Here is a 54,606-nt window from a genome sequence, read left to right as displayed (position 1 = left end):
GAGACACACCGCCTGCGGCCCGCCCAGCCCTCACCCCCAACAGGACCGGCCACCGGCCGGGCAGGTGAGAGCGTGCGCGACCTGCGGCACGCCCGGCCCCTTCCGCGAACAGGACGAGCCGACGACCGCACAGGTGCGGAGACACACCGCCTGCGGCCCGCCCAGCCCTCACCCCCAACAGGACCGGCCACCGGCCGGGCAGGTGAGAGCGTGCGCGACCTGCGGCACGCCCGGTTCCTACCTCGAACAGGACGGGCCACCGGCCGCGTGGGTGAGAGCGTGCTCGGCCTGCGGCGGGCGTCGCCTCTGGCCGGAGCACGGCGGGGCGCGGGAGGGCGGGTGCTTCTGGTGGGGTCGGGCGCGCGTGGGTGTGGACGCGTGAGGAGGAGGAAGGGGGCCGGAGGGCTTCCTCGGGGCTCCGCTCTTTCACCGCGCCATCCTTCTGCTGTCCCACCACGGTCGGCGTTCCAGTGTGAAATCGTTTGGGGCTTGTGTCAACAGCAGGGCCCTCAGACCATGTTGGGGGGTTGCAATCGTTTGCAGGGCACGTCAAGCTTGCGTGGTGTGACCGTCCTTAAGCCGCATCCCGATCGGGCGTTGCCCGCCGATCCCGCCGTCCGGGCGCTGGCGCGGGAGATTCTGGCGGCGACGCGTGACCTGCCGTTGTTGTGCATGCACGGGCATGTCGAGGCGTCGCTGCTCGCCGATGACCTGCCGTTCGACGACCCGGCGCGTCTGTTCGTGACGCCGGATCACTACCTCACCCGGATGCTGATCTCGCAGGGGGTGCCCATGGAGGCCCTGGGCATCCCGGGGCGTGACGGGGGGTGGGTGGAGACCGATCCCCGGGCGATCTGGCGGCGGTTCTGTGAGCACTGGCACGTGTTCCGGGGGACGCCCACCCGGTTCTGGCTGGAGTACGAGCTGCTGGAGGTGCTGGGCGTCAGCGGGCTGCCCTCCGCCAAGACGGCCGACCCGCTGTACGACGAGATCGCGGCGCGGCTGGCGGAGCCGGGGTTCCGGCCGCGGGCGCTGTTCGAGCGGTTCGGGATCGAGGTGCTGGCCACGACCGACCCGGCCATCTCCCCGCTCGCCGAGCACGCCCGGATCAGGGACGACGCGTGGCCGGGGGTGGTGATCCCGACCTTCCGGCCCGACTCGCTGCTACGGCTGGACGCGCCGGGGTGGCGGGAGGAGGTCGCGGCGCTCGGGGAGATGACGGGCGTGGACACGGGCTCGTACGCCGGGTTCCTGGACGCGCTGCGGGCGCGGCGGGCCGCGTTCGCCAAGGCCGGGGCCCTGGCCACCGATCACGGGCACGCCACCGCCGACACCACGCCGCTGCCGGAGGCCGAGGCCGCCCGCCTGTACGCCGACGCGCTCGCCGGCCGCCCGTACGGCGCCGACGCCTTCGCCGGGCACATGCTGCATGTGATGGCCGGGATGTCCGCCGAGGACGGCCTGGTGATGCAGCTCCACCCCGGCGTGCTGCGCGACCACGACCCGGCCGTGCGGGCGGCGTACGGGCCCGACCGGGGGTTCGACATCCCGATCGCGGCCGAGTTCACCCGGAGCCTGCGCCCGCTGCTGGAGTCGTACGGGCGGCACCCCGGGCTGACACTGGTCGTCTACACCGTGGACGAGACGACCTACAGCCGGGAGCTGGCCCCGCTGGCGGGGGTGTACCCGGCGCTGCGGCTGGGCGCGCCGTGGTGGTACCTCGACACGCCCGACGGGCTGCGCCGCTACCGCGAGGCGGTCACCGACACCGCCGGGTTCTACAACACCACCGGCTTCGTGGACGACACGCGGGCGTTCCTGTCCATCCCCGCCCGGCACGACCTGGCCCGGCGCGCCGACGCGGGCCATCTGGCGCGCCTGGTGGCCGAGCACCGGCTGGGCCTGGACGAGGCGATCGAGACGGCCGTCGACCTGGCTTACACCCTGCCGAAGCGCACGTTCACCCGCTCCCGGCCCGCCGGGGGCCAGTAACCGGGGAAGACCCCGCGCAGCAGGCCGAGGTCGGCCGTGCCCGTGGCCACGGCGAGACGGTCGTGCTCGCCGCGCAGGGCGGCGATGACCGGATCGGCGCTGCTCATGCTCATTATGTTCATCCCATGAAATGACCGGGTTGTGGCATGAGCGTATTGGCGGCCGGAACGCTAGGCGATGTTGCCTCCCGGAAGGCGGTAGACGGGCACGTCGTAGGTGGTCTGGTTGGCGGCCATGCGCAGCTCGGGGGCTCGGCGGCGCCGGCCCTGCCTGCCGGACTGCCTGACGGGCTGGGGGGCGAGCACGTCCACGCCGGCCGGCTGGGCGGGCGGGAGCTGGGCGGGGGCCATCCGCGACACGGCCTGCGGCTGCGGGGCCAGCACGTCCACCTCGTACGCGCGGCCGTTGCCGGTCGCGTCGTACAGGTAGCGGTACATCCCGGCGAGCAGCCGCTGCACGTCGGCGTGCGGGCGTACCACGAGGCGGAGGAACTGGCTGGTGGTGCCGAGCTTGTTGCCGCACTCGCGGACGAACACGCCGTGCTCGGTCATCAGGTAGTCGCGCAGGCCGACGCCGTCCTTGCCGGGCGGCAGCTTGATCAGCACGAAGTTCCCCTGGGAGGGGAAGACGGTCACGCCGGGCAGCGAGGCGAGCTGGCGGGTCATCGTCTCGCGGTCCTGGGCGAGCATGCGCAGGCTGTGCCGGTACTCGTCCATGTGCTCCTTCAGCATGAACACCACCAGCTCGGCGAAGGAGTTGAGGTTCCACTTCGGCACGGCCTTCTTCAGCTTCCCGGCGATGGCCGGGTTGGCCACCATGTAGCCGAACCTGATCCCGTGCAGCCCGAAGTTCTTGCCCAGGCTCTTCAGCACGATCACGTTGGGGCGGATCGCCGCCTGGTCGGCCACGCTCGGGTACGGCTCGGCGTCCACGAACTCGATGAACGACTCGTCCACCACGACGAGGTCCAGGTCGGTGAGCTGGTCCAGCATCCGGATGACCTCGTGGCGGGCCAGGTAGCCGCCGTCGGGGTTGTTCGGGTTGCACACGACCGCGACCCGCGAGCCGCGCTCGCGGATGAAGCGGATGTAGGAGTCCACGTCCAGCCGGAAGCCCTGGCTCTCCAGCAGCGGGTACATGTCCACCCGCTTGCCGGTCTCCAGCGGCTGGTCCGTCCAGCGGCCGAACGTGGGCACCGGGATGGCCAGGCTCTCGCGCACCAGCAGGTGGTCGATCCAGGTGATCAGCTCGGTGGAGCCGTTGCCCATGGCGACGGTGCTGGGGTTGATGCCGAGCGTGGCGCACAGCTCCTTGGTGATCGTCTCGGAGTCGCTGGGGTAGTACTTGAGCACGTCCACCAGGTTCCGCCGCAGCCCGTCGAACATCTCCGGCGTGGGGAAGTACGGGTTGCAGGGGATGCAGAAGTCCACGATGTCGGACCGGTCACCGGACGATCCACGCTTGAGCGCGAAGTACGACGGGCTGTGCGAGCCGTTCCGCAGCAGCGCGAGATCGACTGATCCGCTCAACTCGGTCCTCCTCGGGGCATGGGGCGTGTTCCACAGATGGGTACGCGCCCCGCCTGGGCCGAGTTCAGGTTCGCGCGGGTTCAGGTTCGCCGGGGTTCAGGTTCGCCGGGGTTCGGGTTCGCCGGGGTTCAGGTTGGCACGGGGTCAGGTTTGCAGGGGGGACATTTCCGCGGCGAACTCCGCCAGCCACTCCCCCGTGTCGGGGACGGGGCCCGCGGGGCGTACGACGAACTTGGTGATGCCCTGGGCCACGTACCGCTCGACCGCCTCCCGCGCGGCCGGCCAGCCGACGGGGACGAGCGCGGCCGGGTCGGCGCCGGGGGCGCGGCGGCGTACGGCGGCGGCCACCTCGGCCGGGATCGCCTCGGCGGCGACCGCCAGGCTGATGCCGTAGTGGTCGGGCTCGATCTCGCGGCCGGCCTCCTCGGCGTGGGCCATGATGGCGGCACGGCCGGCTCCCGCCTGCTCGGGGGTGAGGAAGCTGGCCAGCCAGCCGTCGGCGAGCCGCCCGACGCGGCGCAGCGCCGCCGGGCCGCTGCCGCCCAGCCAGATGTCCAGCGGCTTGACCGGGCGCGGGCCGATGTGCGCGTCCTCGACCCGGTAGAACTCGCCCTTGAAGGTCACGGTGTCCTGGGTGAGCAGCAGACGCAGCAGCCGCATCGCCTCGTCGAAGACCGCGCCCCGGTTGCCGTCGCCGGGGAGCGGGAAGAGCGCGCGCTCCTCGGGGCGGGCGGGCTGGAGCCCGAAGGCGGGCAGCACCCGGCCGGGGGCGAGCGCGGCCAGCGAGGCGAGCTGCTTGGCGACGAGCACCGGGTGGCGTCCGGGCAGGATGGCCACGCCCGTGCCGACCTTGAGCCGGGTGGTGCGGGCCAGCGCGTACGCCATACCCGCGACGGGCTCGGCGGACGGCCCGTACACGAGCTCCGACAGCCAGAGGGAGTCGATGCCCAGCTCCTCGGCCCGGTCCACGGTGCCGGGCAGCCGGTCGGCGGGCTCTCCGGGCGGCGGCGCGATCCCAATACGTACCTTCATATCCCCATTCGACCACGATTCATGAAGCGAACCCAGGTCCCGGCCGTCCTCGGCGGCAACGCGGCGCGGTCGTGTCTGGACCGGGCGTCCAGGCGCGGGCCATGGTCAGCGCGGGCATACCGACGTATGTTCTGGACATGGAGGGCAGACCATGAGTGCGGAGCCGCCGCTCAGTGCGTACCAGTTCGAGATCTACCTCGACGGCCTGGCCGGGCGGCGCCCGGCGTTCCCCACCGACCTCACCATGCTGGAGGAGGCGGCGCGGGCGCGGATGGAGCCGGAGGCGTTCGGGTACGTCTCGGGCGGCGCGGGGTCGGGCGCGACCGTGCGGGCCAACCGTGAGGCGTTCGACCGGTGGCGGATCGTGCCGCGCATGCTCCGCGACGTCTCCAAGCGCGACCTGGGCACGACCGTGCTCGGCACCGCCATGCCGGCCCCGGTGATGACGGCGCCGGTGGGCGTGCTGTCGATCGCCCACCCCGAGGGCGAGCTGGCCGTGGCGCGGGCCGCCGCCTCGCTGGGCGTGCCGATCGTGCTGAGCACGGCGGCGTCGTACACGATGGAGGAGGTCGCGGAGGCGGGCGGCGACGGCCCGCGCTGGTACCAGCTCTACTGGCCCAAGGACCGCGACCTGGCGATCAGCCTGCTCTCCCGGGCCGAGGCCGCCGGATACTCCGCGCTGGTGGTGACCCTGGACACCTGGATGCTGGCCTGGCGGCCCCGCGACCTGGACCACGCGTACCTGCCGTTCCTGCGCGGCGTCGGCGTGGCCAACTACTTCAGCGACCCGGCGTTCCGCGCCGGGCTGGCGCGCCCGCCGGAGGAGGACGTGCAGGCGGCGGTGCTGCGCTGGGCCGACCAGTTCGCCGACCCGCGCAAGACCTGGGCCGACCTGGCGTTCCTGCGCGAGCACTGGCGGGGCCCGATCGCGCTGAAGGGCATCCTGCACCCCGACGACGCCCGTCGCGCCGTGGACGCGGGCATGGACGGCATCGTGGTCTCCAACCACGGCGGGCGGCAGGTGGACGGCTCGGTCGGCGCGCTGGACGCGCTGCCCGGGGTGGTCGCGGCGGTCGGCGACCGGGCGGAGGTGCTGCTGGACAGCGGCGTGCGCACCGGCGCCGATGTGGTCAAGGCGCTCGCGCTGGGCGCGCGCGCCGTGCTGGTCGGCCGCCCGTACGCCTACGGGCTGGCCCTGGGCGGCGAGGACGGCGTGCGCCACGTGCTGCGCTGCCTGCTCGCCGAGCTGGACCTGACCCTGGCGCTCAGCGGCCAGACCACGATCGCCGAACTGAACCCGGGCCTGCTCGCCCCGGCCTGAGACCCGTGCGGAGCGCGGACGGCGCGCGCGGTACCGTGGCCGGATGCGTGCGGTCATCTACGAGGAGTTCGGCGGCCCTCTCACGCTCGCCGAGGTGCCCGTCCCCGAGCCGTCCCCGGCCGGGGCGGTGATCCGCGTCGAGGCGACCGGGGTGTGCCGCAGCGACTGGCACGGCTGGCAGGGCCACGACCCGGACATCCGCGCCTTCCCGCACGTCCCCGGGCACGAGTTCGCCGGCGTGGTGACCGAGGTGGGCCCGGCCGTGACGCGCCATCGCCCCGGCGACCGGGTGACGGTCCCGTTCGTGTGCGCGTGCGGGAGCTGTGCGGCGTGCGCGGCCGGGGACCAGCAGGTGTGCGAGCGCCAGACGCAGCCCGGCTTCACCCACTGGGGCTCCTTCGCCGAGTACGTCGCGATCGAGCACGCCGACGTCAACCTCGTGGCGGTGCCCGACGAGATGACCGCGGTGACGGCGGCGAGCCTGGGCTGCCGCTTCGCGACCGCCTTCCGGGCGGTGGCCCAGGTCGGCCGGGTGCGCCCCGGCGAGTGGGTGGCGGTGCACGGCTGCGGCGGGGTCGGCCTGTCCGCGGTCATGATCGCCGCCGCCGCGGGCGCCCAGGTCGTGGCGGTGGACGTCAACCCGGCCGCGCTCTCCCTGGCCCGCACCTTCGGCGCCGCCGCCACGATCCTGGCGGACGGCGAGCCCACCGCCCCCCGGGTCACCGAGGCCACCGCGGGCGGCGCGCACCTCTCGCTGGACGCCCTGGGCTCCCCGGCCACCTGTGCCGCCTCGATCCTGGGCCTGCGCCGCCGGGGCCGCCACGTCCAGGTCGGCCTCCTCCCGGGCGAGACGGCCGTGCCGATGGGCCGCGCCATCGCCTACGAGCTGGAGGTGCTGGGCAGCCACGGCATGCCGGCCCACGCCTACCCCGAGATGATGGCCCTGATCGCCTCCGGCCGCCTCCGGCCCGACCTCCTGGTCACCCGCACCGTCCCCCTCGACGAGGCCCCGGCCGCGCTCCCCGCCGTGGGCGCCACCCCCGGCGTCACCATGATCGTCCCCCACCTCCCCTGACCTGCCGCGGCCACGGGGGTCGTCATGCGAGGGGGGACTAACTAAGTCGTTCTGATTTAGATATGGCAGGATGAGGGTCATGCAGTCGGGGGCCAACCTCCCCGGGTTGGGGAGCTACAACCGGAGCGTGGTGCTCGGGGCGATCCAGGAGGCCGGCGGGATCAGCCGGGTGGAGATCGCGGAGCTGACCGGGCTCACGGCGCAGACGGTCTCGGTGATCGTGCGACGGCTGCTGGAGGAGGGGTTGGTCCGGGAGGTCGGGGCCGAGCCGTCCGGCGGCGGGAAGCCGCGGACGATCCTGCGGGTGGACCCCGAGGCGGGGCACGCGGTGGGGGTGCACTTCGACCCGGGCGAGATCCACTACGTGCTGGCCGACCTGGCCGGGCGGCCGGTGCGGGTGCGCCGGGGGGCCGTGCGGGGGGACGTCGAGCCGGAAGCGCTGGCGCGGCGGGTCGGGGGCGCGGTGCGGCGGCTGCTGAGCGAGGCGGGGGTCGCGCGGGAGCGGGTGATGGGGGTCGGGCTGGCCTGCCCGGGGCCGATCGACCAGCGCGGGGGGAACGTGGTGTTCCCGCCGCAGCTCGGGTCCTGGGCGGAGGCGCCGATCCGCGACCTGCTGGGCGAGGCCACGGGGTTCCCGGTGGCGGTCGAGAACGACGCGACGGCCGCCGCGATCGGGGAGCGGTGGGCCGGGCTCGGGCGTACGGCGGCCAGCTTCGCCTACGTGTACCTGGGCACGGGCATCGGGGGCGGGCTGTTCCTGGACGGGCGGATCTACCGGGGCCGCTCGCTGAACGCGGCGGAGTTCGGGCACATCACGGTGGTGCCCGACGGGCCGGCGTGCCACTGCGGCAACCGCGGGTGCGTGGAGGCCGTGTGCCGGCCCGCGGCGATCGTGGCGGCGGTCCGCGAGCGGCTGGCCGCGCCGGGGGCGGGCGGGACTCTGGCCGCCCTGTACGCCAAGGACCCCCGGCGGGTGACGTACGCACGGGTGCTGGCCGCCGCCGCCGACGGCGACGAGGTGGCGGCCGGAGTCGTGCGGACGGCGGCGGAGCGGCTGGCCGACGCCGTCGTCGGGATCGTGAACATGCTGGACCTCGACCTGGTGGTGCTCGGCGGGCCGGGCCTGGGCGCGGCGGCGGAGATCTTCCGCGGCACCGTGGCCGGGGCGGTCGCCTCGCGGGCCATCGCGCGCCGCCTGCGCACCGTGCGGGTCGAGGTCTCCGGGCTCGCCTCGCCGGACGGCGGCTCTCCCTCCGCCGCGGCGGTGGGGGCGGCGTCGCTGGTGTTCCACCGGGCGTTCGCGCCCGATGTCGGCACTCTGATCAGCCAAGGACACATATGACACCTATCGCGCCTTCTCCCGGTCCCGTGCTGGCGATCGACGTCGGGGGGACGAAGCTGGCCGTGGCGCTGGCCGGGCCCGACGGGCGGCTGCTGCGGCGGGCACAGGGGCCCACGCCGGCCTCGCCCGACCCGATGGCCGTCGCGGACGCGCTGCTCGGCCTGGTGGCCGAGGTCGCGGCGGGCGCCGCGCCGGCGGCGGTCGGGGTCGCCTCCGCCGGGCCGATCGACCCGGCGGAGGGCACGGTCAGCCCGGTGAACATCGCCGCCTGGCGCGACTTCCCGCTGCTCGACCACGTGCGCCGTGCGGTCCCGGGCGTGCCGGCCGTGCTGGTGGGCGACGCCGTGGCCGCGGCCGTCGGCGAGAGCTGGCGCGGGGCGGGCACGCCGGGCGGCACCATGCTGGGCATCGTCGTCTCGACCGGGATCGGGGGCGGGCTGGTGCTGGGCGGCGAGCCGTACCCGGGGCCGACCGGCAACGCCGGGCACTTCGGGCACATCAGCGTCGATCCGGCCGGGCCCGAGTGCGCCTGCGGCAACCGCGGCTGCGTGGAGGCGGTGGCGAGCGGCCCCTCGCTGGTGCGGTGGGCGCGCGCGCAGGGCTGGCGGACCGGCGAGGACGACGCCGACGCCCGCCTGCTGGCGGCCGACGCGGGCGCGGGCGACCCGGTGGCGCTGGCCGCGTTCGACCGCGGGGCGCGCACCCTGGCCGCGGGCATCGTCGCCGTGGCCACGATCTGCGACCTCGATCAGGTGGTGGTGGGCGGCGGCGTGGCGGGCGCGGGTGAGATCCTGTTCGGGCCGCTGCGCCGGCACGTGCGCGAGCACACCCATCTCGGCTTCGTACGCCGCCTGCGGGTGCTGCCCGCGGCGCTCGGCGGAGACGCCGGGCTGGTGGGCGCCGCCCGGGTGGCGCTGCTCGCCCTCGCGGCCACGCCCCTGCGGGCCACCACCTCCGTCCCCTGACCAGCGTCCCCCGACCAGCACGCACGACCACAGGAGCCTCGATGACCGCCGTACTGCCCATGACCAACCCGATCCGCCCGTACGCGTGGGGGTCGCGCACCGCCATCGCCGCTCTGCAGGGCCGCGAGCCCGCCGCCGGCCCGGAGGCGGAGCTGTGGATGGGGGCGCACCCGGCCTCGCCGTCGGTGCTGACCACCAGGGGCGGGCCGATCCCGCTGCCCGACCTGATCGCCGGCGACCCCGAGGGCACGCTGGGGGCCGAGGCGCTGGGCCGGTTCGGGCCGCGGCTGCCGTTCCTGCTGAAGGTCCTGGCGGCCGACGAGCCGCTGTCGCTGCAGGTGCACCCGAGCCCGGAGCAGGCGGCGGCAGGCTTCGAGCGCGAGAACCGCGCCGGCATCCCGCTGGGCGCCCCTGATCGCAACTACCGCGACCCGTACGCCAAGCCGGAGCTGTTGTGCGCCCTGGAGCCGTTCGAGGCCCTGAGCGGCTTCCGGGCGCCCGCGGAGTCGGCCGCGCTGCTGGAGTCCCTGGGCGTGCCCGCGCTGGAGCCCACGGTCAAGCTGCTGTCGGCCGGGGCCGTGCACACGGCCGTCTCGGAGCTGCTGACGCTGCCGGCCGCCGAGCGGGAGCCCCTGGTGTCGGCGGTGGCCGCCGCGTGCGCGGCGCGGGAGGACCTGGTCTGGGCGGCCGGTCTGGCCGGGCACTATCCGGGCGACTCCGGCGTGGTGATCGCGCTGTGCATGAACCGGGTCGTCCTCGCGCCCGGCGAGGCCATGTACGTCCCCGCGGGCCAGCCCCACAGCTACATGCGCGGCGTGGGCGTGGAGATCATGGGCTCGTCCGACAACGTGCTGCGGGGCGGCCTGACCGGCAAGCACATCGACATCCCGGAGCTGCTGGCGATCCTGTCGCCCGAGCCGGCCGAGCCCGCCGTGGTGCGCCCGGCCGCCCGCGACGGCGTGGAGGTGTACGAGACCCCCGCCGCGGAATTCCGGCTGTCGCGCGTACGGCTCGACGGTAATCTTGATCTGCCGGCCACCGGGCCGCGCATCCTGCTGTCCGTCGCGGGCACGGTCACCGTGCGGCGCCGCCCGCGAGACGGCCAGGGGAACCCGGGCGATCGGCTTGAGCACGGCACGCCGGGCGAGCACGACGAGATCGCGCTCGCGCCGGGGGCCTCGGCGTTCGCCCCGGCCTCCGCCGGCCCGCTGATGCTGTCCGGACACGGCACGGTGTTCGTCGCGACCACGGGCTGACCCCTCCCGCGGTGCCGCGGAGCCACGCGATGGGTTCCGCATTGTCGCAGGTCAGAGAGATACAGATCTTTTTAGTACACCGTGAGCGCCAAATCCACCTAAAATCCGCCGATGTGAACCAATCTCCCGAGAGGTTGCCGATACGCGAGCGGTCGGCTCGCGCGACCACCGGGCGGCACCGCCGTCCGGTGCCGGCCTATCTGCCGCCGGGGGCGCCCGCCCTCGTGCTGGCGGTGCCAGGTTCGGGCGACCAGGTGTCCGCCGACGTGGCGGGCGCGCTGGCCGTGGAGAACCCACAGGTCGACGTGCGGCTGGCCTATCTCGGGGACGGCGCGGAGGGCGTGGCCAAGCAGCTCTCCGAGGTGGGCGCGGAGCGGGAGAAGGGCGCGCTGGCGGCGGTCGTCGTGCCGCTCGTCACCGGGCCGTACTCGCGGGTGTACCGCACGGTGCGCGAGGCCGTGGCGCAGAGCGGGATCGTCGCGATCGTCACCGACCCGCTCGGGCCGCACCCGCTGCTGGCCGAGGCGCTGCACATCCGGCTGGCGGACAAGGAGCTGGCCCGTGCCGACCGCATGCGGCTGTTCAACATCGCCGCGCCGGTGGACGGGGTCATCGTGGCGACGGCGGGCGGCGAGGAGGCGGCCCGCGCCGCGGAGACCACGGCGGTGCTGCTCGCCGCGCGGCTGGCGCTGCCCGTGGTGGCGGCCTCGATCGACTCCGCGCCGAGCATCGGCGACGCGGCCGAGCGGCTGCGCCGGATCGGGGCGTCCAAGCTGGCCGTCGCGCCGTACGTGATCGGGCCGGAGGCCGACATGACCAAGGTCGCCACGGCGGCCGAGGCCATCGGCGCGGGCTACGCCGACGCGCTCGGCGCGCACACCCACGTCGTCCAGCTCGCCGCGAGCCAGTTCGGCGGCTCACTGGACGACCTGTTCTGAGGCCCCTGTCAGAGGCCCTGTTCCGAGGCCCTGTTCTGGGGCCCCTGTTCTGGGGCCCGGAGGGCTCACAGGGGGACGGCGAACAGGGCGCGGCGCCCGGGGAACTCCGCCACGCTCCACACCGTCTTCTTCTCCCGCCAGCAGGTGAGGTCCTCGGGGCCGACGGGGTAGGGGCGGGCGGTGACCTTCTCGCCGGGGCGGGTGACGATCAGCGTGCCGTTGCCGCGCGCCCCCGCGGTCTGGCTGAAGTACCACGTGCCCTCGTGGGACAGCGCGCCCTGGATGCGGTGTCCGGGCATCCGGAAGGCGTCCACGGCCGCTCCTGAGGCGTCCAGGGCCCCGCTGGAGGCAAGCGGCCAGCGCGCCACCCGGCCCAGCTCGCCGCCCGGCCCGTCGGTGTACTCGCCTGAGATCAGCAGATCGCGCTCGCCGCTGCGGTCCACCGCGACGAAGGAGAACCGGGGACCTCGGGTCTCGACCTGCCACATGCCGGTCTGGGGCATGATGTAGCGGTAGCCGAAGGCGTGCAGCGCGCCGCCGTGGCGGCCGATCTTCGTCTTGTCGCCCACGTCGTCGCGGCCGGTCCTCATGTCCAGGATGCGCTCCAGCGAGAACGCGCGCAGCCCGCGGACGGTGTCGGCGACGTACAACGTGGTGCCGTACCAGGCGATGCCGCCCGCGTGGATGTCGATCGGGCCGAAGGAGCCGCCCTCCTCCGGCTTCACCAGCAGGATGTGCTGGTACTTCCCCGTCTCTGGGTCCAGCGCGCTCACCCGCGCGCCGCGCTCGCCCTCCTCGGGCCGCCAGTACCAGCTCACCAGGAACGCCGGGTCGGCCACGCCCGCGTCGGAGGCGCAGGTCACCCCCTGCGGATACCAGTCGGTGGTGTCGTCGTCACCGGACTGGAAGCAGAACCAGTCCACCGGCTTGGTGCGCATGGAGCCCCACGCGGTGGTGCGGCCCTTGCGGGTGGCGGTGCGGTTGCCGTTGTCCAGGACGGTGCGCAGGGGCACCGCGTCCAGTTCCCGGTCCAACACGTCGATGCCATCGCGTAGTTTCCCGGACACGTTGCGTAGCGTGAACGGAGCGGCGTCCACCGGGGTCATTTCCGCCATCATTCGCCCTTCCGAGTAGTCGGCTCCCTTCAGCTTGACGGAACGGACAGGAGGTGCGCATGAGGATTCCTCACCTCAGGTGAGATTTATCGCCACGCGTGCACCGGATCACCGCCAAGCGCCAGTTCCCGGTAGCGGGTCACCATCCGGGCGGTGGCCCGGCGGTCGCGGCCCTGCCCGGCGACCGTGGCGCGCTGCCACACCGCCCCCGTACGCCGCCGCGCGATCCGCTCGCCGATCACGGCCAGCGTCCTGCCGGCCTCCTCGGCGTCCACTCCGCCCAGCTCCAGGCCCCGTGCGGCCAGCGGCAGCAGCTCGCGCGCCAGTTCGGCCGCCGGGGTCTCGCCCTCCCGTCCCGGCCAGGACAGGGCCGCGTCCAGCCCGTCGCGGGCGGCCCGGTAGAAGTTCCGGTACGCCCCCGCGAACGGGAAGTCCGCCCGCCAGCCCGGGTCGTCGGCCAGCGCGAGCACCAGCCCGATGAGGAAGGCCGCGTTGGCCACCATGTCGGGCACCGAAGGGCCGGCCGGGAGCGCCCGCATCTCGACCCGCAGGTGGCCGCCGCCCGCCGGGTCGTACACGGGGCGGTTCCACTGCCAGACCGTGCCCTGGTGCAGCCGCAGCTCCTCCAGCCGGGGCACGCCGCCGGCCTTGACCACCGCGGCCGGGTCCTCCTCGCTGAGCAGCGGCAGGATCGGCTCGTAGTCGCGCACGCACCGCGCGATGGCCTCCGCCGCGCCGCCCTCGGCCCAGTCGGTGCCGAAGGCCACCCGGCCCTCCCTGCGGAAGCGGCGCTCGATGTCGCGGTCGTCGGCGGCCTCCTCGAACAGCGGGACCCGGGTCTCCTCCCACAGCTCCCGGCCGAACAGCATCGGCGAGTTGCCCGCGACCGCGAGCACCGGGCCGGTGGCGAGCTGGGCGGCGTTGAAGACACGGTCGAAGTCGGCGGGCGGGGTGCGCAGGTGCACCTGCCAGGAGGTGTTGGCGCTCTCCAGCACCACGCCGCGCACCTCCAGCTCCAGTTCCTGCCGGCCCTCGATGCGGATGCGGAACGGCTCCACGCGCAGCCGGCGCAGGCCGCGGGTCATGGCCCGGTAGCGTGCCTCGTCGCTGACGGTGTCGTCGCTGAAGTCGTGGGAGGACAGGGTGGGCAGGATGCCGATGGGCACCACTCCCCCGCCCTGCTCGGCCGCCGCCCGGTCCACCAGGCGGACGACCTCGCGCGCCTCCGCGGCGAGCGCGCTGAACGGCCGCCCGGCCAGCGGCTGCGGCGACAGGTTGGCCTCCAGGTTGAACCGGCCGAGTTCGAGCACCACGCGGTCGTCGGCGACGAGGTCGCGCACCTCGTGGTTGCGCGGCAGCGGGCGCCCGTCGGGGGTGACCAGGAACAGCTCCAGCTCCGCGCCGAGCGTGAGCGGCCCCTGACCGAAGCCGGGGCGGGCGAGCAGCTCGCGCAGCGCGTCGAGCGAGGTCTCCAGCCGCTCGGCGAACAGCACGTACTCCTCCTCGGAGAACCGCTCCCTGTCGATCTCACGGCCCATGGCCACTCCCTCTCGGCGGGTCAGCGTGTCGCGGACACCTCCCCTTCTGTCCCGCCTGCGGGACTCCACACCTCCGGGCGGTGACAGGCGACCGCGTGGCCGGCTCCGCGCCAGGCGGTCAGGGCGGGCGGCTCGGCGCGGCACCGCTCGTCGGCCTTCCAGCAGCGCGGGTGGAAGGAGCAGCCGCGCGGCGGGTCGATCGGGCTGGGCGGCTCGCCGGTGAGCACGATCTCCTCGCGCCGCCCGCGCAGCCCGGGGTCCGGTACCGGCATCGCCGACAGCAGCGCCTGCGTGTACGGGTGGCCGGCGTTGCGGTACACGTCGTCCTCGCCGCCGATCTCGACCACCTTGCCCAGGTACATCACCGCGATCCGGTCGGCGAGGTGCTGGACCACGCTCAGGTCGTGGGAGATGAACACGTACGCCAGGTCCAGCTCGTCCCGCAGCCGCTCCAGCAGGTTGACGATCTGCGCCTGCACCGAGACGTCGAGCGCGGAGACCGGCTCGTCGCACACCAGCACCCGGGGCCGCAGGGCCAGCGCCCGCGCGATGCCCACGCGCTGGCGCTGCCCGCCGGAGAACTGGTGCGGGTAGCGTCCGCAGTGGTCGGGGTTGAGCCCGACGGTCTCCAGCAGCTCCCGCACCCGCGCCCGCCGGTCGCCGCGCGGGGCGAGGTCGCGGTGGATCTCGAACGGCTCCCGGACGATGGCCTCGATCGTCATGCGGGGGTCGAGCGAGGTGTAGGGGTCCTGGAACACGAGCTGGACGTCCCGCCTGGCCCGGCGCAGCGCCCGGCCGCGCAGCCGCCCGACGGGCCGCCCGCACACGGTGACCTCGCCGGCCGTGGGCCGCTCCAGCGCGGCCAGCACCTTGGCCAGGGTGGACTTGCCGCAGCCCGACTCCCCCACGATGCCCAGCGTCTCGCCGGGACCGAGCGTGAGGTCCACCCCGTCCACCGCCTTGACCTGCCCGGCCACCCGCCGCAGCGGCCCGCCGCCGATCGGGTAGTACTTCACCAGCCCGCGCGCCTCCAGCACCGGAGCGCTCATCCCTCGATCACCTTCGTCCACTCGTGGCAGGCGCTGGCGCGCCCGGGGGCGACGTCGTACAGGGGCGGGGCGTCGGCGCAGCCGGGGCCGGCCAGCTCGCAGCGGGGCCGGAACCGGCAGCCCTCGTCCGGGCGCGACATGTCGGGCGGGGCGCCGGGGATGACCGCGAGCCGCTTGCCGCGCAGGTGCGGGCGCGGGATCGCGCCGAGCAGCGCCCGCGTGTACGGGTGCGCGGGCCGGGCGTAGATGTCGTGCGCGCCCGCCTCCTCGACCACGCGCCCGGCGTACATGACGGCCACGCGGTCGGCGATGTCGGCGACGACGCCCATGTCGTGGGTGATCAGGACCAGGGCGGTGCCGTGCTCGCGCTGGATCTCGCCGAGCAGCCGCATGATCTGGGCCTGCACGGTCACGTCCAGCGCGGTGGTGGGCTCGTCGGCGATGATCACCTTGGGGTCGAGCGCGATGGCCAGGGCGATGCCGACCCGCTGGCGCATGCCGCCGGAGAACTGGTGCGGGTAGTCGCCGGCGCGGCGCGCGGCCGAGGGGATGCGCACCCGGTCCAGCACCTCCACGGCACGCCGTCTCGCCTCCCGGCGCGAGGCCCCGCGGTGGTAGCGGAACATCTCCGCGATCTGGTAGCCCACGGGCAGCACCGGGTTCAGCGCGGACAACGCGTCCTGGAAGATCATCGCGACGGTGGTGCCGCGCAGCCTGCGCCTGGTCTCCTCGGGCAGGGTGAGCAGATCCACGCCGCGCAGCCGGATCGCGCCCGCGGTGACCCGGCCGCGCGGGGCGCGGACGATGCCCATGACCGCGCGGGCGGTCACGCTCTTGCCGCTGCCCGACTCGCCGAGCACGGCCAGGGTCTCGCCCGCCCCGACCGCGTAGGAGACCCCGTTGACCGCGCGCACGGTGCCGTGGGCGGTGGCGAACTCCACCTGGAGGTCCTCCACCGACAGCATGGGCGCGCCCGGATCGTGGCCGGGCAGCGACTCCAGCAGGTCACTCACACGGGGCTCCTATCGGATGCGGGGGTCGATCGCGTCGCGCAGCGCGTCGCCGAGCAGGACGAAGCCGAGCACCGTGACCGTGAGGAAGATCGAGGGGAAGACCAGCAGGTGGATGCTGGTGGTGAAGTACTGCTGGGCGGTGTTGAGCTGCACCCCCCAGGAGATCGCCGGGGTCTGCAGGCCGACGCCGAGGAAGGTCAGCGCCGACTCGTAGGCGATGATGCCGCCGACGTTGAGCCCGGCGAGCACGGCGACCGGGCCGATCGAGTTCGGGATCACGTGCCGCAGCAGGATGCGTACCGGTCCGGCGCCGATGCCGCGGGCGGCGGCGATGTACTCGCTGTTCACCACGGCCAGCACCGAGCCGCGCATCACCCGGGCCAGCGCGGGCCAGCCGAACAGGATCAGCACCGCGGAGACGGTGAACTCGTTGTGCGTGCTCAGCGTCTGCAGGATCACGATCATCCCGACCAGCGCGGGGAAGCCGAGGAAGACGTCCACCAGGCGGCTCATCAGCATGTCGGTCCAGCCCCGGAAGTAGCCCGCCAGGCAGCCCACCACGACCGCGACCACCACGGTGCCCAGCGTGGTCAGCAGCGCGATGGCCACCGAGGAGCGGGCGCCGTAGATCACGTTGGCGTACAGGTCGCAGCCCTGGACGTCGAAGCCGAAGGGATGGCCCTCGCGGGGCGGCAGCGCGCTGTCGGCCAGGTCGCAGGCGCGCGGGTCGCCGTGGCCGAACCAGCCGGCGAACGCCTGCGGGGCCACCGCGAGCGCGCAGATGATCAGCACGACCGTGGCCGAGATCACGAATGCCGGGCTGCGCGTCAGGCCCGTCCTGACGACCGGCCGGAGGTCAGTGGAGGCGGATACGGGGGTCGAGGATGCCATAGAGCAGGTCCACCAGGAGATTCACCAGCAGGAAGACGAGGACGAGGAGCGTGCCGATGCCGACCACCACGGGCCCGTCGTGCTGCGGGATCGAGGTGAAGATCTGGTAGCCCAGGCCGGGCAGGTTGAAGATGCCCTCGATGAGCACCGTGCCGCCCAGCATGTAGCCCAGCGAGACGCCGAGCAGCGAGACCACCGGGATCAGCGAGTTGCGCACCACGTGCCGCCAGACCACCACCCGCCGCGGCAGGCCCTTGGCGTCGGCGGTGTCCACGTAGTCGGCGGACAGGTTGTCCAGGACGCTGTTCCTGGTCACCCGGGCGCTCTGGGGGAGCACCCCCAGCGCCAGCACCAGCCCCGGCAGCAGGTACGCCACCGGCCACCCGGCGTCCGCCCCCGAGACGGGGAACCAGCCGAGCTGGACCCCGAAGACGAACTGGGCGACGTAGGCGACGACGAAGAACGGTATCCCCATGGCCAGGGTGGTCCCGGCCAGCACGGTGTAGTCGGCGGCCTTGCCCCGGCGCACCCCGGCCAGGGTGCCGAGCAGGATGGCGAGCACGGCCTCCATGAGCCAGGCGGTGATGCCGAGCTGGAAGGTGACCGGCCAGCCGGCCCGGATGATCTCCGAGACCGGCCGGCCGCTGAAGCTCGTGCCGAGGTCGCCCCGCGCCAGCCCGGCCAGGTAGTGGCCGTACTGCACGATCAGGGGGTCGTCCAGGTGGAAGCGCTCGCGCAGCGCCCGCTCGACCGACGGCGAGATGACCTGGTTGGGCCCGAACAGCGCCCGGATCGGGTCGCCGGGCAGGGCGTAGACGGCCAGGTAGATCACGAACGTGGTGCCGAGCAGTACCGGTATCGCCAGGAGCACCCGGCGGACGATGTACCTCCCCACGAGCCCCCGCCTCAGTTCACCTTGATCGCGGCGATGCGGGCGCCGCCGAGGAACTCCGGCGTGACGTTGCTCAGCTTCTTGCTGTGCACCAGGCCGCCGACCGGCTGGAACAGCGGCGAGAGCGGCACGGCGGCCATCGCCGTCCTGGTCGCCTCCTGGGCCAGGCCCATCGCCTGGTCGGGCTCGGCCGCGGCGGCCTTGCGGAGCAGGGAGGCGAACTCCTCGTCGTCGTAGCCGGTCACGTTGGTGCCCGAGCCCTTGGTGAAGAGCTGGTCGGCCAGGGCGTACAGGTGGGGGTACCCCGCGCCCATGTAGAGCAGGAACGGCCCGTCGATCTTGTGCGCGGTCAGGTTCGGGTAGAGCTGGTCCACCGGCTGGGTGCCCGTGGTGATCGTCTCGATGCCCAGGTTGGTGCGGAGCTGGTTGCTCACGGCCTCCAGGATCGTGGTGTTGACCGGGTCCTGGTACGTCCACAGCTTCAGCGGTCCCGACCAGCCCCCGGCCTCGGCCAGCAGGCTCTTGGCCCTGGCGACGTCGAGGGAGCAGAACTCGCAGTCCTGCGCGCCGCCGCCGGGGATGGTGCTGCCCGCCAGGCCCTTGGCGGGCTGGCCGAAGCCGCGCAGCAGCGACTTGACGATGGCGTCGCGGTCCACGGCGAGCGAGAACGCCTGGCGTACCTTGATGTCCTCGAACCTCTTGTCCCACAGCGGGAAGCCGAGGTAGATCACGGCCGGGAACGGCACCTGGACGAGCTGGTCCTTGTACCGCGTGGCGGCGTTGGTGAGGTTGTTGCCGCCGACCAGCGTGACGTCCACGGCGCCGGCCTGGAAGTCGCGGTAGGCGGCGACCTCGTCCTGGTAGGACTTGACCTCGACGGTCTCCGCGTCGCCCTTCAGCTCACCGGCGTACTTGTCGTAGCGCTGGAGGGTGATCTTGGTCGCGCCGGTGGTCCGGCCCTCGCCGGTGACCTGGTACGGCCCGTTGCCGATCGGCTTGGCGTCGAACGCCTTCAGGTCGGTGAAGGCCGCCTTGGGCATCGGCGCGAAGGTGGACTGCGCCAGGATGTACGGCAGCAGCGACAGCGGCTTGGTCAGCGTGACCTTCAGCGTGTGCGTGTCCACCACCTCGACGCCGGACAGCGTCTTGGTCTTCGGCTCCCCCTCGGCCGGGTTGAGGTCGGCGTAGCCCTCGAAGTCGGCGAACAGGTAGTTGTTGGTCATCGCGTTGGGCCCGTACGCCGTGGCGTTCCAGGAGTCGGCGAAGGACTGCGCGGTGACCTCCTCGCCGTTGTGGAAGGTCCAGCCCTTCTTGATCTTGATGGTCCAGACCTTGTTGTCCTCGGACTCGATCGACTCCGCCACCGCGTTCCGCGCCTGCCCGGACGCCGAGTCCACCGCGGTCAGCGGCGTGAACACCGCGTAGTCGATGTTGCTGCCGCCGGACTGGCCCGGCGTGAAGTGGGACACGAAGTACGACGTGACCCCGATCGAGAACGTCTTGGCTCCGCCGGCGCCCCCGCCGTCACCGGAGTCCTGGGTGGCGGTTCCCCCACAGGCGGCCAGGGCGAGCGCGAGCGCGCCCGCGGCGGCCACCCCCGCCCAGCCCCGCCGTCGATTTCTTGTCGCGAACATTGCTGGCACCTCCGAGGATGCTCCGTGCACAGGGGGTAGAGAGCGGCGATCACCTGGGAAAAGGCTCCCATAGGACGACTTATCGCTTCATTGTTGGGATCGGATAACCCGTCGTACCGGGTTTGTCTGCCGGAACAGACGGCGGCCCCCGGGTTAAATCCGGGTTTCGCCGCCAGGTGGGCGTCATGCTCCGGTTACACGCGCGCCGGTCACGGCGGCACCGGATGGCCGGGCCCGGTCACAGGGGGTCGTCGCGGTCGGCGCGGTCGGCCCGGTAGGTCCACCGGCCGGCGAGCAGCGTGCCGAGCACCTGCATGCCGCGCAGCTTCGGTCCCGGCACCTGCTCCGGGTCCTCGGCCACGATCACCAGGTCGGCCACGTCGCCCTCGGCCAGCCGGGCGCGCCCCCGGCTCGCCGCCGCCAGGGCCGCGCGCAGCGGGATGGCCTGCTCCGGGTGCCACGGCGGGCGCTCGTCGTCGGTGCGCGTGACCGCCGAGGCGATGCCGTCCCAGGGGTCGAGGGGCGCCACCGGGGCGTCCGAGCCGATCTCCAGCGTCGCGCCGGCCCGCAGCAGGTCGGCGTACGCGAAGGCTCTGCCCGTACGCCCGTGCCAGTGCCGGTCGGCGACCTCGCGGTCGTCGGGCGCGTGCGCGGGCTGCACCCCGGCCACCAGGCCAGGCCGGGCGAACCTGGCGAAGTCCTCCCGGCGCAGGAGCTGGGCGTGCTCGATCCGCCCGGGGCAGCCGAGCTTGTCGAAGGCGTCCAGCGCGATGGCGGCGGCCTGGTCGCCGATCGCGTGCACGGCCGGGTGCAGCCCGTGCCGCACCGCCCGCTCCATCACCGCGACCAGCCGCTCGGGCGGCAGCTCCAGCCGCCCGTACGCGTCCGGCTGCCCCGGGTAGGGGTCGGCGCAGTACGCGGTGCGGGTGTTCAGCGAGCCGTCCACGAACAGCTTCAGCGGCCCGACCTCCAGCAGCCCGTCCGTCTCCGGCACCGGGTCGCCGGTGCGGAGCCCGGCGGCGACGGCCTCGTCCAGCCGGTCACGCGGGATCGAGCAGATCACCCGGGTGTCCACGCGGTGCGCGCGCACCCGGCCGGTCCAGCCGGCCACGTTGTCGGCGTACTCGAAGTCGAGCAGCCCGACCACGCCGCGGGCCGCGGCGGCGGTGGTCGCCTCGGCCACCCAGCGGTCCACCACGTCGGCGGGCGCCTGGGGCAGCGCGGCCATGGCCGCGTAGCAGTCCTGCTCAAGCAGCACGCCGGTGGGGTGGCCGGGTTGACCGACCAGCTCCAGGGCGGCGGGGCTGCACCAGGCGGTGTGCAGGTCGTTGCTCACCAGCATCAGCGCCCGGCCGGGTGCGACGGCCTGGAGCATGTCCTTGTGCGGGGTGTCCGGCCAGAGCCCGTCGCGGAAGCCGTACCCGACGACGAACTCGCCCGGCCGCCCGGCCGCCGCCGCGGCCACCAGGTCGGCGGCGGCGCGGGCGGTGGGGGCCGCGCTCAGGTCCACCCGGCGCCGGGCGACCGCCCACTGCACCGAGTGGACGTGCATGTCCCACAGGCCGGGCAGCACGGTGCCGCCCTCGGCGTCGAAGACCTCCTCGCCGGGCTCACCGGGCAGCGGGTCCGGGCCGCCCGCGATGAGCGTGATCCGGCCCTCGCGCACCCGCAGGTCGCGGACGGGGCCGCCCGGCCCGATGCGTACGTTGCGCAACAGCAGCGCGGCCCGGTTCACCGGCGACCCCCTGGTACTCGGCAGTGCATGCGCACAGACGCTAGGTCGTGCGGCGGCCGGGGCTCATCGTCGGGGGGAGAGAAGTCCGCGGTGTCCGGTTGTCCCCGGCGACAGCCGACCGGCGCGCAGCAGCCGGAGCTGCAGCCAGATCACCAGCCGCTCGGTGGAGTCGCCCAGGTCCACGCCGAACAGCTCGTGCAGCCGCCTGATCCGGTAGCGCAGGGTGTTCTCGTGCACCGACAGCGCGGCGGCGGCCTTGGCGGCCTCGCCGAACGCGTCCAGGTACTCCAGCAGGGTCGCGGCGTACGTGGTGCCGTGCTCCGCGTCGTAGGCGATCATGTCCCGCACCGGGGCGAGCAGCAGCTCCGGGGCCGCGCCGCCGCGCTCGATGAGGTCGAGCAGGGCGATGCGGCTGCGCATCTGCTCCTCGGTGGCCACGCCGGGCGCGTCGCCGTTGGTCTCCCTCAGCACCCGCAGCACCCGGTCGGCGAGCCTGCGCGAGGCGGGCACGTCGCCCAGGCCGGGCACCACCGAGCCCAGGCCGATCTGCAGCGGCAGCCCGGTCGAGCGCAGCACGGTGGCGGCGGCGTCCTCGGCGAAGCGGACCAGGCGCTCCTGCGAGATGCCCGAGGGCACCGGGAGCAGCGCGTACACGCCGCCGGGGGCGGTGACGCCCAGCGCCTCGTCGTGCCATACCTGGCAGCACAGCCCGACCAGGTCCACGATGCGCGCCAGGGCCAGGCCGGGCTCGTCGGTCGGCTCGGCGGGCGCGAAGGCGACCACCACGCACGGGGCCGTCATGCCGAGCCTGGCCGCGGCGGCGGCGTCGCCGTCCAGCAGCGCGCGCAGCGCCTCGGCCCGCCGCTGCCGCGCGGGGTCGGCGGGGGTGCGGGCGCGCAGCATGTGCAGCGCGGCGATCCGGCCGGCGTTCTCCAGCAGGTCCATGGCCTGCGGGACCACCGGCGGCACGCCGTCCAGGATCCAGATGAAGCCGAGCAGTTGCGCGCCCGCGCGCACCGCGACGGCCAGGCGCGGGATGTGTCCGGGCCCCAGGCTGGCGAAGCGCACCGGGCCGGAGGCGCGGAACACCCGGCTGTACTCGGCCCGGTTGGTCGGGCGCGCCGGGGTCTTGCGGCCCAGGATGCCCTGCTTGCGGATCTCGTCGATCTCCTGGTGGGGCAGGTTGGAGTAGGCCAGGATGTTCCCCTGCGGGTCCTCGATGCAGGTCGCGCCGCCGATCGTGGCCGCGATCACGTTGGCCAGCGAGAACAGGTCGCCGATGCCGACCGAGGCGTACGTCGTGGCGATGGCGCTGCCCGGCTCGGTCATGGCCGCGGTGAGCAGCGCGTCCAGGTGCCGCCACGGGATGTCGGCCGGGGCGGCGAGCAGGGCGATCCCGGCGGAGCGGGCGGCGGCGAGGAGCGGGCCGAGGTCCGCGCCGCGGTCCTTCACCACGACGGCGCGGTAGCCGCGGGCGGCGGCGAGCCGGACCAGGTCGGCGCTCTCCCGGCTGTCGGCGCGGGCCCCCACGGCCAGCAGCACCGCGCCGTCGCGCTCGGCGAGCGGGTCGTCCGGATCGTGCACGACCGGCTCCGCGACGCCCAGGGCGGCCCCCTCCGGCACGTACACGGCCGTCAGCACGTGCGCGCCCAGCATCTCCAGCACCTGCCGCAACTCCGGCCGGTACGGCCGCACCATGGCCGCGTCCGGCACCCGCGTCACCACCCCGCCAGAAGCCCGGTCGATCATCCGGTCCTCACTTTCTTACCGATTGACGGCCGCTGCCATATGTTGTCGCATTTATCGACAAATAGCCGTCGATGGTTGATCCTGCGCCGGTTGTGGACTATCGATGACGACAAGCCGGCCGCGCGCGGCTTGGGACCGGCGACGATGCCCCGCCCCACGCCGCCTCGGCAGACTGTGCCCTGGACGCCGACCGAGGGGATCAACGTGCTGCAACCGTGGTTGACCAGCGAACTCGACACCGTACCGGGATTCGCCAGGTTCCTCACCGTCGATGAGATCAACCAGGGCTTCGAAGAGCTCGCGGCCCGATGGCCCGAGGTCGCCTCGCTGCGCCGGGTCGGCACCTCGCGGCTGGGCGAGCCGATGTGGTGCCTCACCGTCGGCGACGGCCCGCTGCACGCGCTGGTCGGGGCGATGCCGCACCCCAACGAGCCCATCGGCGGCCTGACCGTGGTGCACCTCGCCCGCCGCCTGTGCGAGGACCCCGGGCTGCGCGCCCGCACCGGGTACACCTGGCACATCGTGGCCTGCCTCGACCCCGACGGCACCCGCCTGAACGAGGGCTGGTTCGCCGGGCCGTTCACCAAGTCGCACTACGGCCGGCACTTCTACCGCCCGGCGGGCGACGAGCAGGTGGAGTGGACCTTCCCGTTCGCCTACAAGGACGCCTACTTCGACCAGGTCATGCCGGAGACGCTGGCGCTGATGCGGCTGATCGACGACACCCGCCCGGCGTTCATGACCACGCTGCACAACGCCGAGCTGGGCGGCGCGTTCTTCTACCTCACCCGCCCCGAGCCCGAGCTGCACAAGGTGCTCACCGCCCTGCCCGCCCGGTACGGCGTGCCGCTGCACGCCGGCGAGCCCGAGCACCCCTCGGTGCGGCAGTTGGACGAGGCGGTCTTCCAGACACCCGACATGCGCGAGGCGTACGACTACGCGGAGAAGATGGGCCAGGACCCGGTGGCCGTGGTCGGCGGCGCCGCCAGCGACTCCTACGCCGCCCGTTACGGCACCCTGGGGCTGGCCGCCGAGCTGCCCTACTGGATCGACCCGGCGGCGGCCGACCGCACCCCGACCGAGATCCTCTACGCCGACCTGCTGCTCAAGGAGGCCGCCGAGCTGCGCGAGACGGCCGAGCTGCTGGACGAGGTGCTGGAGGGCGTGCGGGCCGACGTGGTCTCCGACTCGCCGTTCCTGCGGGCCAGCAGGTTCTTCGTGCCGCTGGTCCGGGTGACCGCCGAGACGAACGAGCTGCGCGCCGCACAGGACGACAGCGCCAGGCCCGCCACGGTGGCCGAGCGCGCGTCGGGCGAGGGCACGGTGCACAGCTTCCGGCTGCGGTTCGGCGGGATGCTGCTGCGGGCGCTGGAAGGCGAGCTGGCCATCGGCAACGGCACCCCGGCGATCCGGCGGCACGCGGCGTCGCTGACGCGGACGTACGCGAAGTGGTGCGCCGACGCCGAGTCGGGCACCCCCGACGAGACCATCCCGATCGGGAACCTGGTCGCCATCCAGTACGGCTCGATCCTCGCCGGGGCGGCCCAGGCCGCCGCGTCCCGCTCCTGACGCCCGCCCGGTCATGCCCGCCGGTCGGGGCCGGTGGAGCGCGCGGCGCGCATCGCCGCCGCCAGCTCGGGCCGGGCGTGCACCGGGTCCTCGTCCAGCGCGCGGATCACCCGCTCGACCACCTCGGCCGGCTTGTCCTGGCTGAGCTTGGCCTTGGCCGCGATCCGCGCCGGGACGAGCCGGAAGCCGGCGGTGCCGGGGGCGATGCGCCGGCCGTACTCCTCCACGTCGGCCAGCCGGAACGGCTTGGGGCGCACGGCCTCGAAGTGGTCCACGGTCGCCGACAGCACGGCGTACGTCTCCTCCGGGCCGAGCGGCTCGGGCCGGCCGTGCAGGTGCGCGACCACGTAGTTCCAGGTCGGCACGTACGGCCCGGCCCGGTAGAAGGACGGCGAGACGTACCCGTGCGGGCCCTGCACGACCAGCACCGCCTGCCGCTCGCCGAGCCGGTGCGATTCGGCGTCGCGCCGGGCCAGGTGCCCGAGCACCACCACGCCGTCGTCCTCGGGGTCGAGGATCACCGGCAGGTGCGACACGACGGGCCCCGCGTCGCCGCCGTCGCTGACCAGCGTCGCCCAGCCGTGGCCGCTGATCAGCGCGCGCACCGCGGCCACGTCCTCCATGGCGAAAACCCGCTGTTCCAGCACCGCGAACCCCCACAAATAACACCGGACATCGGAATGCGGTAACTATGGCTTGAGGCGTGCATCTGCTACAAGTGCCTCGTCAGAGCTCTGCCGAGGTCCACAAGATGCCCCGGCCAACGTTGGGGGTCTCGACGATGACCCCGCCCTTACGCCCGGATCACACTCCTTTCGTAATGTCTGGCGGCCTGTACGGGCGAAAGCGAGGTCCGGGTTTTATGCCCCCTTCTGTCCCTATTCCGGTGTCCTACGACCGGTTCTACGACTACGAGAGCCTGTCCGAGCTGCTGCGGTCGTGGGCCGAGGACGCCCCCGGGCTCGCCGAGCTGAGCAGCATCGGCCGCTCCTGGGAGGGGCGCGACATCTGGCTGATGACCCTCACCAACACCGCCACCGGCCCGCACTCCGACAAGCCCGGCTTCCTGGTCGAGGCCAACATCCACGCGGCCGAGATCACCGGCTCGTTCGCGGCCCTGCACCTGATCCACCGGCTGCTGTCGGGATACGGCCAGGACGAGCGGGTGACCAGGCTGCTGGACACCCGGACGCTGTACGTCGTGCCCCGGCTCAACCCCGACGGAGTGGAGAAGGTGCTCGGCGAGTGCCGCTACGTCCGCTCCTCCGTGCGCCCCCACCCGCAGCCCGGCCGCAAGCCCGGCCTGCACGGCTGCGACGTGGACGGCGACGGCCGGGTGCTGTTCATGCGCGTGCCCGACCCCGACGGCCCGTGGAAGGCGCACCCCGACGAGCCCCGGCTGCTGGTGCGCAGGGAGCCGGACGAGGAGGGCGGGCTGTACTACCGGATCTTCCTGGAGGGGGAGATCGAGGGCTACGACGGCGTGACCGTGCCGGTCGCCGACCCGGTGGAGGGCCTGGACCTGGGGCAGAACCTGCCGGCCGACTGGGGCGCCGCGCCCGAGACGCCGGTGCACGCCGGGCCGTACCCGGGGTCGGAGCCGGAGATCCAGGCCATCATGCGCGCCGCGGCCGAGCGGCCCAACCTGGTGCACTTCGTCACCTGCCACACCTTCGGCGGGGTGCACCTGCGCCCGCCGATGAACGATGACGAGCCGATGCCATACGCCGACCTGCGGGTCTACCAGGAGTACGGCGAGAAGGCCGAGCGGCTGACCGGCTACACGGCGATGTCGTTCCACGACCTGAAGTTCCGCCCCGGCCGCTTCTACGGCGGCCAGCTCGGCTGGTGGTACGGCCAGCGCGGCCTGTTCAGCTGGATCACCGAGCTGTGGAGCCCGATGAAGGCGGCCGGCGTGCAGGGGGCCCACCCGCCCTCGGTCTGGCTGGGCGACCACCCGGCGGAGGACGCGCTGACCATGATCAGGTGGAGCGACGAGGAGCTGGGCGGCAAGGGGTTCGTGGACTGGTACCCCTTCGACCACCCGCAGCTCGGCCCGGTCGAGCTGGGCGGCTGGGACAAGATCAACTACTGGTACAACCCGCCGCTGGACCGGGTGGAGGCCGAGGTGGCCCCGCACAGCGAGTGGATCGTCTTCATGGCGCTCACCTCGCCCCGCCTGGAGATCCGCTCGCTCAGCTCCGAGCAGGTCTCGCCGGGCGTGCACCGGGTGCAGCTCGTGCTGCGCAACGCCGGCTGGCTGCCGACGTACGGCTCGAAGCTGGCGCTGGAGCGCAAGGTGGCCGGGTCGATCGCGGTGGACCTGACGCTGCCCGAGGGCGCGCGCCTGCTGTCGGGCCAGCCGAGCACCGACCTGGGCCAGCTTGAGGGCCGCAGCGAGGCGCGCACCACGACCACCTGGTGGGGCCACGAGCCCGGCACCCCCGACCTGGCGGTCACCGAGTGGACCATCGCCGCCCCCGAGGGCACCCCGGTCGCCGTGCGCGCCCACCACCCGAAAGCCGGCGCGGCCCAGGCGACGCTGACGCTCTGACGACTCCAGAAGTCGAATCCGCGAGCGAATGTGCAACTTAGGCTGGACTACATCTGTTAGTTGTAGCCTATGCTCAAAATAACAGTTGCTACATCTCGCAAGACTGGAGTCCATGGTGTCGGGTGCTAGCTGGGGTCTTGTGGCCTCGACCTTCACCGCGTCCTTCGTCGAGTTCGTCGAGGCCCTGACCATCGTGCTGGCCATGGGCGTCACCCGCGGGTGGCGCTCGGCGCTGGCCGGAACCGCCGCCGCGCTGCTCGCCCTGGTCGCCTTCACCGTCGTCACCGGCTACGCGCTGAGCACGTGGCTGCCCGAGGCGCTGCTGCAGCTCGTCGTGGGCACGCTGCTGCTGATCTTCGGCCTGCAGTGGCTGCGCAAGGCCGTGCTGCGCTCCTCCGGCCTGAAGGCGCTGCACGACGAGACCGAGGAGTACGCCGCGCAGACCGCCGCGGCCAGGCAGGCCGAGTCCAAGCGCCGCTTCGGGATCGACACCTTCGCCTTCGTCGTCTCCTTCAAGGGCGTGTTCCTGGAGGGCGTCGAGGTGGTGTTCATCGTCATCACCTTCGGCCTGAGCGCCGGCGACATGCAGTACGCGGTGCTGGGCGCCGTCGCCGCGGCCGTGATCGTGCTCGTCGCGGGCGCGATCCTGCACCGGCCGCTGGCCATGATCCCGGAGAACACCCTCAAGTACGGCGTGGGCCTGCTGCTGGCCAGCTTCGGCGCCTACTGGGCGGTCGAGGGCCTGGGCGTGTTCACCGCGAGTGGCGAGAGCCTGTCCTGGCCCGGCTCCGACTGGGCGATCCTCGGCCTGCTCGCCGCCTGGATCGTCATCTCCCGCGTGCTCGTCGTCACGCTGCCCCGCATCAAGGGGGCTCCGGTCGCCACCCCCCAGGAAGGAATGGTCCGTTGAGATTCCTCAAGGGATTCGGCCAGTTCTGGTATGACTTCATCATCGGCGACGACTGGAAGATCGCCGTGGCCGTGGTGGCCGCGCTGGCGGTGGTGCTCGCGCTGCTGCTCGGCGGCGTGACCGGCCCCGCCCTGGCCGCGTTCGGCGGGGTCCTGCTCATCGCGTTCTTCACCGCCTCCGTCGTGATCGACGTGAGGAGGTCCCGATGACCCTCGTGCAGGAACACGTGGCCGAGCAGCACCACCACCATCGCGACGTCACCGGCGGCTGGCTGCGGCCCGCGGTGTTCGGCGTGATGGACGGCCTGGTGTCCAACGCCGCGCTGATCGCCGGGGTCGTCGGCGGCGGCGCGTCCGCCACCACCGTCACCATCGCCGGCCTCGCCGGCCTGGCGGCGGGCGCCTTCTCCATGGCGACCGGCGAGTACACCTCGGTGGTCTCGCAGACCGAGATGACCAAGGCCGAGATCGCGGTCGAGCGCCGCGAGATCGACCGCCACCCCGAGGCCGAGAAGGAGGAGCTGGCGCTGCTGTACCAGTCGCGCGGGCTCTCCCCCGACCTGTCCCGGCAGGTGGCCGAGGAGCTGCACAAGAACGGCGAGATCGCCTGGCGGGTGCACGCCCGCGAGGAGCTGGGCGTGGACCCCGACGACCTGCCCTCGCCGTGGGTGGCCGCCGGGTCGTCCTTCCTCGCCTTCGCGCTCGGCGCGCTCATCCCGCTGCTGCCGTTCCTGTTCGGGTTCGGCTCCATCACCGCCGCGGTGGTGCTGACCGCCCTCGCGCTGTTCGGCAGCGGCGCGCTGGTGGCCCGGATCACCACCCGCCACCCGCTGTTCGGCGGCGCCCGGCAGCTCGTCCTGGGCGCCGCCGCCGCGGCCGTCACCTACGGCATCGGCCACCTGGTGGGCACGGCCATCGGCTGACCGGGCGGCCGGGCCACCGGCCGCTCACACGTCTGTCTCGCCATGCCCGTCTCACCATTTCTCACCAGGCCCGTCTCACCATGCCGTCTCACCAGGGCAGCGGCCCTTCGTCCTGAAGGAAGGCGCCGCTGGGACCGTCATCGCCGAGCAGGGCCAGCTCGACCGCTATCGCGGCGCCCTGCTCGGCGGTGCGGAACCCCTGGTGCGCGTTCAGGTCGGTCGCGCAGTAGCCCGGGTTGGCCGCGTTCACCTTGATCGGGGTGTCGCGCAGCTCCTTGGCGTAGGACACCGTGACCATGTTCAGCGCGGCCTTGGAGGAGTTGTAGCCGAGCTCGACGTAGTCGTACCACGGCGTGTCCGGGTTCGTGGTCAGCGTCAGCGAGCCCAGCTCGCTGCTCATGTTCACGATCCGCGCCGCCGGGGCCCGGCGCAGCAGCGGGAGCATCGCGTTCGTCACCGTGATCACGCCGAACACGTTCACCTCGTACGTCCGCCGCACCGCCTCCAGCGGGGTGGCGCTGGGCCTGGAGTCCTCCCCGTGGACGATGATCCCGGCGTTGTTCACCAGGATGTCCAGCCGGCCGTGCTCCTCCTCGATCTGCTTGGCCGCCGCCGCGACCGACGCGGCGTCGGTCACGTCCAGCCGCACGTACGGGGCGCCGAGCCGGTCGGCGGCCTCCCGGCCGCGCTTCTCGTCCCGCGCCCCGACGATCGGCGTCACCCCGCGCTCGCCGAGCAGGCGGGCGATCTCGTGGCCGATTCCCTTGTTCGCACCGGTTATCAGAGCAATCATGAGGATCACGATGCGGCCGGGCCGGCGCGGGCGGGAGAGACCGCCGCAGGCTGGGATCGGCGATACCACCCTCGGCCGTACCCCCGGCACGGGGCCGCGGTTAGCGTGTACGGCATGGACAGGAGCCAGCTCGCCGACTTCCTCCGCACCCGCAGGGCCAGGATCGGGCCGCGCGAGGCCGGGCTGCCCGACACCGGGCGGCGGCGCACGCCGGGCCTGCGCCGCCAGGAGGTCGCCCAGCTCGCCGGGATGTCGGTGGACTACTACATCCGGCTGGAGCAGGGGCGGGGGCCGCGCCCCTCGCGCCAGGTGCTCAACGCGCTGGCCCGCGCGCTGATGCTGACCGCCGACGAGCGGGCCCACCTGTTCCACCTGCTCGGCGAGGGGCCCTCGCCCGACGGCGCGCCCTGCCGCGAGGTGCCGTCCGGCATCCTGGAGATGCTGGAGGCGCTCGGGCACATCCCGGCGTACGTGATGGACGCCAAGTACGACATCCTCGCCTGGAACCGCATGACGCGCCTGATCACGGGCGACCTCGGCTCCATGCCGCCGGACCGGCTCAACGTGATCCGCTGGTGCTTCACCTCACCCGAGATCCGCGAGTACCTGGACGACGAGGAGCAGGGCCGCTTCGCCCGCGGCGCCGTCGCCGACCTGCGCGTCGCCGCCGGGCGCTACCCCCACGACCCCGAGATCCAGGCGCTGGTCGCCGAGATGACCGCGTGCAGCCCGGAGTTCGCGGCGCTGTGGGCCCGCCACGACGTCGAGATCCGCCGCGACCAGCGCAAGAGGTTCCACCACCCCTCGATCGGCACGGTCTGGGTCAACTGCCAGGTGCTCCTGGTGCCCGATCGCGACCAGCGGGTGGTCATGTACACCTCGCTGGACGGCGCCCCCGAGCGCGATCCCATTCGCGCGCTCGCCGCTCTGGACCCGCCGCCACCGGGCACGCCCGCCATCGGCGTCGCCCCCGGGGTCTCGGCCGTACGGGTCTAGCGGGGCACCAGCACCCGGTGGTGCGGGGCCTCGCGGGTCCAGCGCTCCTCGGCGGCCACGCCGGTGATCATGGACATGTAGGCCAGGGCCCGCTCCATGCGGCCGTAGTCGCCGCTCAGGTCGCCGAAGTGGCACAGCCACTCCTCGATCGGGCCCTCGGCCCCGGGCTCCTGGCCGGGCTCGACGTGCCGCACCCGCCGCCCGTCGCGCCACACGTGCACGTACGTCCCTCCGCCCGGTCCGGCGGACACGCTGGCCAGCAGCCCGGTGGGGGTGGTCAGGGCCCGGCAGCAGCGCTCCACCACCAGCGCCGCGCCGTCGTCCTGGTGCAGCACCACCCCGCCGTACGGCGAGGTGGCCACGTGGACGGCCTCGTAGCCCGGCCCCGCCGGCTCCTCCCCGGCCCGCTCGCCCCGCAGCGCGCCGAGCCGGCTCAGCACGTCCTCCTCGGCCACGCCCGCGACGAAGCCGACCGCCCGGTGCCCCTGCCAGGACGCGTAGGACTCGATGAGGATGTCGGCGTACTCCAGCATCTCGCGCAGGTTCGGGCCGAGCCGCGGCGCGCCCGGCAGGTCCTCGAACAGGTCGGCCAGCGGGCCGCACATGCCGAGCAGGCCCGGCGACCACTGGGCGAACAGCGGGCGCCACGGGTCGGCCCCGGCGCGCAGCAGCGCCCGCACCGAATCGCGCCGCCCGATGCGCACCGCCTCCCACAGCGGGGTCTGGCCGGTCAGGTTCAGCACGTCGATCGTGGCTCCGGCCGCCGCGAGCGCGTCGATCATCTCGGCCGCGCCGTCGCGGGCGAGCACCTCGAACAGCGGCGTGTTGCCCAGCGCGTGCAGCCGGGCGTCGGGATCGGCCCCCAGCGCCAGCCGCTCGCGCAGCACGGCGGGAGTGATCCGCTGCCAGGCCGCCCATTCCAGTCGCCATGTGTGCATGTCGCTCCCCACCCCGTCGATCACCTTACGCGCGGAACACGGCAGGCCGTAAGCCAGCCCATATTCCGGCGCGATCCGGCGCCAGACGGCTTTCCGGGGGACACGCGGCTCCGGGGGCGCGCCGAAGGGGTGCGACGGGCGGTTCAGAGGCGCTGGACGGCCAGGCCGGAGCCCCAGCGGGCGATGGCCTCCTCGTCGGCGAAGGCCAGGGCGCGCATCATGTTGCCGCCGTCGCTGGCGATGACGGTGCGGCGCAGGCGGCGGGCGTACGCGGGCGAGAGCCGGGTCGTGCCCTCCTCCACCGTGTCGCCGAAGAACGGCGCGAACGCGACCCCGGCGAACCCGGTGCGGCGCAGCAGGACCGGCAGGGTCTTGGCGGAGTAGAACATCAGGTGGTTCTTGGTGAACCCGCTCCACGCCGAGCCGTACGCCTTCAGCAGCAGCGAGCCGGCGTTCACGGTCAGGATCAGCAGCACCCCGCCCGGCCCGAGCAGCCCGCGGAAGCGGGTGAAGTCGTCCAGCGGGCGCGGCAGGTGGGCCAGCACCGACCACAGGGTGATCGCGTCGAAGCCGCCCCGGGCGACCTCCTCGACGTCCTCGGGCGCGCCGAAGTAGGCGCGGGCCTTGGTCAGCCGCCGGTTGGCCTCGGCGACGGAGTCGGGCGAGAGGTCCACGCCGCAGGCGTCGAAGCCGCGCTGCTCGGCCAGTTCCAGGAACAGCCCGGCGCCGCAGCCGAAGTCGAGCAGGCGCCGGCCGGTGCCGTCGTCGAAGACCGGCGAGAACGCCGACATGGTCAGCCGGTAGCGCCGCTGCCGGTTCTGCGCGTAGGAGCCGGTGAGGAAGCCGCTGTAGTTGGTGGCGTACAGGTCGCCCAGCCGCTCGGGGCGCACGTTGGGGTTGCGGTAGAGGAAGCCGCAGGACGGGCAGCGTACGACGCGGTAGGACCACCGCGTCTTGCCGTTGTCCTTCTGCGCGGCCGGCCGGAACAGCGGCTGCTGCCGCGACTCGCCGCACAGGTGGCAGCTTATGAACTCCTCGATCTCGCCCAGGGGCACCCTGGCCTGATACTCCTCCAGGGACAGCACCGGTGCCCTGCGCAGCCGCAGCCACCACTGAGCCTCCCTGGCGTACCGTTCCCCGGGCCGGACGTAGACCCGCTGCCCCCATGGGACGCGGTCGTACCTGTGGCCGAAGACAGCGCGCGCGATGATCCGTTTGGCCGACACCATGACTACCCCTGCCTGGATTCGCGGGCCTTCACATGCTTTTACGTGCTTATGCGTGCATTTACATGCCTCTGCGTGGGTGGGTATGCCCCACACTGACACGCGGATCGGCATGGCTCAAGCACCCTGCGCCGGGTGGCGGCGATTACGGGATAGAGTTGAGCGATCCCCCACAGTGACAACAGCGCAGGGGGATGATGGTGGTGCGAGTGATGGCGGCGCGGCGTGTCGTGGCGGCCGGGGCGGGGGTCTGCGCCCTGCTCACCTCGGCGGCCGGGTGCGAGGGCGACGACGGCGAGACCGGGCTGCGCACCGGCCGCGACCTGCCCGGCGGCGCCGTGGTGGCCGGGGTCTCCTTCCAGCCCGCCCCGCTCGCCTGGGGCCCCTGCGACGCCGCGACCACCTCCCCCGCCGAGCGCGCCCCCGCGACCACCTCCCCCGCCACGACCTCTCCCACGACCACATCCCCCGCACAGCCCGCCCCCACGACCACCGGCGCCCAGCCGGCCGCCCTGGAGTGCGCCACGATGCGCGTCCCGCTCGACTACGACGACCCCGGGGCCGGCACGATCGGCATCGCCGTGATCCGGGCCAGGGCCACCGGCCCCGGCCCCCGCATCGGATCGCTGCTGTTCAACTTCGGCGGCCCCGGCGCGTCCGGCGTGGACATCCTCAAGCAGACCCTCGGCCAGTGGCGCACCCTGAACACCCGCTACGACCTGGTCTCCTTCGACCCGCGCGGGGTGGGCGCCAGCGCGCCGGTCGAGTGCCTGGACGACCGGCAGATGGACGCCTCGATGCAGTCCGACTCCTCCCCCGACGACGCGGCCGAGGTCGGCATGTTCGAGGCGGAGCAACGGGCGTACGTACGGGCCTGCCAGGCCCGCTCCGGCAAGGTGCTCGGCCACGTCGGCACCGTGAACGCGGCCCGCGACATGGAGCTGCTGCGCACCGCGCTCGGCGACGACAAGCTCAACTACTTCGGCATCTCCTACGGCACCTGGCTCGGCGGCGTGTACGCGCACCAGTTCCCCCGCAGCACCGGCCGCATCGTGCTCGACGGCGCCGTGGACACCAAGATCTCCACCAGGGACCTCAATCTCCAGCAGGCGGCCGGCTTCGAGCGGGCGCTGCGCAGCTACGCCGAGGCGTGCGCCAAGCGCGGCGCCACCGACTGCCCGCCCAGCAAGGGCGACAAGAGCGCCGAGGCGATCATCTCCGACATCCGCGCCTTCCTCGAAGGGCTCGACGCCAAGCCGATCCGGACCAGCCAGGGCCGCCCGCTGAGCCAGACCCTCGGCGTCAGCGGCGTGGCCACCGCGCTGTACTCCAAGCAACTGTGGCCCGTGCTCAGCCAGGGCCTGACCATGGCGTACGAGGGCGACGGCACCGTGCTGCTCAGCCTCGCCGACGCCCAGAACGGCCGCCGCGAGGACGGCACCTACACCAACCTCAACGCCGCCAACACCGCCATCAAGTGCGACGACACCACCGAGCGCTACACCGTCTCCGACGTGGAGGCCGCACTGCCCCGCTTCCGCCGCGCCTCGGCCGTCTTCGGGCCGTTGCTGGCCTGGAACCTGATGCAGTGCACCGGCTGGCCCTTCCCCGGCGACGACGAGGCCAAGGAGGTCAGCGCGCCCGGCTCGGCGCCGATCGTGGTGCTCGGCAACACCGGCGACCCGGCCACCCCGTACGCGTGGGCGCCCGCGCTGGCCAGGGAGCTCGGCAACGCGCGGCTGGTCACGCTGCACGGCGAGGGCCACGGCTCCTACGACACCGGCGACCCGTGCGTGGTCAAGGCGGTGGACGACTTCCTGCTCCAGGGCAAGGTCCCGGCCGACGGCACCCGCTGCCCCTGACCGCCACCCCCGTGCCCGGCGGCCTCACCCTCGGCGGGGTGCTGCGATCGCCTCCGAACCGTCCTCCGCAGCGGGTCCGAGGCCGGGCCGCAAGCCGTTCGCAAGCGGCCCGCCCTAGCCTCTGTCCTCGTGTTCGGAATCATCCGGCCATGCCGGCACACGCTGTGCGGCGGGTTGCACCGGCAATGGCTGTCTCACCTGTGCGGGCTGTGCCTGACCCTGCGCGACCGGCACGGGCACGCCGCCCGTACCGCCACCAACTACGACGGGCTGCTGGTCTCGGTGCTCACCGAGGCCCAGGCCCCACAGGAGTACCGGCGCAGGAAGGCGGGCCCGTGCGCGCTGCGCGGCTTCGCCTCCGCCGAGGTCGTGCCGGCGCGGGCCGAGGGCGCCAGGCTCGCCGCCGCGGCCTCGCTCATCCTGGCCGCCGGCAAGCTCGGTGACCACGTGGCCGACGCCGACGGCCCGTACGCCCGCCCGCTCGTCGCCCGCGCCGCCCGCGCCCTGGCGGGCCGCTGGTCCAGGGCGGGCGCCGCGGACGCCGGCGAACTGGGGCTCGACGCCGCCGTGATCACCGAGGCCCTGAGCCGCCAGCCGGCCCTGGAACGCGAGGCGGCCGGGAACCCCGCCTCCCCGCTCCTGGCCCTGACCGAGCCCACCGAGACGGCGGTGGCCGCCGTCTTCGCGCACACCGGCGTGCTGACCGGCAGGCCGCACAACGTACCGGCGCTCACCGAGGCGGGCCGGTTCTTCGGCCGCCTCGCCCACCTGATCGACGCCGTGGAGGACCTGCCCGCCGACCGGGCCTCCGGCGCGTTCAACCCGCTCGACGCCACCGGCACCGACCTCGCCGAGGCACGCCGCCTGTGCGAGGACGCCGCCCACGGCCTCAAGCTCGCCATCGGCGACCTGGACCTGGCCCGGCCCGGCCTCACCCACGCCCTGCTCGTCCACGAGGTGTCCCGCGCGGTGCACCGCACCTTCGCCGAGACCACACAGGACGCCCCACCGGGCCACCACCCCGGCCGCACCCTGCCTCCCCGCCCGTCCGGCCTGCCCGGCTGCCTGGGCGACGGCCTGATGGCCTGCACCTGCGGGGCGTACCAGCCGCGCTGGAGCGAGGACCGCGGCAAGCGCTGCCGCGACCGCTTCGACGTCTGCGACTGCGGCGACTGCCCCGACTGCACGGTGTGCTGCGACGCGATCAAGTGCTGCCGGAGCTGCCGCTGCGACGACGGCTGCTGCAAGTGCTGCGACTGCGACTGCAACTGCAACTGACGCCCACCACCAGCCTGCGGCCGAGACGCCATGGCGGAGCCCGGCCGAGACCGCATGGCCATGCCCGGCCCCCGGCCGAAGCCGCACGACCACGCCCCACCCCCCGACCGAGACCGCACGACCACGCCCCACCCCCCACCGAAGCCGCACGACCACGGCCCAACCCCCGACCGAGACCTTATGGCCCTTGTGGCCCTTGTGGCCTTGTGGCCGAACGGCCTCCGAGACCCTTATGGTCGGTCCCGTGACCGACCCGGTGAGCCCGCAGGAGCGGGCGGTAGAGCTGTTCCACGAGGTGGCCCACAGGGTCCCGGCCTACCGGGCGTTCCTGCGGGAGCACGGCGTGGACCCTCAGAAGATCACGACATTTCACGACTTCACCACGCTGCCGCTCACCACCAAGGACACCTACACCCGCCGCCACCCCCTGCCCGACCTGTGCCGCGACGGCCTGATCGGCGACATGATCGCCGTCTCCTCCGGCTCGACCGGCACGCCGTCGTTCTGGCCGCGCTCGACCGCCGACGAGCACGCCATCGCGGCCCGCTTCGAGCAGGTCTTCCGCGACGCGTTCGGCGCCCGCGGGCGGCGCACGCTCGCCGTGGTCTGCTTCGCGCTCGGCACCTGGGTCGGCGGCCTGTTCACCCTCGCCTGCTGCCGCCACCTGGCCGACCGCGGCTACCCGATCACCTCGGTCGCGCCGGGCAACGACATGCGCGAGATCCTGCGCGTCGTCCCCGAGCTGGCCCCGTACTTCGACCAGGTGGTGCTGCTCGGCTACCCGCCGTTCCTCAAGGACGTGATCGACGCCGGGGCCGCCGCCGGCGTGCCCTGGGCCGAATACGACCTCAAGCTGGTCACCGCGGGCGAGGTCTTCAGCGAGGAGTGGCGCACGCTGGTGTGCGAGCGCGCCGGCATCGCCGACCCCGCCACGGCCACCGCCTCCCTGTACGGCACCGCCGACGCGGGCGTGCTCGGCAACGAGACCCCGCTGTCCATCGGCGTCCGCCGCTTCCTGGCCACCCGCCCCGACGCCGCCCGCGAGCTGTTCGGCTCCACCCGCCTGCCCACCCTGGTCCAGTACGACCCGAACTCACGCCTGTTCGAGACCGTGGCCGGCACCCTGGTGTTCACCGGCGACAACGGCGTCCCCCTGATCCGCTACCACATCGCCGACGACGGCGGCGTCGTGCCGTACGACCGCATGCTCGCCTTCCTGGCCGACCACGGCCACCACCCGCCCGACCCGTCGCCCGCGCTGCCCTTCGTCTACGTCTTCGGCCGGGGCCGGTTCGCGGTGTCGTACTACGGGGCGAACGTCTACCCCGAGAACGTCTCGGTCGGCCTTGAGCAGCCCGAGGTCAACCGAGCGGTGACGGGCAAGTTCGTCATGGAGGTCGTGGAGGACGAGTCGCGCGACCGCCGCCTGCGGGTCACGGTCGAGCTGGCTCCCGGCCGCTCCCCCTCCCCCGCCCTGGCGGAGTCGCTGGCCCACTCGATCCTCACCCACCTGACCCGCCTGAACAGCGAGTACGCCCACTACGTCCCCGCCGGCCGCCGCCTCCCCGAGGTCCACCTGCGCCCCACCGCCGACCCGGAGTACTTCCCCCCGGGGGTCAAGCACCGCTACACCCGCCCCTGACCCAGACCGCGGAAATGTCGGGGCGAGCGCCTACGCTGAGGGCATGGCTCGGGCTAACGATGAGGCCGCTGCGGCGCTTGAGGAATACGCCGATCTGTTCGCGATGACCGGCGGCGACGCCTTCCGGGTGCGCAGCTACCAGAAGGCGGCCAAGGCCATCGCCGGCTACCCGGAGGACATCTCGCAGGCCGAGGTGCGCAAGGTGCCGGGGGTGGGCGAGGCCATCGCGAAGAAGGTGGAGGAGTTCCTGCGGCGGGGCAGCTTCCGGCAGCTCGACGACCTGCGCGCGCAGGTGCCCGAGGGGGTCCGGCTGATGACCCGCGTCCCCTCGCTGGGGCCGAAGAAGGCGATCTTCCTGTTCAACGAGCTGGGCATCGACTCCCCGGCCGCGCTGGCGGAGGCGATCAGGGCGGGGCGGCTGACCGGGCTGCGCGGCTTCGGCGCCAAGACCGAGGAGAACCTGCTGCGGGGCATCGAGCAGATGGAGCAGTCGGGCCGCAAGGTGCACATCGGCGTCGCGATGGAGGCGGCGGAGCAGGTCATCGCGTCCCTGTCCGGCCTGCCCGGCGTGCGGAAGATCGCGTACGCCGGGTCGCTGCGCCGGATGAAGGACACCCTGCACGACGTCGACATCCTGGCCGTCGGCCCCGAGTCGCTGATGGCCGACTTCCGCGCCCAGCCCTACGTCGCCGAGGTCATCGCCGCGGGCGAGAAGAAGACCTCGATCCGCACCTCGCGGGGTCTGCAGGTGGATCTGCGGGTGGTGCCCGCCGAGTCGTGGGGCGCCGCGATGCAGTACTTCACCGGGTCCAAGGAGCACAACGTCCACATCCGCGAGATGGCGGTCAAGCGGGGCTGGAAGCTGTCGGAGTACGGCCTGTTCGAGGGCGATCGGGTGATCGCGGCCGAGGACGAGGAGGACATCTACCGGGCGCTCGGCATGCCGTGGATTCCGCCCACGCTGCGTGAGGACGGCGGCGAGGTGCAGGCGGCGCTCCGGGGCGAGCTGCCCCGGGTGGTGGAGCTGTCCGATCTCAAGGGCGACCTGCACACCCACACCGACCTCACCGACGGCATCGCCTCCCTGGAGGAGATGGTCGCGGCGGCGGCGCGGCGCGGCTACTCGTACTACGCGGTCACCGACCACGCGCCCGACCTGGTCATGCAGCGGATGACCCTGGAGAAGGCCCTCGCCCAGCGCGAGCGCCTGGCCCTGCTCCAGGAGCAGTACCCCGGCATGCGCCTGCTGCACGGCACCGAGCTCAACATCGGCCCCGACGGCTCGGTCGACTGGCCCGAGGAGATCCTGGCCGGCTTCGACGTGACGGTGGCCAGCGTGCACTCCCACTTCACCCAGTCGCGCGCAGAGATGACCGCCCGCTTCATCGCCGCCTGCGAGAACCCCCAGGTCAACATCATCGGCCACCCCACCACCCGCAAGATCGGCAAGCGCGCCCCCGTCGATGCCGACTGGGACGCCGTCTTCCGCTGCGCCGCCGCCACCGGCACGGCCATGGAGATCGACTCCTACCCCGACCGCTCCGACCTCCCCGCCGACCTGGTCCGCCTGGCCCGCCACCACGGCGTCAAGTTCTCCATCGACAGCGACTCCCACGCCATCCCCCACCTGGCCCACCAGCGCTTCGGCATCGGCCTGGCCCAGCGCGCCTGGCTCACCCCCGACGACGTCATCAACACCTGGCCCCTGGACCGCCTGCTGTCCTTCCTCAACCGCACCTGACCCCGGAACACCCCCGGTCGCGACGGGAACCGGCCGGCCGGGAACCGAGCAGCGAGCATGGTCCACCGGCGAAGGCCGGAGTGGAGGTGGTGGTGGTGATCGGCGGTGAGCGGGCCGGCCACCGCGAACGATCTCGGCTCCGGTGCGTCCGCCGGTGTGGCCGATGATGCCGACGGCAACCGCAACCGGTGGGAGCCGCGGCCATCGGACAGCGCGCCTGCGGGCCGGTCACGGGAACCTCGGGGCGGGATCGGCGGACGGGCACGCCACCGGCGGGCGGACACGCCACCTGCCGGGCCGGGGCGGGTCGCGCCGGAGCGGGTCGCACCAGGCCGCGTCACGCCGAACCGGGCCGCGCCGGTCGGGCCGGGGCGCCTTCAGCGGGCGGGCGCACCTTCCCGGACAGGCGCGTTCCCGGACAGGCGCACCATCAGCGGGCGGCGCACCTTCGGTGGCGGGCGCATGCTCAGCAGGCGGTGGCGCCTTCGCCTCTGGCCGATGATGCCCACCACAAACCGCAACCGCTGAGGGGAGCACCGCCATCCGACAGCGCGCCTACCGGACCGGTCACGGGAGCGTCAGGGCGCCCTCGGTAGGCGGGCGCACCCTCGGCGGGCGGGGGGCGCCTTCGCCTGTGGCCGATGACGCCGACGGCAAACCGCAACCGGTAGGGAGGCACCGCCATCGGACACCGCGCCTGCGGGGCCGGTCACGGGAACCTCAGGGCGGGATCGGCGGGCGGGCACGCCACCGGCGGGGCCGGGACGAGTCGCGCCGGGGCCGGATCGCACCGGGGTGGGTCCCGCCGGGGCCGGGTCGGCGCCGGGACGCGCTGGTCGGCGAACCGCGCTAGGTCGGGCCGAACCGCGCTCGGCGGGGCGGACCGGGTCGCGCTGGTCGGACCGGACCGCGTTACGTCGGGCCGGACCGCGCTGAGCGGGGCCGGGCCAGGTCGCTTGACTCGTGCCCCACCGTGCCAGGGCGGGCCGTCCGGTAGGCGGGCACGCCACGTGCCGGGCCAGGGCGAGTCGCACCGGGTCGGCTCGCGCCGGGGCCGGATCGCACCGGGGTGGGTCCCGCCGGGGCCGGGTCGGCGCCGGGACGCGCTGGTCGGCGAACCGCGCTAGGTCGGGCCGGACCGCGCTAGGTCGGGCCGGACCGCGCTGGGCGGGGCCAGGCCAGGTCGCTTGACTTGCGCCGCACCGTGCCAGGGCAGGCCGTCCGGCAGGCGGGCACGCCACTGGCGGGCGGGCACACCATCGGTGGGCCGACACACCTTCCCCGGACGGGCAAACCTTCCCCGGGCGCGCGCATCCTTCCCCCGGCGGGCACACCCTTCCCCGGACGGGCGAGACGGGTCGCGTGGCGAGACGGGTCGCGCGTGGGGGGAGGCATTGGGTTCGCGTTTTGCGATCAATGGGCCAAGGGTTCAGAAAGGGAAGTGTCACCTTCGTGGGGCGGGGAATTGTTCCCGCTGGTCGATTCGGGAATCGGCGCATACCGGCGCGGCGGATATCGCCATCTGCGGGCCGTAGCACTCGATTTCAGCCGGGAGAATCTGCGGGAGACTCCCCCGAAACGTGCCTGAAACCACTACGCGTGAAGATGCTCACCATCCCCTTCCCATCCACTCGCAGGAGGCCGGGACGATGCGCCAGTTGACTGCACTCGACGCGCAGTTCCTCCACGCCGAGTCGGCGACGACCGCCGTGCACGTGGCCGGGGTGGCGATTCTCGATCCCGCCTGCGCGCCCTCGGGCGCCATCACCCGGGACGACCTGGTCGCGTTGCTGCGGCGTCGCGTGCACCTCGCTCCGGCGCTGCGACTGCGGCTCGCGGACGTGCCGCTGGGGCTGGACCATCCGTACTGGACCGAGGACCCCGGCTTCGACCCCGCCGACCATGTGTACGAGACGACGCTGGCCGAGCCGGGCCTCCTGGCCGACGAGGTGGCGCGCATCCACGAGCGGCACCTCGACCGCGGCCGTCCGCTGTGGGAGATGCACCTGATCCACGGGCTGGCCGACGGCAAGGTGGCCGTCTACACCAAGGTGCACCACTGCGCGATCGACGGCGTGTCCGGGGCGGAGACGCTGGCCGCGCTGCTGGACGTCGCCCCGGAGGAGTGCGTGCCCGCCAGGCCCGATCCCGGTGACGAGGACGGGCGGGTGACCGCGCCCGACACCGTGACCATGCTGGCGCGGGCCGCGACCCGGACGCTGGCGCACCCGCTCGGGGCGCTGGGCTCGCTGCGGCGTACGGTGGCCGATCTGGACGCGGTGCCGCTGGTGGCCGGGCTGCCGGGCGCGCGCATAGTGGCGCGGGCCGCGCGGCTGCTGACCGGTGACCGGCGCCCGATCCCCGACCTGCCGCCGGCGCCCGTGCCGCGCACGCCGTTCAACGGGCCGGTGTCGGCCAGGCGGCGGGTGGCGTACGGGTCGCTGCCGCTGGCCGAGGTGAAGCGGGTGGGGCAGGCGTTCGGGATCAGTGTGAACGACGTGGTGATGGCGCTGTGCGCGTCGGCGCTGCGGGCGTGGCTGGTGGAGCACGACGCGCTGCCCGATCGCCCGCTGGTGGCGGCGGTGCCGGTCGCGGTGCGCACCTCCCGGGCCTCGGAGCGGGCGGGCAACCAGCTCTCCGCGATGATCGCGCCGCTGGCCACCGATGTGGCGGGGCCGCGGGAGCGGCTGCACGCGGTGGCGGCGGCGATGCGGGCGGCCAAGCGCCGGTTCGCCCGCTCCCCCGCGACCTGGCTGCGCGAGCTGCCGGCGCTGCTGCCCCCGGCCGTGACGCCGTACGCGACCGGGCCGGTGTTCCGCCTGGCCGCCACGGCGTTCCCGCCGATCAACCTGATCGTGTCGAACGTGCCGGGGCCGCAGTTCCCGCTGTACCTGTCGGGCGCGAAGCTGGAGGCGTACTACCCGATGTCGGTGCTGTCGGACGTCAGCGGCGCGCTGAACATCACCTGTTTCTCCTATGACGGCAACCTGGACTTCGGCGTGGTCGCCTGCCCGGATCACGTGGAGGACGCGGGCCGGCTGGTGGAGCACCTGGGCGCGGCGCTGGAGGAGCTGGTGGCGCTGATCCCGCCGCCGGCGCCCGCGCCGCCGGGGCCGGCCAAGCCGGCGGCGGGCAAGCCCGCGGGCAAGCCGGCCGCCCGGCGTGCCGCGGGGCGCAAGACCTCGAAAGCGCACGCCCGATCCTGACACAACTCCGTCCCGGATGAGACATAATTGTCGCATACGGGACGGAGTTGACTCATGGCTCTTAACAGGGATCAGATCATCACCGCGGCGATCCGGCATCTGAACGCGGACCCCACCGCGTCCATGGCCGAGATCGCCGATGGCATCGGGGTGAGCCGGGCCACGCTGCACCGGCACTTCAGCAGCCGCGAGGCCCTGTTCGCGGACATGGGCAGGCGTGCGCTGGACGTGTGGGCGCGGGCGCACCGCGTGGCCGGGGTCGAGGAGGCCATCGCCGACGGGAGCGCGGAGCGCCTGGAGGCGGCGCTGCGCCGGTACGTGAGCGAGCTGATCACCCAGTCGGAGGAGTTCGGCTTCGCGCTCACCGACAGCCTGATCGCCGTGCTGCCGGAGCTGCAGGCGTACTCGCGGGAGCTGGAGGACCGCGACGAGGCGCTCGCCGCCGCCGCGCAGCGGGCCGGGGTGCTGCGCCCCGACGTGCCGCCGCGCTGGGTGGGCAACGCGGTGTACGGCCTGCTGATCAGCGTGCGCGACAGCCTGCGCAACGGCGACATCGCCGCCCGCGACGCCGAGCGCCTGCTGCTGGAGACCGTGCTGCACGGCCTGGCGGCACCGGCGAAGGAGAGGCCGTGACCAAGCAGATCACGGTCCCCGCCGAGAAGGGCTACCGGCGGCGGTGGGCCGGGCTGGCGGTGCTGAGCGCGAGCCTGCTGCTGGTCGTCATGGACATGACGATCCTGAACGTGGCCCTGCCCGCGCTGGCCGCCGACCTGCGGCCGGGGTCGGTGGAGCTGCTGTGGATGGTGGACGTCTATCCGCTGGTGCTGTCGGGGCTGCTGGTCAGCGTGACCGCGCTGGGCGACCGGTGGGGACGCAAGCGGATGCTGCTGACCGGGTTCGCGGTGTTCGGCGTGGTGTCGGCCGCGGTGGTCCTGGCCGCGAACCCGGAGACGGTGATCGCGCTGCGGGCCCTGCTCGGCGTCGGCGGGGCGATGATCATGCCGTCCACGCTGTCCATGATCCGGGCGATGTTCGCCGATCCGCGCGAGCGGGCGACGGCGCTCGGCGTATGGTCGGCGATGGCGGCGGTCGGCTCGGCGCTGGGCCCGATCCTGGGCGGGCTCCTGGTCGAGCGGTTCTCCTGGCAGGCGGCGTTCCTGGTGAACGTGCCGGTCATGGTCGTCGCGGTGATCGCGGGGGCGTTCCTGCTGCCCGAGTCGCGCAATCCGACCCCGGGGCGGTGGGACTTCCCCGGCACGCTGCTGTCGATGGCCGGGATGGTCGCGCTGGTGTACGCGATCAAGCACGCCGGGTCCGACGGGTTCGCCGCCCCGGCCACCCTGGCCGCCTTCGCGGTCGCGGCCCTGTGCCTGGGCTGGTTCGCCGCGCGCTGCCTGCGCCGGCCGGACCCGCTGCTGGAGATCCGGCTGTTCCGGCGGCCGGCGTTCGCGGCGGGCGTGGTCGCGGCGCTGTCCACCAGCATGGCCATGGCCGGGATGATGCTGCTCATCGCGCAGTGGATGCAGCTCGTGCTGGGCTACTCGGCACTGCAGACCGGCCTGCTGCTCCTGCCCGCCGCGGTGGCGGGCGGGGTCGTCGCGCCGCTGACGCCCGCGCTGGCCGCGAGGACGGGGGCGCGGGCCGTGCTCGCCGGGGGCCTGCTGCTGTCGGCCGCCGGGTACGCGGCGCTGTTCCTCGCGCCGTCGCCGCTCGGCCTGGGCTGGGCGACCGCGGGGCTGGTGCTGATCGGCGCGGGGATGGGCAGCCTGACCATCGCCTCGGCGGTGATCATGTCGAGCTCGCCGGCGGCGAAGTCCGGCAGCGCGGCGGCGATCGAGGAGACGGCGTACGAGCTGGGCGGCGCGCTCGGCGTGGCCGTGCTCGGCAGCGTCGCGGCGGCGGTGTACCGGGCCGGGCTGCCGGTGGCCCGCCTGACGGAGCTGGTCGCGGCCGGCGGCGAGGCCGCGGCGCGCGAGTCGCTGGCCGGGGCGCTGGCGGTGGCCGCCGCGCTGGGCGCGGAGGGCGCCCAGGTGGCCGAGGAGGCGAGGCGGGCGTTCGTGACCGCGCTGGAGACCTTCGGCCTCGCGGGCGCCGTCCTGATGCTCGCCGCGGCGGCGGCGGTCTGGCTGCTCGCGCCGAGGACGCTGGACCTGTCGGCCTCGCAGCACTAGCCGGAAGGAAGACGAAGCGGCCCGGCCGGGTGGGGGGAGGCCGGGCCGCTTCCGGTCCCTGGCAGGGGGACCGTGGAGGGAGGTGCGGGTGCGGTGCCCGTCCCCGCCCCGCGGGTCATGGCGGGGATGGAGACGGGCACCGGGGCGCTTGATGCCCGGCTTGTGCAGACGCCGAGGTCACCAGCGAAGCGCCGGGGTGGTCAGTGCTGGCTCGCCTTCTCCGCGCCCACGCCGGTGAGGGATCGGACCTCGATCTCGGCGAACTTGGCCGCGTTGTGCTCCTTGCTGAGCACCGTGCCGAGCCAGCCGGCGAAGAAGCCGAGCGGGATGGACAGGATGCCCGGGTTGGACAGCGGGAACCAGGCGAAGTCGGCGTCGGGGAACAGGGCCGTCTCACTGCCCGACACGACCGGCGAGAAGATCACCAGGACCAGGGCGGACACGAGGCCGCCGTAGATCGCCGAGACCGCGCCGGCGGTGTTGAACCGCCGCCAGAACAGGCTGTACAGGATCGCGGGCAGGTTGCCGGAGGCGGCGACCGCGAAGGCCAGCGCCACCAGGAAGGCGACGTTCTGCCCCTGGGCCAGGATGCCCAGGCCGATCGAGACCGCGCCGATGACGAACGCGGCGATCCTGGCGACCAGGACCTCCTCCCGGTCGGTGGCGGTGCCGCGCTTGAACACGTGGGCGTACAGGTCGTGCGCGAAGCTGGAGGAGGAGGCCAGGGTCAGGCCGGCCACCACCGCCAGGATCGTGGCGAACGCGACGGCCGCGATGATCGCCAGCAGTACGGTGCCGCCCACGTCGCCGAAGAGCTGCTGGCCGACGGCCAGGGCGAGCTGTGGCGCGGCGGTGTTGCCGCCCTTGTCCTGCGCGGCGATGGCACCGGAGCCGACCAGGGCCGCGGCGCCGAAGCCGAGGACCAGGGTGAGCAGGTAGAAGGTGCCGATGATGCCGATGCCCCACAGCACCGACTTGCGGGCGTCCTTGGCGGTGGGCACGGTGTAGAACCGGATCAGGATGTGCGGCAGGCCGGCGGTGCCCAGCACCAGCGCCAGGCCCAGGCTGATCAGGTCGATCTTGCCGGCCAGGCCCTGCGCGTCGGTGGCGTACCTCCCACCGGCGTTGAGGAACGCCTCGCCCTTGCCGCTCTTCTGGGCCGCCTCGCCGAGCAGCGCGGAGAGGTTGAAGCCGAACTTGCCCAGCACCAGCAGCGTGATCAGCGTCGCGCCGCCCATGAGCAGCACGGCCTTGACGATCTGGACCCAGGTGGTGCCCTTCATGCCGCCGACCACGACGTAGACGATCATCAGGGCGCCGACGCCGACGATCGTCAGCGCCTTGCCCGCGTCGCTCGTCACGCCGAGCAGCAGGCCGACCAGCGCGCCCGCGCCGACCATCTGGGCCAGCAGGTAGAAGATGCTGACCGTGATCGTGGACACGCCCGCGGCGGTGCGCACCGGGCGCGGGCTCATCCGGAACGCCAGCACGTCGGCCATGGTGAACTTGCCGGAGTTGCGCATCAGCTCCGCGACGAGCAGCAGCGCCACCAGCCAGGCGACCAGGAACCCGATCGAGTACAGGAACCCGTCGTAGCCCGACAGGGCGATGATGCCGGCGATGCCCAGGAACGACGCGGCGGACATGTAGTCACCGCCGATCGCCAGGCCGTTCTGCGCGCCGCTGAAGGACCGGCCGCCGGCGTAGAAGTCGGTGGCGTCCTTGGTCTGGCGGCTGGCCCAGAAGGTGATGCCCAGCGTGGCGACCACGAACACCAGGAACAATATGGTCGACAGGACATGGGACGAGTCGTTCACTGCTGCTTCTCCTCGACCTCGTGCCGGAGCTGGTCGGCCAGCGGGTCGAGCTTCTTGCCCGCATGCCGTGCGTACGCCCACGCGATCAGGAACGTCGAGACGAACTGCAGCACACCGAAGATCAGCGCCACGTTGATGTTGCCGAACAACGTGATGCCCATGAAGTCGCGCGCCCAAGCCGAAAGGATCACGTACAGCAGGTACCAGGCGAGGAACGCGGCGGTCATCGGGAACGTCCACGCGCGGAAGCGCCGCTTCAGCTCCTGGAACTGCTCACTGCTCTGCACCTGTTCATACACGGATGCGTCGTGGTGTTTCGTGGTCACCCAGTACCTCCCACGAATGTGATGTGGATCACGGCTACCGTAGGAGCGGAGGGTACGCCGCCGGGAGTGCCCCGGCGGGTACGTTCGCCGAGGCGTCGGCGGACCGCGTTCAACCGGTGCCCGGCTGCGACGAGTGGTCAGATCTCCGCGACGAACGGTCGGATCGGGCTGTCAGGTGCGCGTCAGGTGCGCCGGGGCCGCCAGTCGCCGCGATCGACGTTCAGCGTCTCGGGAGTGTGCAGGCGCACCATGACGCGTGCCACGTCACCGGGCACGCGGTCCTGCGTGGCCAGCGAGACCAGGATCATCACGGCGAACGCGATCGGCACCGTCCAGGCCGCGGGCTGGGCCAGCAGCGCGCCCAGCACCCCCTGGTAGGGGCCGCCGACGATCGTGGCGAGCCCGGCGGAGCAGGCCAGCCCGCCGCCGACGAGCAGCCCGGCCATCGCCCCGGCCGAGGTCAGCCGCCACCACCAGATGCCGAGCACGAGCAGCGGGCAGAACGACGACGCGGCGACCGCGAAGGCGAGCCCCACCACGTCGGCCACCGGCAGCGACCGCGCCGAGGAGGCCAGCACCAGCGGCACGATCACCGCCAGCACCGTCGCCACCTGGAAGGAGCGCACGTTGCCGCGCAGGATGTCCTGGGCGACCACCCCGGCCACCGACACGGTCAGCCCGGAGGAGGTGGACAGGAACGCGGCGAACGCGCCCGCCGTGACCAGCGCGAACAGCAGGTCGCCCGGCGTGCCGCCGATCAGCTCGCCCGGCAGCGTGAGCACCACCGCGTCGGTGCGGCCGGCGGGGATCAGGTCCTTGGTGTAGATCCGGCCCAGCGCCCCGTAGATCGCCGGCAGCAGGTAGAACGCCCCGAGCAGCGACAGCACCACCAGCGTCGTACGCCGTGCCGCCCGCCCCTCCGGATTGGTGTAGAACCGCACCAGCACGTGCGGCAGCCCCATGGTGCCCAGGAACGTGGCCAGGATCAGCGAGTAGGTCGAGTAGAGCGGGTACTCCCTGCCGCTGCCCAGCGGGACCGCCCAGGTGGCCGCGTCCTCGGCCGAGATCCCGGGCGCGCCGTCGGCCCGCCAGGCCATCAGCAGGAACACCACCGGCACGGCGAGCGCGGTGAGCTTGAGCCAGTACTGGAACGCCTGCACGAACGTGATCGAGCGCATGCCGCCCGACAGCACGTTCACCGCGACCACCACGGCCACCAGCACGCCGCCCACCCACACCGGCGCGCCGGTGATCGTGCGCAGCACGAGCCCGGCGCTCTGGAACTGCGGCATCAGGTACAGCCAGCCGATCAGCACGACCAGGACGCTGGCGGTGCGGCGCACGGTCATCGACGACAGCCGCGCCTCGGCGAAGTCGGGCAGCGTGTACGCCCCCGACCGGCGCAGCGGCGCCGAGACCAGCACCAGCAGCACCAGGTAGCCGCCGGTCCAGCCCACCGGCAGCCAGAGCATGTCGGCGCCGTAGGCCAGGATGAGCCCGGCGATGCCCAGGAACGACGCCGCCGACAGGTACTCGCCGCCGATCGCCGAGGCGTTCCACAGCGGCGAGACCGTGCGCGAGGCCACGTAGAAGTCGGAGGTCGTGCGCGAGATGCGCAGCCCGAACACGCCGATCAGCACGGCCGCGAGCACCACGATCACGACCGCGGTGACGCCGTACGCCGGGCTCATCGCGCCCTCGCCGCCTGGGTCACTGCCGCTCGACCAGCTCGGCGAAGTGGCGCTCGTTGCGCTCCGCCTGGCGCACGTACAGCCACGCGCCGACCACGAACGCCGGGTAGATGAGCCCGGCCAGCACCGCCCACGCCAGCGGTATGCCCAGCACGCTCACCTCGTGCAACCCCGGCACCAGCAGGAACAGCAGCGGCAGCCCGCACACCACGCAGCCGAGGACCGTGCACACGAACAGGGCCAGCCGGAACTGGGTCTTGATCAGCGAGCGCATGTACACCTCGCCGAGCCGGGTCTGCTCGTCGATCTCGCGGGTGACCGGGTAGCGCGGGCGGCGGGCCGCGATCGTGCGCGGGCTGGTGACCACCTCGCGGCGCGGCGGCCGGTCGGGCGGCGGGGCGCTCTTTCGGACCTTCTCGGTCATGCTCCCGTACCCTGCCCCTTGCGCGCGCGTCTGACAAGAAGGTCGCGGAGCTCGCGGGTGTGCCGGCGGCTGACCGGGATCTCGGTGTCGCCGATGCGCACGACGCAGCGCCCGGAGTCGATGTGCAGCTCGTCGATGTGCTTGACCGCGACGAGGTGGCTGCGGTGCACCCGGACGAACCCGGCCGAGGCCCAGCGCTCCTCCAGGGTGGCCAGCGAGATGCGCACGAGGTGGCTGCCGGTGGCGGTGTGCAGGCGGGCGTAGTCGCCGTGGGCCTCGACGTAGCGGACCTCGGTGCTGGCCACGAACCGGGTGACCCCGCCCAGCTCGACCGGGATGGTGTCGGGCTCGCGGGCGCCGGGATCGGGCTCGGCGGCCTCGGAGGCCACGCACACCCGCCGGATCGCCTCGGCCAGCCGCTCGGGGCGTACCGGCTTGAGCAGGTAGTCCTCGGCCTTGATCTCGAAGGCGTCCACCGCGTGCTCCTCGTACGCGGTGACGAACACGACCCGGGGCGGGTTGGCGAACTGCGACAGCAGCCGCCCCAGCACCACGCCGTCGAGCCCGCGCATGCGGATGTCCAGGAAGACCGCGTCGATCGGCCTGCCGTCGGCTATCGCCCGGTCGAGCAGGCGCAGGGCCGCGGCGCCGTCGCGGGCCATCGCCACCTCGCCGATCCGGGGATCGGCCCGAAGCAGGTAGGCGAGGTCCTCAAGCGCGGGCAGCTCGTCGTCCACCGCCAGGACACGCAGGCCGGCCACCATCCCTCCTTCCGCACGAATTCCATAGAGCGTGCTGAACCGGGTCACAGAAGTCAACGGCGTCCAGGTCACGGCTTTCCCACTACCTACCCGTTTCTGGGATCAACGTACGGAAACTCCGGGACGGTACTTGGGCAACCTGACGCTCACCTTGGTGCCCGCGCCCGGCGCGGTCTCCACGACGAGGCCGTACTCGTCGCCGTACACCTGGCGCAGCCGCTCGTCCACGTTGGCCAGGCCGACGCCGCCCGCGCCCGAGCGCTCCTCGTCGTCGCCGGCCAGGATACGGCGCAGCCGCTCGGGGTTCATGCCGATGCCGTCGTCCTCGACGCTGATGGCGCACTCGGCGCCGGCGTCCTCGGCCACGATCGAGATCCGGCCGGTGCCGGGCTTGCTCTCCAGGCCGTGCCGCACCGCGTTCTCCACCAGCGGCTGCAGGCACAGGAACGGCACCGCCATCGGCAGCACCTCGGGCGCGATGCGCAGCGTGACCTGGAGCTGGTCGCCGAACCTGGCGCGTTCGAGGGTGAGGTAGCGGTCGATCGAGCGCAGCTCCTCGGCCAGGGTGGTGAACTCGCCGTGGCGGCGGAAGGAGTAGCGGGTGAAGTCGGCGAACTCCAGCAGCAGCTCCCTGGCCCGTTCGGGGTCGGTGCGCACGAAGGAGCCGATCGTGGTCAGCGAGTTGTAGATGAAGTGCGGCGAGATCTGCGCGCGCAGGGCGCGCACCTCGGCCTCCATCAGCAGGGTGCGCGAGCGGTCCAGCTCGGCGAGTTCGAGCTGGGAGTCGACCCAGCGGGCGACCTCCTGCGTGGCCCGGACCAGCCCGGCCGAGGCGTGCCCCCCGTACGCCGCGAGCGTGCCGACCACCCGGTCGTCGGGGGTGAGCGGCACGACCACGGCGTACCTGATCGGGCACTCGGGCCGGTCGCAGGAGATGACGTCGGGGCCGAGCACGTGGGTGCGGCCGTCGTCGAGGGTCTCGCCCGCGTGCGCGAAGGCGTCGGCGGCGTGGTGCTCGCCCGCGCCGTCGTAGACCAGCAGCCGCTCGCGGTCGGTGATGGCCAGCGCGGGCGAGCCGAGCAGCGCGCGCAGGTGGCGCGACGCCTTCAGGGTGCCGGACTCGGTGAGCCCGGCGCGCAGCGGCGGCGCGGCCAGCGAGGCGGTGTGCAGGGTCTCGAAGGTGGCCCGCTCGGCCGGGCTGCTGCCCAGCTCGCGCCGCCCGCTGAGCACCCGCCACAGGACCAGGGCGGGCACGCCCACCAGCGCCAGGACCACGAACACGGCCACGACGGGTTCCACAGCCGCAGGCTACCGCTCCAGCGCGGCCCGCAGCTTGCCGGCGTAGGATTCGGCCTCGGCCTCGTCGGCGTATTTCTGCCGGGGCCAGAAGAAGCCGCGCAGGCCGTCCTTGCGGTTGCGCGGCACGACGTGCACGTGCAGGTGCGCGACGCTCTGGCTGATCCGGTTGTTCATCGCGACGAACGTGCCCGCGGCGGGCAGGCCCTCCTCCACCGCGCGGGCCATCTCGCGCACCCGCTCGAACAGCGGCCCGACCCGCTCGGGCGGCAGGTCCACCAGCGTCTCCACGTGCTCGCGCGGCACCATCAGCACGTGCCCCTTGAACACCGGCCTGGTGTCCAGGAAGCCCACGGCGGTCTCGTCGGAGAACACCACGTGCGCGGGCTTGTCGCCCGCGACGATGGCGCAGAACAGGCAGTCGGCATCACGCCCCGGTTCGCTCACCAGTCCAGTGTGGCGGCTCCCGAGACCAGCGAGCGCGCGATCACCATGCGCTGCACGTCGTTGGTGCCCTCGCCGATGGCCATCAGCGGCGCGTCGCGGTACAGCCGCTCCACGACGAACTCCTGTGAGTAGCCGTAACCGCCGTGCACCCGCATCGACTCCATGGTGGTGCGCAGCGCCACCTCGGAGGCGAAGTACTTGGCCATCGCCGCCTCGGTGTTCACCGCCCCCTTCTCCGACCGGCTCGCCGCCCAGTACGTCAGCAGCCGCGCCGCCTGGATGTCGGTGGCCATGTCGGCCAGCTTGAGCTGGATCGCCTGGAAGTCGGCGATGGGCCGGCCGAACGCCTGCCGCTCACGCGCGTACGCGAGCGCGGCGTCGTAGGCGCACTGCGACACGCCCACGGCCCGCGCGGCGATGTTGATCCGGCCGAGTTCGAGCGCCGACAGCACCTGCTGCATGCCGCGCCCCTCGGCCCCGCCGAGCAGGTCGCGCACCGGCACCCGCACCTCGTCCAGCACGACCTCGCAGGTCTCGGTGCCCTTGTAGCCGAGCTTGGGCAGGTCGCGGCTGACCGAGAACCCCTCGCTGGCCGGGTCGATCAGCAGCACCGACATGCCCTTGTGCGCGGGGGTCGTCTGGGCGGTCTTGACCAGCACCGGCAGCGGGTCGGCGTGGCGGGCGTTGGTGATCCAGGTCTTGGTGCCGGTGACGACGTAGTGGTCGCCGTCGCGCACGGCGCGGGTCTGGATGCCCTGCAGGTCGGTGCCCGCCGCGGGCTCGGTGAGCGCGATCCCGGTACGCCGCGCGCCGGACGCCAGGTCGGGCAGGTGCCGGGAGCGCTGCTCGTCGGTGCCGTACTTGGCGATCATCCAGCAGGCCAGGGAGTGCGAGCCGAGGATGCCGGCCACGCCCATCCAGCCCCGCGCGATCTCCTCGAAGACCAGGGCGAAGGAGACCCGGTCCAGGTCCAGCCCGCCGTACTCCTCCGGGACCGTGATCCCGAACAGGCCGAGCTCCTTGAACCGCTCGACGATCTCGGTGGGATACCGCCCGGTGCGCTCCCACTCCGGGGCCACGGGGACGATGTCCTTGTCCACGAACTCCCGCAGGGTCTGCCGGAACATGCGCTGGTCGTCGTTGAGCTCGAAATCCATCGGACCGCCCGGTGTGCTCTAGAACGTCGTTCTAGAGCACACCGTAACACCGGGCGGGCCCCATCCCTAGCCGGCGCGGTCCATAGCCGGCGCGGTCCATAGCCGGCAGGGTCCCTGACCGGCGCAAGTCCCCGGCCGGCGCGGTCCCTAGCTCCTCCGGCGCATCAGCCGGCGCAGGATCATCAGGCCGATCGCGCCGGCCGCGGTCCACAGCAGGGCGGGCCTGCGGCGGCCCTGCTCGGCGACCTTGCCCGCGGCTCGCTCCGCGACCTTGCCCGCGGCCTGCCTGACCTGCCGCCCCTGGCCGCGTTCCGCCACGGCGGTGGCGGCGCCGGAAGCGCCCGTCCTCGACGGTTCCGCGGACCCACCGGCGCCCTGGGCGGGCTCGGTGGGCATGCCGGTCCCGGTGCCGGACGCGGCGGGGGTGCCGGTGCCGGTCGCGCCGGGGGTGCCGGTGCCGCCGGAAGGCGGTTCGGCGGGACTGCCGGTGCCTGTGGTCGTCTCCGCGGTCTCCCTCGTCGTCTCGGCCCTCGTCTGCGGCACGTTGAGCGAGCCGGTCTCGTCCTCGGGCACCGGCTCGCCCACGCTGAGCCGGTGCGCGCCCGCGTCACCTGCGGTGTGCTGGTACGGGACCGCGTACGGATCGCTCTCGGTCATCTCGCGCCCTCCCTCGCGACGGCCTGGTGCGCGCACGACTACCCCCGCGAAAGGCCGTGAAACCGGGCGTTCCGGATGATCCGGGCGAACCATGCGATCAGTCGAGCAGAGCGTCCAAGAACGAGTTGGTGAAGACGCGGTGCGGATCGAGGCTGTTGAGCGTCGCGACGACGGCGTCCCAGTTGTCGGCCGCGGACTGCCCGGCCCGGTACGCCGCCGGGATCACGGTGTCCCGCATCGGGCCGTCGGCCCAGGCCGCGCTGCCGGAGTAGCCCCAGCCCTTGGACCACTCGGGGCGGACGGCGGCGTACGAGCCGGTGTAGTTGCCGAGGATCCACTGCTCGGTCTCGCGGTAGAACTGCTGCGAGTACGCCGTGCCGGGCACGGTGAGGATGTCCAGCCACACCGCCACGTCCCACTCGGGATGGTCGGGACGCGGGCGCACCGCGGAGAGCCCGGCCGCGACGGCGCCGCCCACCTGGGCGTCGGCCGGGTGGTCCAGGCCGGTGACCCGGATCTCCAGCGGGCCGTTCATCGGGTAGCGGCCCTGCGCGGCGTACGCGTCGAGCCTGGCCTTGTAGAAGGCGTAGAACTCGCTGACCACGCGCTGGATGTCGGCGCGGCGGGTGAGGATCGCGTAGCCGTTGGCGGTCACGCGCAACGTGGTCGGGCGCACGTACAGCAGGAGGTTCTTCGACCAGCCCCAGATGTCCCAGGAGCCGGTCAGGATCAGCCCGGAGCCGACCACGGCCATCTGGGTGTTCTCGAAGGCCGGGGTGAGCCCGGCGTTGCCGGACACGATCTGCGAGAGCAGGTCGGAGGCCTCCTCGGACAGGGTGTCGGAGAAGGGGTAGTTGTAGGGGCTGTTGACCTGCCTGGAGAGCAGCGGCTTGGTGGGGGCCACGCTCCACACCTTCAGCCAGGGCACGGTGGTGAACGGGAACCAGATCGCCTCCACCCGGCCGGAGCGGTTCACGTAGCTCGCGAAGGAGTCGGAGCCGGCCGAGGCGGGCGGGGCGAACATCGCGTCCGCGCCGATGTGGTAGAAGCTCTGGCAGCGCAGCCGCTTGTTCGCGCCCACGCGCAGCGTCACCCCGGTGACGAACGTCCGGCCCAGGTTCACCAGCAGCGCGCCGGCCCGCGGGTCCGACCGGTC

46 protein-coding genes (1 of these 46 only partly in view) are annotated in these 54,606 nt (G+C 73.3%); 20 read left to right on the top strand and 26 right to left on the bottom strand.

What is annotated here, in order from left to right:
- Nucleotides 1-564: 564 nt before the first annotated feature.
- A complete protein-coding gene (uxaC, locus tag HNP84_RS04860; RefSeq protein ID WP_221335863.1) occupies nt 565-1,992 on the top strand; it encodes a glucuronate isomerase in 1,428 nt (475 codons plus the stop codon).
- On the opposite strand, the gene HNP84_RS04855 is transcribed toward uxaC, so the two are convergent.
- The 3 genes from HNP84_RS04855 to HNP84_RS04845 all read right to left on the bottom strand — a co-directional run bounded on the left by HNP84_RS04855 (nt 1,938) and on the right by HNP84_RS04845 (nt 4,553).
- Nucleotides 1,938-2,099 (bottom strand): hypothetical protein, encoded by a 162-nt coding sequence (locus HNP84_RS04855; RefSeq protein WP_185048138.1) that lies wholly within the window; start codon nt 2,097-2,099, stop codon nt 1,938-1,940. The genes uxaC and HNP84_RS04855 overlap by 55 nt on opposite strands.
- Nucleotides 2,100-2,162: 63 nt before the next feature.
- The gene (locus tag HNP84_RS04850) at nt 2,163-3,521 is read right to left on the bottom strand and encodes a pyridoxal phosphate-dependent aminotransferase (protein WP_221335862.1); all 1,359 of its coding nucleotides are present in this window, start codon (nt 3,519-3,521) and stop codon (nt 2,163-2,165) included.
- 144 nt (nt 3,522-3,665) lie between these two features.
- A complete protein-coding gene (locus HNP84_RS04845) occupies nt 3,666-4,553 on the bottom strand; it encodes a TIGR03854 family LLM class F420-dependent oxidoreductase (RefSeq protein WP_185048137.1) in 888 nt (295 codons plus the stop codon).
- A gap of 151 nt (nt 4,554-4,704) precedes the next feature.
- Between HNP84_RS04845 and HNP84_RS04840 the strand changes: the two genes are divergently transcribed.
- The 6 genes from HNP84_RS04840 (at nt 4,705) to HNP84_RS04815 (ending at nt 11,450) form a co-directional block, all read left to right on the top strand.
- Nucleotides 4,705-5,874 (top strand): lactate 2-monooxygenase, encoded by a 1,170-nt coding sequence (locus tag HNP84_RS04840; RefSeq protein WP_185048135.1) that lies wholly within the window; start codon nt 4,705-4,707, stop codon nt 5,872-5,874.
- A 43-nt stretch (nt 5,875-5,917) separates the two neighbouring features.
- A complete protein-coding gene (locus HNP84_RS04835) occupies nt 5,918-6,949 on the top strand; it encodes a zinc-dependent alcohol dehydrogenase family protein (RefSeq protein ID WP_185048133.1) in 1,032 nt (343 codons plus the stop codon).
- 70 nt (nt 6,950-7,019) lie between these two features.
- Nucleotides 7,020-8,291 carry an ROK family transcriptional regulator gene (locus HNP84_RS04830; RefSeq protein WP_246517806.1) on the top strand — a complete coding sequence of 424 codons (1,272 nt, stop codon included), beginning with the start codon at nt 7,020-7,022 and terminating at the stop codon, nt 8,289-8,291.
- On the top strand, nt 8,288-9,256 hold the full coding sequence (locus HNP84_RS04825) for an ROK family protein (RefSeq protein WP_185048131.1): 969 nt from the start codon (nt 8,288-8,290) through the stop codon (nt 9,254-9,256). Before HNP84_RS04830 ends, HNP84_RS04825 begins: the two co-directional genes overlap by 4 nt.
- A gap of 41 nt (nt 9,257-9,297) precedes the next feature.
- Nucleotides 9,298-10,512, top strand: coding sequence for a mannose-6-phosphate isomerase, class I (gene manA, locus HNP84_RS04820; protein ID WP_185048129.1), 1,215 nt, complete (start codon nt 9,298-9,300; stop codon nt 10,510-10,512).
- A gap of 113 nt (nt 10,513-10,625) precedes the next feature.
- Nucleotides 10,626-11,450, top strand: a complete 825-nt coding sequence (locus HNP84_RS04815; RefSeq protein ID WP_312923761.1) for a sirohydrochlorin chelatase — start codon at nt 10,626-10,628, stop codon at nt 11,448-11,450.
- Between the two features lie 65 nt (nt 11,451-11,515).
- Here the strand turns inward: HNP84_RS04815 and HNP84_RS04810 are convergent, their stop codons facing one another.
- The 9 genes from HNP84_RS04810 to HNP84_RS04770 all read right to left on the bottom strand — a co-directional run bounded on the left by HNP84_RS04810 (nt 11,516) and on the right by HNP84_RS04770 (nt 23,066).
- Entirely contained in the window at nt 11,516-12,556 is a 1,041-nt protein-coding gene (locus HNP84_RS04810; protein ID WP_185048128.1) for a hypothetical protein, read from the bottom strand.
- 95 nt (nt 12,557-12,651) lie between these two features.
- Entirely contained in the window at nt 12,652-14,103 is a 1,452-nt protein-coding gene (locus HNP84_RS04805) for a glutamate-cysteine ligase family protein (protein ID WP_185048126.1), read from the bottom strand.
- Between the two features lie 20 nt (nt 14,104-14,123).
- Nucleotides 14,124-15,152: an ABC transporter ATP-binding protein gene (locus HNP84_RS04800; protein WP_185048125.1), complete on the bottom strand. Its 1,029-nt coding sequence runs from the start codon at nt 15,150-15,152 to the stop codon at nt 14,124-14,126.
- The gene (locus tag HNP84_RS04795; RefSeq protein WP_312923757.1) at nt 15,149-16,165 is read right to left on the bottom strand and encodes an ABC transporter ATP-binding protein; all 1,017 of its coding nucleotides are present in this window, start codon (nt 16,163-16,165) and stop codon (nt 15,149-15,151) included. The genes HNP84_RS04800 and HNP84_RS04795 overlap by 4 nt, the downstream gene beginning before the upstream one ends.
- Nucleotides 16,166-16,174: 9 nt before the next feature.
- Nucleotides 16,175-16,975, bottom strand: coding sequence for an ABC transporter permease (locus HNP84_RS54730; RefSeq protein ID WP_185048123.1), 801 nt, complete (start codon nt 16,973-16,975; stop codon nt 16,175-16,177).
- 46 nt (nt 16,976-17,021) lie between these two features.
- The gene (locus HNP84_RS04785) at nt 17,022-17,951 is read right to left on the bottom strand and encodes an ABC transporter permease (protein WP_185048121.1); all 930 of its coding nucleotides are present in this window, start codon (nt 17,949-17,951) and stop codon (nt 17,022-17,024) included.
- Nucleotides 17,952-17,962: 11 nt separating this feature from the next.
- Complete coding sequence (locus HNP84_RS04780; RefSeq protein ID WP_185048119.1) at nt 17,963-19,582, bottom strand: peptide ABC transporter substrate-binding protein; 1,620 nt, start codon at nt 19,580-19,582, stop codon at nt 17,963-17,965.
- Nucleotides 19,583-19,820: 238 nt separating this feature from the next.
- Nucleotides 19,821-21,317 (bottom strand): amidohydrolase, encoded by a 1,497-nt coding sequence (locus HNP84_RS04775; protein ID WP_185048117.1) that lies wholly within the window; start codon nt 21,315-21,317, stop codon nt 19,821-19,823.
- A 63-nt stretch (nt 21,318-21,380) separates the two neighbouring features.
- Nucleotides 21,381-23,066, bottom strand: coding sequence for a PucR family transcriptional regulator (locus HNP84_RS04770; protein ID WP_185048116.1), 1,686 nt, complete (start codon nt 23,064-23,066; stop codon nt 21,381-21,383).
- A 204-nt stretch (nt 23,067-23,270) separates the two neighbouring features.
- Here HNP84_RS04770 and HNP84_RS04765 point away from each other — a divergent pair, with 204 nt between their 5' ends.
- Nucleotides 23,271-24,635, top strand: coding sequence for a M14 family zinc carboxypeptidase (locus tag HNP84_RS04765; protein ID WP_221335861.1), 1,365 nt, complete (start codon nt 23,271-23,273; stop codon nt 24,633-24,635).
- 11 nt (nt 24,636-24,646) lie between these two features.
- Here the strand turns inward: HNP84_RS04765 and HNP84_RS04760 are convergent, their stop codons facing one another.
- Nucleotides 24,647-25,282, bottom strand: a complete 636-nt coding sequence (locus tag HNP84_RS04760) for an FMN-binding negative transcriptional regulator (RefSeq protein ID WP_221335860.1) — start codon at nt 25,280-25,282, stop codon at nt 24,647-24,649.
- Nucleotides 25,283-25,521: 239 nt separating this feature from the next.
- On the opposite strand from HNP84_RS04760, the gene HNP84_RS04755 reads away from it, so the two are divergent.
- The 4 genes from HNP84_RS04755 to HNP84_RS04740 all read left to right on the top strand — a co-directional run bounded on the left by HNP84_RS04755 (nt 25,522) and on the right by HNP84_RS04740 (nt 29,021).
- Complete coding sequence (locus HNP84_RS04755) at nt 25,522-27,189, top strand: M14 family metallopeptidase (RefSeq protein ID WP_185048114.1); 1,668 nt, start codon at nt 25,522-25,524, stop codon at nt 27,187-27,189.
- Between the two features lie 112 nt (nt 27,190-27,301).
- Nucleotides 27,302-28,099 carry a COG4280 domain-containing protein gene (locus tag HNP84_RS04750; RefSeq protein WP_185048113.1) on the top strand — a complete coding sequence of 266 codons (798 nt, stop codon included), beginning with the start codon at nt 27,302-27,304 and terminating at the stop codon, nt 28,097-28,099.
- A complete protein-coding gene (locus HNP84_RS04745; protein WP_185048111.1) occupies nt 28,096-28,308 on the top strand; it encodes a hypothetical protein in 213 nt (70 codons plus the stop codon). The genes HNP84_RS04750 and HNP84_RS04745 overlap by 4 nt, the downstream gene beginning before the upstream one ends.
- Nucleotides 28,305-29,021 (top strand): VIT1/CCC1 transporter family protein, encoded by a 717-nt coding sequence (locus HNP84_RS04740; protein ID WP_185048109.1) that lies wholly within the window; start codon nt 28,305-28,307, stop codon nt 29,019-29,021. Before HNP84_RS04745 ends, HNP84_RS04740 begins: the two co-directional genes overlap by 4 nt.
- A gap of 88 nt (nt 29,022-29,109) precedes the next feature.
- Here the strand turns inward: HNP84_RS04740 and HNP84_RS04735 are convergent, their stop codons facing one another.
- The gene (locus HNP84_RS04735) at nt 29,110-29,814 is read right to left on the bottom strand and encodes an SDR family oxidoreductase (RefSeq protein WP_185048108.1); all 705 of its coding nucleotides are present in this window, start codon (nt 29,812-29,814) and stop codon (nt 29,110-29,112) included.
- Nucleotides 29,815-29,928: 114 nt separating this feature from the next.
- On the opposite strand from HNP84_RS04735, the gene HNP84_RS04730 reads away from it, so the two are divergent.
- Nucleotides 29,929-30,810 (top strand): helix-turn-helix transcriptional regulator, encoded by an 882-nt coding sequence (locus HNP84_RS04730; protein ID WP_185048106.1) that lies wholly within the window; start codon nt 29,929-29,931, stop codon nt 30,808-30,810.
- Here HNP84_RS04730 and HNP84_RS04725 read toward each other — a convergent pair.
- Together HNP84_RS04725 and HNP84_RS04720 are read right to left on the bottom strand one after the other, a co-directional pair.
- Nucleotides 30,807-31,748 carry an ankyrin repeat domain-containing protein gene (locus HNP84_RS04725; RefSeq protein WP_185048104.1) on the bottom strand — a complete coding sequence of 314 codons (942 nt, stop codon included), beginning with the start codon at nt 31,746-31,748 and terminating at the stop codon, nt 30,807-30,809. The genes HNP84_RS04730 and HNP84_RS04725 overlap by 4 nt on opposite strands.
- A gap of 143 nt (nt 31,749-31,891) precedes the next feature.
- Entirely contained in the window at nt 31,892-32,977 is a 1,086-nt protein-coding gene (locus HNP84_RS04720; RefSeq protein ID WP_185048102.1) for a class I SAM-dependent methyltransferase, read from the bottom strand.
- Between the two features lie 209 nt (nt 32,978-33,186).
- On the opposite strand from HNP84_RS04720, the gene HNP84_RS04715 reads away from it, so the two are divergent.
- The 7 genes from HNP84_RS04715 (at nt 33,187) to HNP84_RS04685 (ending at nt 44,874) form a co-directional block, all read left to right on the top strand.
- Nucleotides 33,187-34,836 (top strand): alpha/beta hydrolase, encoded by a 1,650-nt coding sequence (locus HNP84_RS04715; RefSeq protein WP_185048101.1) that lies wholly within the window; start codon nt 33,187-33,189, stop codon nt 34,834-34,836.
- Between the two features lie 129 nt (nt 34,837-34,965).
- A complete protein-coding gene (locus HNP84_RS04710) occupies nt 34,966-36,114 on the top strand; it encodes a DUF5685 family protein (protein WP_185048100.1) in 1,149 nt (382 codons plus the stop codon).
- A 244-nt stretch (nt 36,115-36,358) separates the two neighbouring features.
- A complete protein-coding gene (locus HNP84_RS04705; protein WP_312923742.1) occupies nt 36,359-37,756 on the top strand; it encodes a phenylacetate--CoA ligase family protein in 1,398 nt (465 codons plus the stop codon).
- A gap of 43 nt (nt 37,757-37,799) precedes the next feature.
- Nucleotides 37,800-39,497, top strand: a complete 1,698-nt coding sequence (polX, locus tag HNP84_RS04700) for a DNA polymerase/3'-5' exonuclease PolX (RefSeq protein WP_185048098.1) — start codon at nt 37,800-37,802, stop codon at nt 39,495-39,497.
- Nucleotides 39,498-41,146: 1,649 nt separating this feature from the next.
- Nucleotides 41,147-42,703 carry a WS/DGAT/MGAT family O-acyltransferase gene (locus HNP84_RS04695; protein WP_185048097.1) on the top strand — a complete coding sequence of 519 codons (1,557 nt, stop codon included), beginning with the start codon at nt 41,147-41,149 and terminating at the stop codon, nt 42,701-42,703.
- Nucleotides 42,704-42,757: 54 nt separating this feature from the next.
- The gene (locus tag HNP84_RS04690; RefSeq protein WP_185048096.1) at nt 42,758-43,336 is read left to right on the top strand and encodes a TetR/AcrR family transcriptional regulator; all 579 of its coding nucleotides are present in this window, start codon (nt 42,758-42,760) and stop codon (nt 43,334-43,336) included.
- The gene (locus tag HNP84_RS04685) at nt 43,333-44,874 is read left to right on the top strand and encodes an MFS transporter (protein ID WP_312923740.1); all 1,542 of its coding nucleotides are present in this window, start codon (nt 43,333-43,335) and stop codon (nt 44,872-44,874) included. The genes HNP84_RS04690 and HNP84_RS04685 overlap by 4 nt, the downstream gene beginning before the upstream one ends.
- Before the next feature lie 200 nt (nt 44,875-45,074).
- On the opposite strand, the gene HNP84_RS04680 is transcribed toward HNP84_RS04685, so the two are convergent.
- From HNP84_RS04680 to HNP84_RS04635, 10 genes are all read right to left on the bottom strand, one after another.
- Complete coding sequence (locus HNP84_RS04680) at nt 45,075-46,691, bottom strand: monocarboxylic acid transporter (RefSeq protein ID WP_312923739.1); 1,617 nt, start codon at nt 46,689-46,691, stop codon at nt 45,075-45,077.
- A complete protein-coding gene (locus HNP84_RS52565) occupies nt 46,688-47,017 on the bottom strand; it encodes a DUF485 domain-containing protein (protein ID WP_185048094.1) in 330 nt (109 codons plus the stop codon). Before HNP84_RS52565 ends, HNP84_RS04680 begins: the two co-directional genes overlap by 4 nt.
- Nucleotides 47,018-47,199: 182 nt before the next feature.
- Entirely contained in the window at nt 47,200-48,708 is a 1,509-nt protein-coding gene (locus HNP84_RS04670; RefSeq protein ID WP_185048093.1) for a sodium/solute symporter, read from the bottom strand.
- Nucleotides 48,709-48,727: 19 nt separating this feature from the next.
- Nucleotides 48,728-49,132 carry a hypothetical protein gene (locus tag HNP84_RS04665; RefSeq protein WP_185048092.1) on the bottom strand — a complete coding sequence of 135 codons (405 nt, stop codon included), beginning with the start codon at nt 49,130-49,132 and terminating at the stop codon, nt 48,728-48,730.
- Nucleotides 49,129-49,893, bottom strand: a complete 765-nt coding sequence (locus HNP84_RS04660; RefSeq protein WP_312923991.1) for a LytR/AlgR family response regulator transcription factor — start codon at nt 49,891-49,893, stop codon at nt 49,129-49,131. Before HNP84_RS04660 ends, HNP84_RS04665 begins: the two co-directional genes overlap by 4 nt.
- A 102-nt stretch (nt 49,894-49,995) precedes the next feature.
- Nucleotides 49,996-51,192 (bottom strand): sensor histidine kinase, encoded by a 1,197-nt coding sequence (locus tag HNP84_RS04655; protein ID WP_185048090.1) that lies wholly within the window; start codon nt 51,190-51,192, stop codon nt 49,996-49,998.
- Between the two features lie 9 nt (nt 51,193-51,201).
- Nucleotides 51,202-51,636 carry an HIT family protein gene (locus tag HNP84_RS04650; protein ID WP_312923735.1) on the bottom strand — a complete coding sequence of 145 codons (435 nt, stop codon included), beginning with the start codon at nt 51,634-51,636 and terminating at the stop codon, nt 51,202-51,204.
- Nucleotides 51,633-52,793 carry an acyl-CoA dehydrogenase family protein gene (locus tag HNP84_RS04645; RefSeq protein ID WP_185048089.1) on the bottom strand — a complete coding sequence of 387 codons (1,161 nt, stop codon included), beginning with the start codon at nt 52,791-52,793 and terminating at the stop codon, nt 51,633-51,635. Before HNP84_RS04645 ends, HNP84_RS04650 begins: the two co-directional genes overlap by 4 nt.
- 147 nt (nt 52,794-52,940) lie before the next feature.
- The gene (locus HNP84_RS04640; protein WP_185048088.1) at nt 52,941-53,450 is read right to left on the bottom strand and encodes a hypothetical protein; all 510 of its coding nucleotides are present in this window, start codon (nt 53,448-53,450) and stop codon (nt 52,941-52,943) included.
- A 97-nt stretch (nt 53,451-53,547) separates the two neighbouring features.
- Nucleotides 53,548-54,606, bottom strand: partial view of a cholesterol oxidase substrate-binding domain-containing protein gene (locus HNP84_RS04635; RefSeq protein ID WP_185048087.1) — the 3' portion only. 705 nt of this gene lie beyond the right edge of the window; only the last 1,059 of its 1,764 coding nucleotides appear in the window; its start codon lies off the right edge, out of view; the stop codon is at nt 53,548-53,550.

The sequence above is a fragment of the Thermocatellispora tengchongensis genome, from assembly GCF_014202315.1.
In the GTDB taxonomy this organism is placed as follows: Bacteria; Actinomycetota; Actinomycetes; order Streptosporangiales; family Streptosporangiaceae; genus Thermocatellispora; species Thermocatellispora tengchongensis.
The sequence above is the reverse complement of the archived record's forward strand: the minus strand, read 5'-3'. Positions and strand labels throughout refer to the sequence as shown.

What these genes read in the sequence shown, in the direction of transcription:
- HNP84_RS04825 (WP_185048131.1), top strand. Translation starts at nt 8,288, where the DNA reads ATGACACCTATCGCGCCTTCTCCCGGTCCCGTGCTGGCGATCGACGTC.
- HNP84_RS04770 (WP_185048116.1), bottom strand. Translation starts at nt 23,066, where the DNA reads ATGATCGACCGGGCTTCTGGCGGGGTGGTGACGCGGGTGCCGGACGCG.
- HNP84_RS04695 (WP_185048097.1), top strand. Translation starts at nt 41,147, where the DNA reads ATGCGCCAGTTGACTGCACTCGACGCGCAGTTCCTCCACGCCGAGTCG.
- polX (WP_185048098.1), top strand. Translation starts at nt 37,800, where the DNA reads ATGGCTCGGGCTAACGATGAGGCCGCTGCGGCGCTTGAGGAATACGCC.
- HNP84_RS04780 (WP_185048119.1), bottom strand. Translation starts at nt 19,582, where the DNA reads ATGTTCGCGACAAGAAATCGACGGCGGGGCTGGGCGGGGGTGGCCGCC.
- HNP84_RS04670 (WP_185048093.1), bottom strand. Translation starts at nt 48,708, where the DNA reads ATGAGCCCGGCGTACGGCGTCACCGCGGTCGTGATCGTGGTGCTCGCG.
- HNP84_RS04725 (WP_185048104.1), bottom strand. Translation starts at nt 31,748, where the DNA reads ATGCACACATGGCGACTGGAATGGGCGGCCTGGCAGCGGATCACTCCC.
- HNP84_RS04735 (WP_185048108.1), bottom strand. Translation starts at nt 29,814, where the DNA reads ATGATTGCTCTGATAACCGGTGCGAACAAGGGAATCGGCCACGAGATC.
- HNP84_RS04740 (WP_185048109.1), top strand. Translation starts at nt 28,305, where the DNA reads ATGACCCTCGTGCAGGAACACGTGGCCGAGCAGCACCACCACCATCGC.
- HNP84_RS04645 (WP_185048089.1), bottom strand. Translation starts at nt 52,793, where the DNA reads ATGGATTTCGAGCTCAACGACGACCAGCGCATGTTCCGGCAGACCCTG.
- HNP84_RS04730 (WP_185048106.1), top strand. Translation starts at nt 29,929, where the DNA reads ATGGACAGGAGCCAGCTCGCCGACTTCCTCCGCACCCGCAGGGCCAGG.
- manA (WP_185048129.1), top strand. Translation starts at nt 9,298, where the DNA reads ATGACCGCCGTACTGCCCATGACCAACCCGATCCGCCCGTACGCGTGG.
- HNP84_RS04805 (WP_185048126.1), bottom strand. Translation starts at nt 14,103, where the DNA reads ATGGGCCGTGAGATCGACAGGGAGCGGTTCTCCGAGGAGGAGTACGTG.
- HNP84_RS04855 (WP_185048138.1), bottom strand. Translation starts at nt 2,099, where the DNA reads ATGAGCAGCGCCGATCCGGTCATCGCCGCCCTGCGCGGCGAGCACGAC.
- HNP84_RS04810 (WP_185048128.1), bottom strand. Translation starts at nt 12,556, where the DNA reads ATGACCCCGGTGGACGCCGCTCCGTTCACGCTACGCAACGTGTCCGGG.
- HNP84_RS04835 (WP_185048133.1), top strand. Translation starts at nt 5,918, where the DNA reads ATGCGTGCGGTCATCTACGAGGAGTTCGGCGGCCCTCTCACGCTCGCC.
- HNP84_RS04690 (WP_185048096.1), top strand. Translation starts at nt 42,758, where the DNA reads ATGGCTCTTAACAGGGATCAGATCATCACCGCGGCGATCCGGCATCTG.
- HNP84_RS04665 (WP_185048092.1), bottom strand. Translation starts at nt 49,132, where the DNA reads ATGACCGAGAAGGTCCGAAAGAGCGCCCCGCCGCCCGACCGGCCGCCG.
- HNP84_RS04800 (WP_185048125.1), bottom strand. Translation starts at nt 15,152, where the DNA reads ATGAGCGCTCCGGTGCTGGAGGCGCGCGGGCTGGTGAAGTACTACCCG.
- HNP84_RS04830 (WP_246517806.1), top strand. Translation starts at nt 7,020, where the DNA reads ATGAGGGTCATGCAGTCGGGGGCCAACCTCCCCGGGTTGGGGAGCTAC.
- HNP84_RS04715 (WP_185048101.1), top strand. Translation starts at nt 33,187, where the DNA reads ATGGCGGCGCGGCGTGTCGTGGCGGCCGGGGCGGGGGTCTGCGCCCTG.
- HNP84_RS04840 (WP_185048135.1), top strand. Translation starts at nt 4,705, where the DNA reads ATGAGTGCGGAGCCGCCGCTCAGTGCGTACCAGTTCGAGATCTACCTC.
- HNP84_RS04640 (WP_185048088.1), bottom strand. Translation starts at nt 53,450, where the DNA reads ATGACCGAGAGCGATCCGTACGCGGTCCCGTACCAGCACACCGCAGGT.
- HNP84_RS04750 (WP_185048113.1), top strand. Translation starts at nt 27,302, where the DNA reads ATGGTGTCGGGTGCTAGCTGGGGTCTTGTGGCCTCGACCTTCACCGCG.
- HNP84_RS04845 (WP_185048137.1), bottom strand. Translation starts at nt 4,553, where the DNA reads ATGAAGGTACGTATTGGGATCGCGCCGCCGCCCGGAGAGCCCGCCGAC.
- HNP84_RS04720 (WP_185048102.1), bottom strand. Translation starts at nt 32,977, where the DNA reads ATGGTGTCGGCCAAACGGATCATCGCGCGCGCTGTCTTCGGCCACAGG.